The 44635-nt window shown below is 40.4% G+C and carries 40 protein-coding genes (1 of these 40 only partly in view); 15 read left to right on the forward strand and 25 right to left on the reverse strand.

The genetic code is table 11. The features are described 5' to 3' along the window. Both JWG41_RS08255 and JWG41_RS08260 read right to left on the reverse strand, forming a co-directional pair. A protein-coding gene (locus JWG41_RS08255; protein WP_232373861.1) for a DUF2779 domain-containing protein crosses the window boundary here: on the reverse strand, nucleotides 1-933 show its 5' portion. The gene continues 573 nt to the left of window position 1, outside the view; 933 of the gene's 1506 nt are visible here — the first part of the coding sequence; it begins with the start codon at nucleotides 931-933; its stop codon lies beyond the left edge, outside the window. Further along, a complete protein-coding gene (locus tag JWG41_RS08260) occupies nucleotides 926-1918 on the reverse strand; it encodes a helix-turn-helix transcriptional regulator (protein WP_205269447.1) in 993 nt (330 codons plus the stop codon). Before JWG41_RS08260 ends, JWG41_RS08255 begins: the two co-directional genes overlap by 8 nt. 63 nt (nucleotides 1919-1981) lie before the next feature. Between JWG41_RS08260 and JWG41_RS08265 the strand changes: the two genes are divergently transcribed. Then, nucleotides 1982-2746 carry an LIC13411 family adhesin gene (locus JWG41_RS08265; RefSeq protein ID WP_205269448.1) on the forward strand — a complete coding sequence of 255 codons (765 nt, stop codon included), beginning with the start codon at nucleotides 1982-1984 and terminating at the stop codon, nucleotides 2744-2746. A 2-nt stretch (nucleotides 2747-2748) separates the two neighbouring features. On the opposite strand, the gene JWG41_RS08270 is transcribed toward JWG41_RS08265, so the two are convergent. The 6 genes from JWG41_RS08270 to JWG41_RS08295 form a co-directional block, all read right to left on the reverse strand. After that, a complete protein-coding gene (locus JWG41_RS08270; RefSeq protein WP_205269449.1) occupies nucleotides 2749-3111 on the reverse strand; it encodes an LIC13410 family lipoprotein in 363 nt (120 codons plus the stop codon). A gap of 33 nt (nucleotides 3112-3144) precedes the next feature. Further along, nucleotides 3145-4398, reverse strand: a complete 1254-nt coding sequence (locus JWG41_RS08275) for an MFS transporter (protein ID WP_205269450.1) — start codon at nucleotides 4396-4398, stop codon at nucleotides 3145-3147. Between the two features lie 3 nt (nucleotides 4399-4401). Further along, complete coding sequence (locus tag JWG41_RS08280) at nucleotides 4402-5082, reverse strand: biliverdin-producing heme oxygenase (protein WP_205269451.1); 681 nt, start codon at nucleotides 5080-5082, stop codon at nucleotides 4402-4404. A 78-nt stretch (nucleotides 5083-5160) separates the two neighbouring features. After that, nucleotides 5161-6291 carry a hypothetical protein gene (locus tag JWG41_RS08285; RefSeq protein WP_205269452.1) on the reverse strand — a complete coding sequence of 377 codons (1131 nt, stop codon included), beginning with the start codon at nucleotides 6289-6291 and terminating at the stop codon, nucleotides 5161-5163. Then, nucleotides 6288-7064, reverse strand: a complete 777-nt coding sequence (locus JWG41_RS08290) for a GNAT family N-acetyltransferase (RefSeq protein ID WP_205269453.1) — start codon at nucleotides 7062-7064, stop codon at nucleotides 6288-6290. Before JWG41_RS08290 ends, JWG41_RS08285 begins: the two co-directional genes overlap by 4 nt. A gap of 103 nt (nucleotides 7065-7167) precedes the next feature. Then, nucleotides 7168-8127, reverse strand: a complete 960-nt coding sequence (locus tag JWG41_RS08295; RefSeq protein ID WP_205269454.1) for an Lcl C-terminal domain-containing protein — start codon at nucleotides 8125-8127, stop codon at nucleotides 7168-7170. 306 nt (nucleotides 8128-8433) lie between these two features. On the opposite strand from JWG41_RS08295, the gene JWG41_RS08300 reads away from it, so the two are divergent. Then, nucleotides 8434-8892, forward strand: coding sequence for a hypothetical protein (locus tag JWG41_RS08300; protein WP_205269455.1), 459 nt, complete (start codon nucleotides 8434-8436; stop codon nucleotides 8890-8892). A 230-nt stretch (nucleotides 8893-9122) separates the two neighbouring features. Here the strand turns inward: JWG41_RS08300 and JWG41_RS08305 are convergent, their stop codons facing one another. The 6 genes from JWG41_RS08305 to JWG41_RS08330 form a co-directional block, all read right to left on the reverse strand. Then, nucleotides 9123-10820, reverse strand: a complete 1698-nt coding sequence (locus JWG41_RS08305) for a hypothetical protein (protein ID WP_205269456.1) — start codon at nucleotides 10818-10820, stop codon at nucleotides 9123-9125. Beyond that, the gene (gene polA / locus JWG41_RS08310; protein ID WP_205269457.1) at nucleotides 10807-13626 is read right to left on the reverse strand and encodes a DNA polymerase I; all 2820 of its coding nucleotides are present in this window, start codon (nucleotides 13624-13626) and stop codon (nucleotides 10807-10809) included. Before polA ends, JWG41_RS08305 begins: the two co-directional genes overlap by 14 nt. Then, nucleotides 13623-14729 carry a glycosyltransferase gene (locus tag JWG41_RS08315; protein ID WP_205269458.1) on the reverse strand — a complete coding sequence of 369 codons (1107 nt, stop codon included), beginning with the start codon at nucleotides 14727-14729 and terminating at the stop codon, nucleotides 13623-13625. The genes polA and JWG41_RS08315 overlap by 4 nt, the downstream gene beginning before the upstream one ends. Before the next feature lies 1 nt (nucleotide 14730). After that, nucleotides 14731-15333, reverse strand: coding sequence for an ATP-binding protein (locus JWG41_RS08320; protein ID WP_232373862.1), 603 nt, complete (start codon nucleotides 15331-15333; stop codon nucleotides 14731-14733). A 99-nt stretch (nucleotides 15334-15432) separates the two neighbouring features. Beyond that, complete coding sequence (gene gltX, locus JWG41_RS08325) at nucleotides 15433-16983, reverse strand: glutamate--tRNA ligase (RefSeq protein ID WP_205269459.1); 1551 nt, start codon at nucleotides 16981-16983, stop codon at nucleotides 15433-15435. After that, nucleotides 16980-17852, reverse strand: coding sequence for a hypothetical protein (locus tag JWG41_RS08330; RefSeq protein ID WP_232373863.1), 873 nt, complete (start codon nucleotides 17850-17852; stop codon nucleotides 16980-16982). The genes gltX and JWG41_RS08330 overlap by 4 nt, the downstream gene beginning before the upstream one ends. Nucleotides 17853-17932: 80 nt before the next feature. Here JWG41_RS08330 and JWG41_RS08335 point away from each other — a divergent pair, with 80 nt between their 5' ends. Together JWG41_RS08335 and JWG41_RS08340 are read left to right on the forward strand one after the other, a co-directional pair. Then, on the forward strand, nucleotides 17933-19303 hold the full coding sequence (locus JWG41_RS08335; protein ID WP_205269460.1) for a DNA gyrase subunit A: 1371 nt from the start codon (nucleotides 17933-17935) through the stop codon (nucleotides 19301-19303). 6 nt (nucleotides 19304-19309) lie between these two features. Continuing rightward, nucleotides 19310-21436, forward strand: a complete 2127-nt coding sequence (locus JWG41_RS08340; RefSeq protein WP_205269461.1) for a toprim domain-containing protein — start codon at nucleotides 19310-19312, stop codon at nucleotides 21434-21436. A 120-nt stretch (nucleotides 21437-21556) separates the two neighbouring features. Here JWG41_RS08340 and JWG41_RS20920 read toward each other — a convergent pair whose 3' ends face one another. Beyond that, on the reverse strand, nucleotides 21557-21793 hold the full coding sequence (locus JWG41_RS20920; protein ID WP_232373864.1) for a hypothetical protein: 237 nt from the start codon (nucleotides 21791-21793) through the stop codon (nucleotides 21557-21559). Nucleotides 21794-21872: 79 nt separating this feature from the next. Between JWG41_RS20920 and JWG41_RS08345 the strand changes: the two genes are divergently transcribed. The 5 genes from JWG41_RS08345 (at nucleotide 21873) to JWG41_RS08365 (ending at nucleotide 27590) form a co-directional block, all read left to right on the forward strand. Then, on the forward strand, nucleotides 21873-23525 hold the full coding sequence (locus JWG41_RS08345) for a serine hydrolase domain-containing protein (protein WP_332461287.1): 1653 nt from the start codon (nucleotides 21873-21875) through the stop codon (nucleotides 23523-23525). A gap of 225 nt (nucleotides 23526-23750) precedes the next feature. Next, a complete protein-coding gene (locus JWG41_RS08350; RefSeq protein ID WP_205269463.1) occupies nucleotides 23751-24254 on the forward strand; it encodes a DUF3015 domain-containing protein in 504 nt (167 codons plus the stop codon). Nucleotides 24255-24270: 16 nt separating this feature from the next. Beyond that, entirely contained in the window at nucleotides 24271-24756 is a 486-nt protein-coding gene (locus tag JWG41_RS08355; RefSeq protein ID WP_205269464.1) for a DUF3015 family protein, read from the forward strand. 43 nt (nucleotides 24757-24799) lie between these two features. Beyond that, nucleotides 24800-26785 (forward strand): Lnb N-terminal periplasmic domain-containing protein, encoded by a 1986-nt coding sequence (locus tag JWG41_RS08360; RefSeq protein ID WP_205269465.1) that lies wholly within the window; start codon nucleotides 24800-24802, stop codon nucleotides 26783-26785. Further along, nucleotides 26748-27590: an alpha/beta hydrolase gene (locus JWG41_RS08365; protein ID WP_232373865.1), complete on the forward strand. Its 843-nt coding sequence runs from the start codon at nucleotides 26748-26750 to the stop codon at nucleotides 27588-27590. The genes JWG41_RS08360 and JWG41_RS08365 overlap by 38 nt, the downstream gene beginning before the upstream one ends. On the opposite strand, the gene JWG41_RS08370 is transcribed toward JWG41_RS08365, so the two are convergent. From JWG41_RS08370 to JWG41_RS08385, 4 genes are read right to left on the reverse strand one after another with little or no spacing between them, the layout of a single operon-like run. Further along, entirely contained in the window at nucleotides 27567-28085 is a 519-nt protein-coding gene (locus JWG41_RS08370) for a hypothetical protein (protein ID WP_205269466.1), read from the reverse strand. The two genes, JWG41_RS08365 and JWG41_RS08370, sit on opposite strands and share 24 nt — an antisense overlap. Further along, nucleotides 28082-29425, reverse strand: a complete 1344-nt coding sequence (locus tag JWG41_RS08375) for a DUF445 family protein (protein ID WP_205269467.1) — start codon at nucleotides 29423-29425, stop codon at nucleotides 28082-28084. Before JWG41_RS08375 ends, JWG41_RS08370 begins: the two co-directional genes overlap by 4 nt. A gap of 6 nt (nucleotides 29426-29431) precedes the next feature. Further along, nucleotides 29432-30205, reverse strand: a complete 774-nt coding sequence (locus tag JWG41_RS08380) for an SDR family NAD(P)-dependent oxidoreductase (RefSeq protein ID WP_205269468.1) — start codon at nucleotides 30203-30205, stop codon at nucleotides 29432-29434. Continuing rightward, a complete protein-coding gene (locus tag JWG41_RS08385; protein WP_205269469.1) occupies nucleotides 30202-30630 on the reverse strand; it encodes a GNAT family N-acetyltransferase in 429 nt (142 codons plus the stop codon). Before JWG41_RS08385 ends, JWG41_RS08380 begins: the two co-directional genes overlap by 4 nt. 50 nt (nucleotides 30631-30680) lie before the next feature. On the opposite strand from JWG41_RS08385, the gene JWG41_RS08390 reads away from it, so the two are divergent. After that, nucleotides 30681-31598 carry a tetratricopeptide repeat protein gene (locus JWG41_RS08390; protein ID WP_205269470.1) on the forward strand — a complete coding sequence of 306 codons (918 nt, stop codon included), beginning with the start codon at nucleotides 30681-30683 and terminating at the stop codon, nucleotides 31596-31598. An 11-nt stretch (nucleotides 31599-31609) separates the two neighbouring features. Beyond that, nucleotides 31610-32530 (forward strand): DNA-processing protein DprA, encoded by a 921-nt coding sequence (locus tag JWG41_RS08395; protein ID WP_205269471.1) that lies wholly within the window; start codon nucleotides 31610-31612, stop codon nucleotides 32528-32530. Here the strand turns inward: JWG41_RS08395 and JWG41_RS08400 are convergent. Further along, on the reverse strand, nucleotides 32520-33554 hold the full coding sequence (locus JWG41_RS08400) for a sodium:calcium antiporter (RefSeq protein ID WP_205269472.1): 1035 nt from the start codon (nucleotides 33552-33554) through the stop codon (nucleotides 32520-32522). The two genes, JWG41_RS08395 and JWG41_RS08400, sit on opposite strands and share 11 nt — an antisense overlap. Here JWG41_RS08400 and JWG41_RS08405 point away from each other — a divergent pair. Further along, complete coding sequence (locus JWG41_RS08405; protein ID WP_205269473.1) at nucleotides 33553-34194, forward strand: hypothetical protein; 642 nt, start codon at nucleotides 33553-33555, stop codon at nucleotides 34192-34194. The two genes, JWG41_RS08400 and JWG41_RS08405, sit on opposite strands and share 2 nt — an antisense overlap. 119 nt (nucleotides 34195-34313) lie before the next feature. Here the strand turns inward: JWG41_RS08405 and JWG41_RS08410 are convergent, their stop codons facing one another. The 3 genes from JWG41_RS08410 to JWG41_RS08420 are packed head-to-tail and all read right to left on the reverse strand — an operon-like array spanning nucleotide 34314 to nucleotide 40220. Further along, nucleotides 34314-36578, reverse strand: a complete 2265-nt coding sequence (locus tag JWG41_RS08410; RefSeq protein ID WP_205269474.1) for an arginine/lysine/ornithine decarboxylase — start codon at nucleotides 36576-36578, stop codon at nucleotides 34314-34316. A gap of 49 nt (nucleotides 36579-36627) precedes the next feature. Then, entirely contained in the window at nucleotides 36628-38949 is a 2322-nt protein-coding gene (locus JWG41_RS08415; RefSeq protein WP_205269475.1) for a hypothetical protein, read from the reverse strand. After that, nucleotides 38946-40220, reverse strand: a complete 1275-nt coding sequence (locus tag JWG41_RS08420; protein WP_205269476.1) for a valine--pyruvate transaminase — start codon at nucleotides 40218-40220, stop codon at nucleotides 38946-38948. Before JWG41_RS08420 ends, JWG41_RS08415 begins: the two co-directional genes overlap by 4 nt. 133 nt (nucleotides 40221-40353) lie before the next feature. Here JWG41_RS08420 and JWG41_RS08425 point away from each other — a divergent pair, with 133 nt between their 5' ends. Together JWG41_RS08425 and JWG41_RS08430 are read left to right on the forward strand one after the other, a co-directional pair. Beyond that, nucleotides 40354-41448 carry a DegT/DnrJ/EryC1/StrS family aminotransferase gene (locus JWG41_RS08425; RefSeq protein ID WP_205269477.1) on the forward strand — a complete coding sequence of 365 codons (1095 nt, stop codon included), beginning with the start codon at nucleotides 40354-40356 and terminating at the stop codon, nucleotides 41446-41448. Nucleotides 41449-41556: 108 nt separating this feature from the next. Next, nucleotides 41557-42600 (forward strand): hypothetical protein, encoded by a 1044-nt coding sequence (locus JWG41_RS08430; protein WP_205269478.1) that lies wholly within the window; start codon nucleotides 41557-41559, stop codon nucleotides 42598-42600. 22 nt (nucleotides 42601-42622) lie between these two features. Here JWG41_RS08430 and JWG41_RS08435 read toward each other — a convergent pair whose 3' ends face one another. Then, nucleotides 42623-43411 carry an NADase-type glycan-binding domain-containing protein gene (locus tag JWG41_RS08435; RefSeq protein WP_205269479.1) on the reverse strand — a complete coding sequence of 263 codons (789 nt, stop codon included), beginning with the start codon at nucleotides 43409-43411 and terminating at the stop codon, nucleotides 42623-42625. Nucleotides 43412-43462: 51 nt separating this feature from the next. On the opposite strand from JWG41_RS08435, the gene cutA reads away from it, so the two are divergent. Continuing rightward, the gene (gene cutA, locus JWG41_RS08440; RefSeq protein WP_205269480.1) at nucleotides 43463-43786 is read left to right on the forward strand and encodes a divalent-cation tolerance protein CutA; all 324 of its coding nucleotides are present in this window, start codon (nucleotides 43463-43465) and stop codon (nucleotides 43784-43786) included. Here cutA and JWG41_RS08445 read toward each other — a convergent pair. Further along, nucleotides 43756-44493: a glutathione S-transferase N-terminal domain-containing protein gene (locus tag JWG41_RS08445; protein ID WP_205269481.1), complete on the reverse strand. Its 738-nt coding sequence runs from the start codon at nucleotides 44491-44493 to the stop codon at nucleotides 43756-43758. The genes cutA and JWG41_RS08445 overlap by 31 nt on opposite strands. Nucleotides 44494-44635 lie beyond the last annotated feature (142 nt).

Genomic DNA, 44635 nt, shown 5'->3' on the forward strand with positions numbered 1-44635 from the left:
AGGGTTGATGGACTCAAAATCCAAAAAGGCTACAGTTTTTGTAACATTTGTTAGGTAATTTTCAAAGGCATTCCGGTCGAAGTATGTCTCTTTTGAGATATGCGCTTGTTTTTGTATCCTTTGGATGGGTGTGAGTTCCGAATCGGGTACAGATTCGTACGAATCGTACCCCAAAGCAAACCACCCTTTGGCTAATTCGGAGCTGTCTCGGAAGTCAAAGACCTCTTTGGCATTTTCTTTCCCTTTTGCACAATGACTGGGAGACAAACAGGTTTTTAGGGATCGGCAACTGGGTTTGGAATCGAGAAAGGAAAACCGTACGGATTGTTCGCCTGTTTTTTCGACTTCCTCTAGGAACTGTTTCCATTCTTCCTCACGAGTTCCCATATCGGCAGCCATTCTGGAAGTTATGTCTTCTACGAGAAGATAATCCGCGGGATTGATGTCACCACCGGGGAAGAGGTATTTGGTTTGGATGCGGATGATTTTGTATCCGACGACATTCAGTGACATTCCTTCGGCCACTTGTTTATGAAAATAAAATGATTTGAGAATGTCTTGTTTGACGGAACCAATCGGGCGAAAGTCCCAAAGGATCCAACCTTCCCTTTCCGAGTCATATTCCAAATACTCTACAGTGGATACAAAATGTTGGAAACGAAGGTGGGCATGGAAGATCGATTTTTTTTCAGAAATCCACTCTGCTGTTTTTTGGATGCTCTCTTCCTTATCCATTGTTTTTTCAATGGATACAGATTCGGGAAATTGGTTTTTGCAAAGTTGGAGGAAATCTCCCCATTCCAAATAACCACCGTAAGATGAGCTAGAAGGTTTAGGAACGAGTCCCTCTCTTACCAAATGGAAGGCATTGCTACAACGTAAGAATTGTAAAAACTGAGACTTGGTAACGGGTGTAGTGGCTAAATCAGACAAATTGATATAAGTCTTCCCAATGTTTTGTATAGGATAGGAAGGTTTCCTTCCAAACTTCGGAACTCGAAACGAGAGCTTCGGGAGAAAGGACAAAAAATTGGAAGAGGGCATTTTGGTTTGTAGTTCTCACTCGGTATTCTTCGCCCGCTTTTTCAAAATTCGCCCCTTCTAAAAACAACTTCCAACGATCTTCATAATCATTATGGATTTGGAAGGGAATTTCGATTTCAGGATGTTTCTTTAGTAACAAAGGATGGAAGTTTAAATCTTGGTTTGTAATTTTAAGATTGGATTGGAATTCTTCCTTGGATTCTTTTTTCACAGTGATTCTTGGAAGGATGAACCGGCGTAAGGATTTTTTCCCACGGTCATAAGCGAGTAGATAGAAGTCCGTTGTATTCTTACGAACAAGCCTGTAAGGTTCAATCACTCTTTCGCTGGCATCATATCCATATTGGATGGTAAGGGCTCTTTTGTCTTTGATGGCTTGGAGGATTTTTTCTGTATGAGAGGAGTCCGGTGTTTCTTCCGATCCCGATTCCTCTTTGGGTTGTTTGGCAAATTTAGGAATGAGATCCAGATGGTGGGAGAATAGTTTTTGGGAAAGGCTAAAACTTTCCTGTGTGGGTTCAGCGGCAAACAACACTTGCGATAAGTATTCTAACTCTTCTTTGGTGAACTTTAGCGACCTGTTGATTGATTCTTTTTCTAAATAATAAGGGAAGTAGTCTTCTGATTGGTATCCAAACTGTGCCACTTTGATATTGAATCCAAGGCTTTTTAATTGGTTCAGGTCGCGGTAGAGTTTTTTGCGATCTGATTCAATATCCTCATTTTTATAGAACCGAGGCATGATATTACGAAATTTTTGGAAGCTGATTCCTTTGGGTTCGCGGAGTAGATTGAAAAGTAATGCAAAGAGACGAACCTCTGTCTCATTCATTTTTTTCACTTCAATCATGGGGAAGTCTTCAAAAGAAGTCATATCTTCCCAAATTGTTTGTTTTTTTGATTCCGAAAAGTAGAAAATGAAAAAAACTGGAAAAGTATGCGAATCACAGGCCTCATCCTTAGTCTTTCTTTGTTTCTACAATGTGCCACTTATTGGAAAAATCGTAAAAATGACTTTCAAGACATTGTCACCGTTGGTGCCGAAACTCCTATGTATGGAGCAGCTGTTAAAGTAGGCCCTTTACCCATTGGGGTTCTCTTCCAAGGAGGAGAGTCGGAGATGGGTAAAAAAGATTTGGGACGAGGGGTTGGCCTTCGTGGTGGGCAGTTCGGAACCTACCATTCACAACAACTCGTCTTTGGCGTATTAGGTGGCGAGAGTTTCCATTCGGGACTTCCCACAATGGATGCCAAAGGGAATTGGCTCGTGGATAAAAAGGGAATCCCTCTCACTACTGATGAAAGGGCCAATGTAAAAAGTTATAAAATGCGTTATTATTCTTATTGGTATGACCCTGTTAAAGATCGGAAAAAAAGAAAAAAAGAACATTTCCGTCGTGAGTTAACCAAGGACTTGGTGGCCTCAACGGGGCAAAAGGAATTTTTAGTGTATCTTCCTCCCGAAGACCAAAAACCTTACGGATACCCGCCTGGTTACTCTTGGAATGTGGAATTTGCTGCTGGAGTGTATGGCGGTGCCAGAGTGGGATTCAATGTTGCGGAAGCTTTTGATTTTTTACTTGGGTTTACCACCATCGATTTGTTAGATGATGATGTGGAAGGAAAAGTCAAACCAAGTTTCCCTGGTTTTCCTTTCCCCGCTCCTACAGATGCGGAAACAGAGTCTCCATCAGAGGAATGATTTTATAGTTTAAAATCTTTTGCTGTGATTTTGTTTTTGGGATCAAATGTGAGTTTCAAAAACTTTTCTACTACATCTGGTTTTTCTTTCAAAGTATAGTATTGTTCGGGAACATCACGGTCTTCTGCAAAATACCATACCAAAACGGTTCCGCTAGGATCGATTGATTTTTCAGTCGATTTTCCAAGAACCGCTTCTGTTTTTACCAATCCATCTCCCACTTTAATCATATCGATTTCTAATTTACGGAGTGCTGTGTGTGGATGAACTTTAGTGCTTCCTGCTTGAACTTTGTTTCCGGAAGAACAGGAAACTAAGAAAAGAACCGAAGCGAGTGTGCTGAGTATCAAAAGTTTTTTGATCATAAACCTTACCTTAAGATGGACTAAGGGAAGATTTTACAGAAGGGGATCAGGGTTGGCAAGTGATATCTTTTCCCTTTCTTCGTCGATTCGGTTCATTTTTCCCAAAATCTTTTTGAAAAAAGGAATGGTTAAGAACACAAGTCCAATCTCCAAAAATCCAAAAAAGAAAGAGAGGGCTGAAAAACTATAAGCAGGTGGTAAAACCGATTCAAAGACCATTTGCATTTGTACAGAAACAACAGGCCCTAACATAAATCCAAGGGAACCTACTCCCGTAAAGGCAGTCATCGTGGTTGCCGTGAGTCCCGGTTTTGACATTTTACTCGCAAGCATCATGGAAGGAACAAACATCACTCCGGCCCCAATCCCGCAGATGAGTAAAAATGTAAACAGATACCAAAACTCATTGGTCGTACCTGATAGTCCAAGAAAGATTCCGTAAATGGTCGATCCCACGAGTACGAGGGGCAGAACGCCTGTTTTGCGGGCGAGCAGTGCGGAAGGGTAGGAAAGTAAACTCATCGGAAAAAGAACGAGTCCTAAAAACACTCCGAGCATCCCTGGATGAAAGGCCAACGTTTCTCGTAGGTGGATATTGAAAGAAGAAATAATAAATCCAACCGTAAAACGATCAATGAAGTTGAATAAAAACGGAACAAATAAAAACGGATTTTCAAAGATCGCAGTTTTCAGGTCACTTAACTTAAAATCTTTGACTCTGTGAATCCCTCTGTCCTTTAACATGAGTAAACTCATTAAACCCACAAAGATAAGAATTCCAGATCCTACATAAAATGGTAAAAGGGGATTTTTTCGGCCGAGAATTCCGAGTGGCATTCCAAAGGCACCACCCAGGGATAAAAACATTCCCGTGATTCCCATAAGAATTCCTTTGCCATAATAACGTTTGTTATCGGGATCATTTTCACGATCGGCTGCGGAACTGAGTAGGAGACCAATGATAAAGATATGGGCAGCTCCCTCAAGGAATCTCAAAAAAAGAAAGAGACCCATATCGGTGACAACAGTGAGTGAATAAAAAAGTCCTGCGTCAACAAAACAGAAAAAACTGATGAAGTACTTTCTGTTTTTAAAACGATCAGAAATGATTCCCGCAATCGGCGCAAAGAGAAAGGAACCTAACATGGGAATGCTCGTGAAGTACGCGACTTCCCAGTTGGATCCAAGTAACCGATCCTTTACTACATCCTTCACTACCGGCACAATCATTGTTACCGGCAACATGGATAAAAAAACTAAAGTTACGAGTGTATACGGGAATCCCAAAAATTAACCTGCTGGTAAAAGAGTTTGGTAACGTTCGAGTCCGATATTTTCTTTTAAATCAGAGTCGAGTTCAATGAACAAAAATTTATTCAAATCGAAAGTGGCGTTAGCCTCTGCCAATAGTTCTGCTTTTTGTGAATCGTTCAAAGGGAGAGTATCCAAGTTTTGGCGATAGATTCCTTTAAATGCCATAAGGTCTTCGATTTCAGGAAATTCATAAAAAGCAGTTCCTTCATTTCCTTCCAATTCGAAAGTTTTTGCTACTACTTTTTTGATGGATTGACCACCGGAAAGATCTCCCAAGTAACGAACGTAAGCTTGTGCTACGAGTAGTTCCGGTTTTGTTTTTGCAATGTTTTTGATATGATCAATATAGTTCTGTGTCGCTTGGGAAATAGAACCACGAAGTTTTGTGCTAAATTTCTTTTGGAAACTTGCGATGTCTTCTTTTAGGGATTTTTCGCGGAAGAGAGCAGGGAAATAAAGTTTTGCAAGGATAGGATTGTCTTTGTTTTGGCGGTAAAGTTCTTCCATCTCGGTGTAAACCGCAAGTAGACTTTCCAATTGGTATGTATAAGTTTGGGCATCAAGGCCCCCTCGGAAAATGGCCCGGATATAAGGAACCTTTTCGGTTTCTTGGTGTTTGTCGGCAGTTCCTTCTCGTAACATCATTGCTATGGACATAATGGCTCCTTCTTCTCTATGTGAGAATCAATCTCAGATATGACACTACCCTGACAATTGCGGGTACGTCAAAGAAAATTATAGAGAATCTTCCTGGGTAGGCGAATTCCAAAATTCGAGCGGGGTGTTGGCCCTCTGTTCGGGGTAGAGGAAGTAGGAGAGAAAAAAGACAAGGATCGAAACCACAATTCCAATGGTGGCAAGGACCACGTCTTTCCCTACTTTGCGGAAAGTATCCAGATAAGGAAGGTCTTGGTAGGTGATGACATTGAGAATGATTTCCCGACCTGCAAGGAGTCCTAAAAAAGCCCATGTGGTAGACATGGGGATGTTACTTATGTATTGGAAAAAGAATAACAAACTTCCATAGACCAAGTCAACGATAGTGGCCGCTTTCGCCCATTGGATGTCTGACTTTTCAGAGACCACTCTTTGGATGGTGCCGCCGTTTGTACGGATGATGATAAGAAGTGCTGCAATGAGAATAAAGACTGCTGTTAAGAATTCAATCGGTCCTAGTTGGCGCGGTAAAAATACAGCAATATTGGCTGTGTCTTGTAATAACCAAGCCACCCATAAATACATAGTGGAAAGCCATTGCAAACGAGACCATCTCCTTTCAGAAACGGGATCTGGAGTATGGACATCATGGTATTCGTGTGGATCCACTTTCACAAGGATGGCCCAAACAAGAATGGCAACAAGGAAGGCGAGACCATAACCAAAGAAGGATTTTGTTAACATTTGGTCGATGCTCTTACCACCAAACAATCCCAAGACGAGAAAGGTTGTGGATACAGGAGCACGGAGTCTTGTGATGACAACTAGAAGGACTGGTGCTAGGAGTTGGAGAAGGTTGAAGTCTTTGGTTTCCGGAATGGAATCTAATCTATGGAAGTGGATTTCATGACCATGTAAAAACCAAGCAATCAAATGGACTAAAAATAAAAGACCACCGAAAACGAGAATCTTTTGGAGCCAGTGAACTGATTTTTTACTCTCGATAAAGGTTCCGATGGTTTGGACTGCATCGTTTCCGGCCACAGAGAACGACGCAATCGCAAAAGAAAACCATCCGAGATAATACCGAGGAAGACCCAGGAAATAACCGGCACAGATCGTAAGAACCAAAAAAAAGGTAAATGCAAAGAATCGAACTTGGTCCTTTTTTGTGGGGTGCTGGTAATCTATTTCCTGGTTAGGGCTCATGCATTCATATAGTGTTTCGCATATCTCTCCGTGATTTCCTTGCGGTCGAAAAGAATAAACACATCTGTAGTACCAAAAACAGAATCCAGTGCAGGAATTCCACAGATTTTAGCACCCACTCGGAGGTATCCTTTCAAAAGTGGAGGGATATTTTTGGAGATCGATTTAGGGTCTTCTACATGAAAATTGGCATCAAACCCAGGAATCACAAAGTCAGGATTTGGAAACACGCGGAATTCTTCCGGAGCGATCGCATCTTTGGCTTTTAAAAACCCATAAGATTGGGAAGCAACTGCTGCATCTGTGGAGTGGATGGATCCGCAACCCATCAAATAACGAACATTATGTTTATTCATGAACTCAGCAAGGCCTTGCCAGAGAAGTGAGATGACCGAACCATCACGGTAGTCAGGGTGAACGCAAGAACGTCCTACTTCTGCAATTTCATCTGGTAGGTTATAAATAGAAGTGATATCAAATTCGTTTTCGCTGTAGAATCCGATTCCGTTTTTTGCATTTTGGCGAGTTAAAATACGGTAAGTTCCTACGATTTTTGTATCTTCTGTGGATTTATCGATCACAAGTAAGTGGTGGCAGTACAAATCGTACTCATCACGATCTTTACGTGTAGCAGAAGATTGTGGCAGACCCTCTCCCATTTCTAAGTTGAACACTTCATAACGTAAGGCAAGTGCTCTTTCAATTTCTAGTTGGTTTTCAGCTAAACGAACCTCTAAAATTCGTTCTGTTTTGTTTATAGTATTTGGTTTCATCGGATTTTATCCTCTTGTTTATCTGCCTATAAGGTAAAATGAATCGGTTACGGCAATGTGACATTCAGGTGAAAATCCGTTTGCTTCGCCTTCGATTGGCATGTTACAAATTCGTGACACAGAGAACCTGGTTGGTCGAATCTTGATCCGGTGAATAGATTTGACCATTGTTTAGTTCTAATGCGTAAGCTTGTATCGCATCTAAAGGATATGAATTGGACGACCAAAATACATTAGAACTTTCAAAGTTTGGAAAAATCTGAGTATTGATTGTTGGTGAAGAGTAGCCAACATTACAAGTTACAAAATCATTCAATGGACTCGTTGGGCCAGTGGAACAAACGACTAAGTGTTTTAACTCATTTTTTGTAGCCACTCTCCAATTTGTTTTTTGCCATTTAACGGCTGTGTTATACTGATTACAGGCATTATAAATATCACTGTTGGCCACTCCGATCCAGGGTGGGGGTGCTAGATCTCCTCCAGCAATATCTCCTGTACATCCATTCGTTGGAGTGATATTACAAAAATTTAAAGACAAACTAATTCCGTATTGGTCCCCTGCGGTTCCTGTCCCTGTGCAGTTTCCTACATAAGAACCTCCGCTACTGGGACTCCATTCTTGTCCATGAGCACACCGGCTGTAACCAACGATACGATTGTCAACAATGGCTTTGTAGAGAGGGCAGGTAATCTCCATACCAACGACACCATCACCTAACTTTGTTCCTGTATTGGTGATAAAACAAAATAAGGAATTTGGTTGTTGAGCGATGAAGACTCTTGGAAATATTCCTCCTCTTGTCACAATATCAAAGGCGCCATTTGTATTGATCGAATCGGAAACTCCGCCCAATTCATATTGGATTTTTAAAGTGTTGCCTGCGGTCAGTCCAGAAACCAAACCTTTGACTCGGAACGGTGGACAAAGTGCCGAACCATTTTGTACGCATCCCATGAGTTGTGTTTCTAAATAAAGTTGGGAGCCAGGATCGTTTGGATTATTGAAATTAGGAAGTTTGCAAAAAAGTAGAAAAATGAGAAAGGGTAGGTAACGTTTCATGACAGCACTTCCGGCTAAATTTATAATCGAATCTCGGTGGTTGTAAAGAAATTTATTTCCTGAAATCGGGATCATTGGGATGGAGATTTGTTTGGCGTCACTCTAGTTTGTTGTTTGTTCTCATCGTCATTGATTTCTATTCGCGAGAAAGCTAGGCAAAGAATTCGCGCATTTCTAGGCTTTTAATTTAGTTGAACTATAAATTGATTTTATAAAATTGTAACGAACCTTTTCGAAATATGCAAAATTTCCGTTCAATGCCTCAAAAGGTAAATGTAATTAGGATACTTCGTAAGTAAATAAAACATGATAAAAAAGATACAAAGACTTGTTTCCGATAATTTAAGAAAAGCCTATTCTAATTTTAAAAATGCTTATACTGAAATGCATTTGGTAACATGGGAGCGGGAAACAATATTTTATTTTTCTAATTTTCTGATTTCCTTCATTTTGTTATATTTACATAGACCTGACTCATTGAATCATCCTCAGTTATGGGCGGAAGATGGAACAATATTTCTCCGTGATGAGTGGGTGATTGGATTTCCAAGTACGATTTTTAAACTGTATTCTGGATATATACATTTTGTACCAAGACTTATTGCTTTTATTTCTGATCTGTTCCCATACGAATTGATTCCATTTGTTTTTAACGCTTCTGCAATCTTACTTGCTGCCTTTAGTGTTTCTCTTTTTTCTTTAAGTAGATTTCGATATATTGTTAAAAATGATTTTTTGTATTTTGCCTTTTTCACTGATATTTGATGGTGAAAATAAAAAGCGGAATTTTGTCTTCGGTATTCTGGTTTTAGTTACCTACGCCTTAGTAATCAAAGATACTTTTTTTATTAAACCATATCATGACTTTGAATGGAATAAATATGCCACTCAAGTGAAAAATAGACAAGATGTTTCTATTCCGATCAATCCAAAGTGGTGGGCGCAAATTATAGTGAAAGAAGATGAATGGAGAAAAAAGTAAGTCGATAATAGCCTTATTCGCAGCTATAGGACAACCCAGGTTTTAGGTTAAAACTTCGATACAACGAATAACCAATCGCGACGTTCGTAATATCCTCTTTTGTATGCACCGCCAAGTATCCATTGAAGGAACATGGCTCCAACCCCGGAACCGAAGTGGTAAATGCGGGATGATACTTTTGATTCAGAACCAAAGTTTCTCCTTTTTTTAAAAAACCAAATTCATAGTGATCGGGTTTCCAGGATTTAGGGGTATACTCTTGTTTGGTGGAGGGAAGGTAAAATTCCCCACTATAGTTTTTATCGTCAATGGTTTGGTTTGTAAAATAGAAAGTCAGATTTTCATAAATATCATTGGTGGATAGATTTGCCATGAGTGCGGGTAACATTCGCGAATCGGAACCATAATCGGGAATGGTTGCCACAGTGATCGGATAGGGATTTTTATTTTGGACCAAAACCTTGGGTAGGGAAAGTATAAAAATTTCTGATAGAAATTTGGTATTCATACTCCTCGTGTCTTGTGTATGAATCAGAAAACAAATTACGGTTACAATTCCCAAAGGGATATGGTATTTTTTCGGAACCAGTTCCCAAACTCTTTGGAACCCTATCGCCAAACACCAAGCATATAAAAATACAACACTCAGACTCCATCTTGGATACACTCGTTCCAAGGAGTAGATGGGTAAGTGTTCGAGTAAATTAGCAGGTGAGTAAGGAGAAGCATTGCCGGCCATTAGCCACACAACAAGTAAAAGGAGCGATAGAACAGAAACCATTTTTCTTTTTGTAAAGAATACCAAAGGAGATAGATATAATGGTAACTGGCCAAGGTAATTTCCATACTCCCAATACCGGTATTGCATTTGGGAAAGAGATTGAGCGAGCAATGGGTGCTGCGATGATCCAAAAAAAATCGGATAGAAATCGTTCCCATTTAAGGTGAAGTTGTCGCCGACAAAATACCTACCTACGGAATGAACAAATAAAAACATCGGAATCCATTTGATGGCGAGAATGCCCAGGACAAATAGGGAGAGTTTCACCAATCGTTTGGTTGTATCTTTTTTTTCATCGGAAAGATACAATTCTCGAATTACTAAAAAGAAGATTAATAGGATTGCTTGGGAAAGAGGGTAAATGCTTCCTTCGGATAACAAAATATAGGTGATCGTTGTGGCTAGAATTCCGATCCACCAATTTCCATTTTTAATAAAATATAAAATGTAAAATACTAGAGCCGGTAAAAAAAGTCCCGGGATTTGGTTTAAGTGGCCGGCATAGAATTTTTGAAATACAAACCCAGAAAATTGAAATACCAAAACAAATAGTAATGAAGATAGCGTATTCGATTTTGTATAAAGGCGAAAGGAATGGAAATTAAGGAATCCAGAAAGGACAAAATAAAATAAAAAACTTATCTTTAGTGCTGTGAGTGTGGGGAAAAAAAGAACAAGGAAGTGGGTGAAACTTCCTATCTTACTGGTTGGGTTTTCCCAAACAGGAAACCCGGCGCCATAATAGGGATTCCATAATGGGAAGGTGGTGCCAAACTCGAAGAAAGACTTTCTTAAAAACTCGACATGGAAACTATACATATCCCAATCGAAACGGCCGTAGAGGTTGTCCGATTCGAATAGGGATTTTGTATTCCAAAGATAGAATGTAAAAAAAAGTAGAAGTAAGGCAAAGGGCCTAATGCGCTTCATCCCAGTTACCGCCAAACTTCCCTTGGGCGACAATGGGAACTTTTAATTTCATTGCAGATTCCATTTCTTCTTTGGCCATTTGGTAGAATTCTTTTTTTTCCTTGGGATCTACTTCGAATACAAGCTCATCATGGACTTGGAGGAGGAGTTTGGAACGGAAAGATTCTTTTTTGATTTTTTTATCAATCTGAATCATCGCGAGTTTGATCATATCCGCAGAAGTTCCTTGGATAGGTGAGTTGATTGCCACTCGTTTGGCGGCCTCACTGGCCATTTTATGTTTGGAATGGATATCGGGGAGGTAACGTCTACGACCGAGTAGTGTTTCCACATACCCATGTTCTTTGCAGAACTCAACGATTTCTTCCATATATGTTCCGACACCTGTGTAGGTGGCAAAATACTTTTCTATAAATTCTTTGGCTTCTTTACGACTGATCCTTAGGTTATTCGAAAGTCCAAAGGAAGTGACACCATAAATTACAGAAAAGTTAACCACTTTTGCTTTGTTCCGCATATCGGATGTTACTTGGTCTTCGGAGACTCCAAAGATCCCGGCCGCTGTCCGTTTGTGAATATCGGCTCCCGACTTGTAAGCATCCATCATCTGTGTGTCATTGGCAAAGTGGGCCATAATTCTTAGTTCAATTTGGCTATAGTCTAAAGAGAGGATCTCAAATCCTTTTTTGGCAATGAATCCTTTTCGGAGTAACCTTCCTTCTTCATCCTTGATGGGGATGTTTTGTAAGTTGGGGTTCGTGGAAGAGAGTCGTCCTGTAGCTGCAATGGTTTGGTTGTAACTTGTATGGATACGACCGGTTTTCGGATTGATCAGTGTGGGTAGAGTGTCCGTATAAGTGGACTTAAGTTTGGAAAACTTACGGATCTCTAACAAATGATCAATGATGGGATGAGTCCCTAGGAGAGATTCCAATACGGAATGGTCCGTGGAGTATCCGGTTTGTGTTTTTTTCTCCGCGGGAAGTCTTAAGTCTTCGAACAAAACGGTTTGTAGTTCTTTCGTTGAGTTAATGTTAAATGGTCGTCCGGCAAAGAAATGAATATTCTTTTCGTTTTCTTTGATTTTAGCATCAAAAATTTTAGAAAGAGATTCAAAGTATCCTGGTTCGACAGCGATCCCTTCAAATTCCATATCAGCTAGCGCGAGTAAGACCGGCATTTCAATATCAAAAAATAGTTTTTTATGAATTCCTTCCTCCATTTTGGGAGAAAGGACATTATGGAGTTGCAGGGTAATGTCAGCATCTTCGCAGGCATATTCCGAAACTTTTTCCGGATCAATATCGTACAGATTTTGTTTTTTCTTACCTGTTCCAACTAACTCTTCGTAAGTGATGGTTTTGTAGTTTAGGTAGTCTACGGCCATATCATCCATATTATGGCGACGTTCTCCCGGATTCAAAAGATACGAAGCAAGCATGGTATCAAAATAAATGCCCGCAAGTTCCACCCCGTAATTACGAAGTACTAACATGTCGTATTTGATATTTTGTCCGATTTTTTTCCACTTGGGATCGGCGAGCATTGGCCCAAGAACAACGAGTCCTTCTTCCGGGGATGGGAGGAGGTGGCTATAGATGGACTCAGGATGAGAGAAGGCGATATAATAACCAACACCAGGTTCTTGAGAAAAGGAAACACCTAACAATTCAGCAAGCATGGGATCAGAGGATGTGGTTTCTGTATCCACAGAGATTGGTTTTTTCGGATCTAACTTCGCGACTATTTTTTTCAAATCATCCAAAGTTTGAATTCGTTTGTAACTTTTTTTGGCTACCGCAGAACCTTGGTTTGGTTTGGTGTCTGTTCCTTCGTTTGTTGTATCTTGCGCTGATTTTTTTCCCTTTTTGCCAGTCGTCGGTTCGGGACTTACTTCTTTACTGTCCCCGTCACTCACAATCGGAATTCCAGCTTGTTTGGCAAGATCGCGGTGGAGGACATTGTATCCTTCGTCTTTGAAATACTGCACCTTGACCGGATCATAATAATTCGGAATTTTTAAATCAGTCTTTTTGATATCTAGTTTGAGGTTCGTGACAATGGTCGCAAGTTTTCGAGATAAAAATGCATTTTCTTTATCAGCGGCTAGTTTATCGATCAGGGATTTGTTTTTGACTTGGTCTAGTTTTTTATAAATGGTTTCTAAGTTTCCAAATTCTTGAATGAGTTTGGCCGCACCTTTTTCTCCCACACCTTTGACACCGGGAATATTGTCGGAGGCATCTCCAAGAAGTGCCATATAATCGGTAACTTGTTCTTTTGTGATTCCGATATTGGTTTCTACCCACTTAGGGTCGATTTTTTCGAATTCGGAAACTCCACGTTTCCCGCGTAACATATGTATGTTTTTGTCAAGGACTTGGTATAAGTCTTTATCACTCGAAAGGATAACAATTTCTTCAAAGTCTTTGGCAAACTTTTTACATAAAGATCCGATGATATCATCTGCTTCAATCCCATCCATTTTGTACATGGGAAATTCCAAAGCCTTTAACATTTCATAGATTTTGCCTATCTGTGGTTTTAGATCCTCAGGCATTGGTTTTCTTTGCGCTTTGTAATCCTCATACATATCGTTTCTATGCAATCTGGTTCCCGGATCGAAAGTGAATGCAATATGAGATACCTTTTCATCTTGCAGGAGTTTGAATAACATCCTCCAAAATCCAAAGATGGCGCCACTGGGCAGTCCTGTTTTGGAGTTGGTAAGGTTGGATGCAGCAAAGGCAAAATAAGCCCGAAAGGCCAAGGCATGGCCATCAATGATTAGTAATCTTCCGCTCATGTTCCGTCTCCGTACAAACTATCTCCTAAAAAGGAATAATAGATTAGTTTTGTTTTTTCAACTGTTTTGGTGACAGAAAATCGTTTGACCGAGGTCTTATTGAAAGTTCCGAACTTAGTTCGTAATTCTTCAGACCCAACGAGTTTGTCTAGACCTTGAGCAATGTTCTCTGCATCCCCCACAGAACATACATAAGCCCCTTCGTTGTGGTCCAACATCTCCCCAATTCCACCACCGTTTGTGGCAACAATGGGAAGCGCTGATGCCATCGCATCTAAAACAGAAGTTCCGAGTCCTTCTTCTTTGGAGGTGAGTGTGAATATATTAAATAAAGAAAGTAGGGCAGGGATGTCTTTGCGGTATCCAGTAAAGATGACTTTATCAGTGATCCCCAATTGTTCGGCTTGGTTTTTAAGTTTGTTCTCGAGTTTCCCATCACCTACGATCATTAGGCGAAAGTCAACGTTCGTTCTCATTTTTGCTATGGCATTCAGTAAGGTCTCTTGGTCTTTGTGATCGACAAGAGCGGCAACATTTCCAATCACAATGCATTTTTTAGGAATATGAAATTCTTCTTTTAAATATTCATGAGGTGCTGGTTTCGAAAATCGTTTTAAATCAATTCCCGAATAAACAGTGATGATTCTTTCCGGAGCGATTTTACTTTCGATCATCACTTCTTTGATTTTTTGTGAAACAGGAAGATAATAATCGTTCGCAAGATGTTGGTATTTCCATCTAGAGAAAAAACTGGTTTTAAGTTTGAAATCCACTCGACGAGATACAATGAGAGGAATGTTTAAATGATTTCTTTTGGCAAGAAGGGCCAATGTATGTGCATGGGCCGTATGAGTGTGGATTAGTTTTATATTTTTAGAAATACAGAGAGATCGAATATTCTTATATGCCTTTCTGTCCCATTCTCCCCGCATTTCGATAGGGACAAATTCATATCCATTCTCTTTGCATTTTGTTTCTAAAGGAGAACCAGGTTGACCGACAACGATTTGTGGGATTTTGAAAGTGGATAGTCCTTGGACTAAATAATAAAGCTGTTGTTCTCCGCCGCGCCATTCGCGGGAAGTATTGATATGAAGGATCAAATTATAAGTGTTTGGAACGGTCGTATTCGAGAGCGATGATGGAGCCCATAACTTTGAACCCCGCCGGAGCTTCGTCTACCATTCCTTCTCCGTGAAACATTACTTTAACGGAGTCCATCATGGCATTGATAATTTTCAATCCTTTTCCCATGTTCTTATGTTTTTGGCCTGAACCATTATAAGGAAGGGTTTCCGGTTTTTTACTTTGGTGGTTTTTGATATGATCGAGGAAACTACTAAAACATTGGGATTGGTTGGTGCGAATCAGTTCTTTGTCGATTTCAGGAAGAGAACCATCTTCCGAAAGACCCGATCCATAATCCAAAATATAAAGTGTGAATTTGGAAGAATCGATCCGCCACCGGCAAATGATAGTTTCATCGCAATGACAGGAAACATTGGCAGCCACCGCATTGGTAAGTGCTTCGTCCGCAGCCAGTTCAATGTCCATGATATTCTCATAGCTGAAACCGTTGTCTTCCAAGGTTCGTTTCAGTTCTTTTCGGAAGTGTTTGACGGAGGACATGTCGGGAGGAAGAAACATCGCATACGAACCGACTGAGGGACATAACAAATACGGTAAAACTTCAGATGGTATTGTCAATGGCCGCCGCTCCCCCCTCTACCTACTCATATTACACGAAGGGGAGGGAGAAAAAAAGTCAAAAATCCCATAATGGGGAAGGGTTTCGGAAAAAATTTCCTAAATCGTGATCCCCAAGGCGTTTGCCAGCTGCTCCATCCGTTTCACCAATTTCTCTTGGCCTAGAAGGCTAAAGAGGATGGGGAGTTCTAATCCGTGGGATTTCCCTGTAGTGATGGCTCGAATTGGCATAAAAAGGGTCCTTCCTTTTTCTCCGGTGCTTTCTCCCGCTTTTGCCATGGCTTCTTTGTATTCGTCGGGAGTCACTAAGGCATGGGCTTTTATATATTGGTAGAAAGCGGAGACAACAGCCTTTCCATTTCCTTCCAAAACGAGCCCTTTGGCTTCTTCGTTTTCAAATTGGAGATTTTCTAAAAAGAATTCTTCGATATAGGGTGGGGCTTGGATGAGGCGATCCAAATACACACGAACAGAATCTAAAATCGAAAGGAGTTGTGGGTTCGTTCCTGACTTGTAGGTTTCTGGAATTTGACAATCTTTGAGGAATGGTTCGAGTTCCTTTCCTAAGGTTTCAATTTTCACATCCCGAATGTATTTATTCGACATCCAGTTGAGTTTTGATTTGGGGTTTAAGTATTCTGCCAGTCCGAGAAGGGATAACTTATTGAAATCAACCGTTTCCTTTTCTTCTTCTTTGAGTTTTTTGAATACATCAAAGGTAGCCGGAGATTTGGAGCAGCGTTCCACATCAAAGACGGAACAAAGCTCTTCGTCACTCATGTACTCCTTACCATCGGGAGAAGTCCAACCAAGCAGAGCCATATAGTTTCGCATGGTATCACTGGAATAACCGAGATCACGAAATGCAAGAACTGATGTAGCACCCGCACGTTTGGAAAGTTTTTTCCCATCAGTTCCTACAATTTCACTCGCATGAGAAAAACGTGGGAGTGGAAATCCAAAGGCTTCAAAAATCAAAATTTGGCGTGGTGTGTTGGAAAGATGTCCGACACCTCGAATCACATGTGTGATTTTCATAAGGGCATCATCAATCACCACAGCATAGTTATACGAAGGAAATCCGTCAGATTTCACAATGATAAAGTCACCAATGAGTTTGGATTCGAACTTTACCTTTCCTTGGATCATATCATCAACGATCACAATTTTATTGGGTGTTTTGAATCTTACTGTGAAGGGAATTTTTTTCTCGATTTGGGACCCAATTTCATCCTCTGTCAAATCAGAACATTTTCCATCATAGATATAAGGAATCCCCATGGCATCGGCTTGTTTTTTCTTTCCATCCAATTCCTCAGCGGAACAAAAACAACGATAGGCCTTCTTTTCCGAAATCAGTTTGTCTGTGTATTCTTTATAGATATGAATTCTTTCGGACTGAGTGTACGGACCGTTTGGACCACCCACTCCAGGACCTTCATCCCATTCCATTCCGAGCCATTTTAAAGATTCTAAAATGATTTTAAAGGATGCTTCTGTGGACCGGTCTTGGTCCGTGTCTTCGATACGAAGTAAAAACTTTCCCTTTTTGGCTTTCGCATATAAATAATTAAATAGGGCGGTTCTTGCCCCACCCACATGTAAAAATCCGGAAGGGGAGGGTGCAAAACGGGTACGAACTTCTGTCATTTCATTTCCTCTTTGAGTAAAAAGTCTCCGATCCGTTTGTAACCAAATGGTTCTTTTGTTTTGGTAGTCAGTCCATTGGTGTACGGCGGAACAAAGAATAATTGTGTATCATTTTCTTTATAGATGAGTTTGAAAAATAATTTGTCGGATTCGGTTTCGTTCCATTCATAACGAAGTTGTAAATAGTCGTAATGATTCGAAACTTGTTCCGATTGGATTGTATTGTTTGCTTGTTTGATGAACACAGTAGAAGATGCAAAAAATTCCATACTTCCTAAACTATGGGACCAACGACTATCCCCACCAAGTGCAGAGAGAATTCCTTCTTCCACGAGTAGTCCCGTATCCCCACCTAATTCAAAGATGTCGAACTCTTCAATTTGAGTTTTGTTTTCTATACCACTCACTTTGTTTTCTAGAAGAGAACTTAGAGTGGAACCTTTGGTTTCAGAAGCATAGGAGTCAGTATAAACAAAAAGAATTCGTTTTTCCGATTCTTCTTTTTTGAATTTTCCTACTTTTTTGTTCCAAATGATCTTATAAGATTCAAAAGGTTCGTTACCAAATTCTTGTTTTACTTTTGATAAAAAATTACTGTCGTAAGCAAGGAAACTGAGCTCAATTTTCTCTGCATATCCGGTGGATTTGCCTGGTTCCCACTGAATGAATCGGAAGTGGGAAGAGCCTTCTCGAAAGAAGGAAAGGTTCATTTTTCTAGGTGATTTTAGATAGAGAACCGATGCGGGAATTTCTGAAATTGGTTCTCTTGTGATGAGTGATTTCAGGTTCTGGCAGTTGGATCCAGAAAAAAAAATCAAGATACAAAAAAGCCAATAGAATCGGGAGTATTCTTGAGTTTCTGGGGACATAGATCAGTGTGTATCGCCAGTCTAAAAAGGGAAAACCGCTTGACAAGTCAATTCACCCCACCCCTGTGTCATTTGGAACCATGAAGAACGAAGAACAGTATCCGAAACGCCCCTTTGAAGACCAAGTGAATGATGACCAAAGGAAATACTCTCGCTATGTATGCGATTCGAGGGCCATTCCGCAAGAAATTGATGGTCTAAAGCCTGTTCAACGAAGGATTCTTTGGGCGATGTGGAACTCGGATGCGAGAAACCGTCACACAAAGACAGTAAAAGTAGCCGGTCTTGCCATGGGATACCATCCACATGGGGATCGTTCCATCCAAGATGCCCTTTCCCAAATGGCGCAAGACTTTGCTTTTGCGAATAACTATCCACTCGTTCATGGAGAAGGAACCTTCGGGGACGTTTTAGATCCGAATGCGATTGCCTCTCCTCGTTATACAGAAGTCAAACTCTCTGACTTCGCAAAGGATTTAGGATTTTTCGAAAGTCTACCTGACATTGATTATGTCAAAAACTATGATGAAACAGAAGATGAACCCATCCACTTCGTCGGAAAAGTTCCAGTTGTACTCTTAAATAACATCCAAGGGATTGCAACGGGGTTTCGTTGTTTCATTCCGGCTCATAAACTCAGCGATGTGATCGATTCCCAAGTCACTTATTTAAAAACAGGGAAACCTAAAAAAGTCACTCCATGGTACAAAGGGTACGGTGGGGAAGTCAAGTTGTCCAAAAATGACAACGGCAACACTGTTATGTCCACTACCTTCGGTTTCAAAAAAGAAGACGGGAAATTGTTCCTTGTGGACTCTCCTATGAACTGGAACCGCGAAAAAGTGGTGAACTACTTAGATGATTTGATTGAGAAAAAAGACAATTGGCTGAAAGACTATGTGGATCACTCCAGCCAAACTTTCAAAATCGAACTCATTGCTCGAAAAGGGGAAGTTCCTTCTGAAAAAGAAGTAAAGGAATTATTCTCAAAAGAAAACAATGAAGTGCTTACTATCAACGTAATCACTCACGAAGGAAAACTTCGTAACTTTGTTCCTGAAGAAATTATCAAAAGGTTCTGTGATTTTAGAAAAACCCATCTCATCCGTCGTTTCAAACGATTGGCGGGACTAGAAAAAGAAAAGATTGATCGTAACTCGGAACTCATTCGATTCATTAAAGAAAGATGGAACGAAAAAGTAACAGGGATTAAATCCAAGAAAGAATTTGAAGATAAATTGAAAGCAGCCAAGTTCATATACTTCGAGTGGTTGTCTTCCATTCCCGTCTATAGAATGACTTTGGAAGAAGTTCGTAAGTGCGAAGATGCCATTGTAGAAGCTAAAACAAAATACACTGAGTATACGACATTACAAAAAGACGATAAAAAGCTCACCGGTTTTATGACCGATGAACTTGATGAACTGAAGAAAAAATGGGATCCGAAATAATAAATTATGGCTCAAAAAACTGAAAAAACCTCAGGAAATTCGCGAAATTTTAAGAAATTATCTCACGTAGAACACGTGCGGATGCGGACAGGGATGTGGCTTGGCCAAAACTCGTTGTCTACATTTGAACAACATTTTTTCAAAAAAGACAGTGCTGGTACATACGATATCCTGCACGAAGAACTTTCTGACATCCCAGCCAAACTCAAATGTTTGGATGAAGCTTGTATGAACTGCGTAGATGAATACAGAAAGAACTTAAACGACAAAGCCATCCCAGAAAAAGACAAGATGAACAAACTCATCATCCAATTGTCTACAGATCGCAAACGTGTGACCATCCAAGATAACGGTCGTGGGATTCCTGCAGACAATGCGGAAGGTGTTTACCTCCATTTGATGTATGGAGAAAACTTTGATGATTTAGCCAAAGAAGACCATGTGGCGGGACAAAATGGTGTGGGGATCTCCCTCGTACGTATGGTCTCTTCTTTCTTTCGTGTGAAAACCATCAACGGTGGCAAAGCTTACAAAAAGATGTTTAGCATCCACGATGATGTAAAAAAAGTCATTCGTAGTTTCAAACTTCCGAAAGAAGATACAGAACGTGTATTTTTATATTTTGATGAACATGGATCTTTTGCTGATTGCCCACTTTTGACTGCAGACCAAATCAAACAATTAAAAGCACCTTGTGACAAAACTGGGATGACTGCAGTTGTAGAAGCAGCTAAAAAAGAAGACCACGGAACGACAGTGGAGTTTGAACTCAATTCTGCTTACTTCAACAACCTAGATACTTCTTTTAACATCAATTTGGTGAAACAATACCTTCAAGACATTGCAATGTCTAATCCTGGTTTGGAAGTGGTGTTCATCCACAAAACAGGAAAGGAAAAGTATAAATTCAAAAAAGGTTTTGATGAGATTTTTAGTAACTCCGAGATGGTTTACTATAAGTTAGATTATACTGATAAAACTTCCTCCTCCCAAATCAATATGGACACTTACGTGGTTGTGGGACAAAACAAAACCCTCACTTGGGTAAACTCCATTTTCTGTCCACAAGGTGGATCAGCGATTGAGTATTTGGAAAACAGACTTTGTGATGAGATTCGTAAAAAATCACAAATTGTAAGTTTAGAAAAGAAACTCAACACACAATGTACACGTAACGATGTAAGAAGTTGTTTGCATATGTATGTCAACCTTCGGATCCTCAATCCTCGTTTTAAATCCCAAGATAAGTCTTATCTCATCAACGATTTGAATGAGGACATCCGCAAGTCAGTCGACAAACATTTGGACAAACTTTTGAAGAAAACAGGCCTGATTGAAGAAATCAAGATGGTGATGGAGCGTAGAACCCAGCTAAAACAGCTCGAGGACGCGCAGAAAGGCCTCCGTAAGGCGTCTCGGAACAATATCCCTAAGCTGATGCCTCCCACAGGCAAACCGAACGATCCAGGCCGAATTCTATTTGTGGCGGAAGGGGACTCGGCGATTGCGGGTTTACGTCCAGCGAGAAATCCGAAATTACACGGTCTTTTCCCTTTGCGAGGAAAACCTCTCAACTGTAAGGGGATGTCTTTGGCAAAGGCCTTACAAAACGAAGAGATGAAAAACATCGTGGCTATCGTTGGTCTTCCACTCGATCAAAAAGTGAAGTCCATTGATGAATTGCATTACGATCGAATCAGTATCATCACGGATGCGGATTTTGATGGTTATGCGATCCGTTCTCTTATGTTATCCTTTTTCTATGAGTATTGGCCGGAACTTTTTGATTTAGGTTTTATCAATATCTCTGCAGCACCACTTTATGAAGTGGATGTGAAGTGGAAGGATGCCAAGAAGGAAACTGTATTCTGTATTGATGACTCCGACTACGATAAGTTAGTGGTTCGGGTCAACAAACAAGGTGCGGAGATCTCTCGTAAAAAACGAAATAAGGGACTTGGAGAAACTGGTAAAGAAGCCATGAAGTATGCGGTGGATCATTGTATGACAACCATTACTGTGGGAAACAAAAAGACTGCCAAAAATACCCAAGACCTTTGGTTCCACAAAGACTATGCAGAAAAACGCCGCGAAGCGATTTCTGAATACTCAATGAGTGTCATCCAAGACTAATTAGGTGTTTCGATTTTCGACCTAATCGATAGAGTTTTTACCAACAAACAAAACCCAAACGAAAGGAACTTTTGTAGTTCTTTCCGTTTGGCATAGCGATCACTCCTAATTCCATAGGTCTTAGGAGTTCTTTGTTTTATGGGCTTGCGGTAGATTGAAGATTTTATTTTTTAAGGGAATGAAATCTAGGTCTCCTAAAAAAACAAAGTCTCGACTTGATTCAAAAAAATCAGCAACTAAGACCAAAATTAAGGCAAAGGAAGATCCACTTCTTCCCATTCGGCCATTGCCAATATTTTTACGCCTTCCTCCTTTCTCGAATCGCAAACGAATCTCTTTTTTTCTTTTTTTAAACATTCTTATTTTCCTTCAATGTTCTTCTCTACAAGAGAAACCGAGAGAGGTTTACCATAATAACGCGGAAACCACTGTGAAAGTGGTTCAGTCAAAAATAGAAGAATTACAAAACTCGGGAATCGAATCTTTGTCTTATATGTTTCTGTTAGGTGATGGAAAGATACATTCTGGCAAAATGGGTGGGAATGAAAAAACACGGGTTCAAAGATTTAAAATTGGAAGTATCACCAAACTATTTACAGGAATTGCTCTTTTACAATTACAAGATAAAGGCAAACTGAAGTTAGATGATCCTGTTTCGAAATATATCCCAGAAATCAAAGAGATGCAAACACGAGGGAAAAATTTTCGAGAAATCACAATCCGAGACATCCTCACCCACCAGTCGGGGTTACCTTCTGATTTAGCTTCTGGTTTTTTTCTTTCTCCCGATGCGAGTGATCCGCAAATTTTAGAATCATTTCGTTCCCTTCCTAAACGGCTTTCCCAGTTGGAGAGAAATGAACCACATAAGGCCCATTCCTATTCCAATTTTGGTTTTGGAATTTTGGGAATTGTCATCGAACGTTCTTCCGGCTTAGGCATCGAAGACTACTTCCAAAAAGAAATTTTTGCGAGAGCGGGGATGAAACATTCCACCTTACTCGAGTTTCATGAAGGTTCTGAGATCGTTTCTGGATACCATGGATTTTTTTGGAAAACCAAAACAAAAAGACCTCTGATTCGAGATCTGACAGCCGGAGCCATTTCAACTACCGGCGAAGATATGGGACTGTTTATGAAGTCATTTTTCCTAAGTAAAAAAGGCAAAGGTTTAGTTTCCAAAGAAAGTTTTGCCGAGTTCCATCGCGCCCAACCTGGGCCCACTTCCAATTTTCAAATGAAAATGGGCCTTCCTGTCTTACTCACAGAGAGGCGGGCTTTTGAAAAAACAGTTTGGATCGCAGGACATTCGGGATCTCTTCCTCCTTACTTTGCTGATTTGATCTATGATCCAGAAACAGAAACTGCCAGTTTCCTTGCAGGAAATACAACTGGATTTGCAATGGCTAGTATTCAGCCAACTAACAAAGAATTATTGGATACTGTTTTTGAATTCAAAACAGGGGCTTTTTTGGAGTCTCCACCGATTGCGGAACGAAAAGAACAAAACAAACTAGATGGTTATTATGGACTTTATGCGTCCCCCTTTGGAGTTCACGAACTAAAACCTGGCAAAACCCCACAACTCGATATTATGGGGATCAATTTTGATTTGGTAGAAAGAGAAAATCGATTCGGCACCGACTTACGTTTGTTTTTTGGTCTCATTCCGATAAAAGATAAAACGATAGAAAGTTTTCGTTTGGAGTTTGAATCTTGGGAAGGGGAGAAGGTTTTTACTTTATATTCTTCTGATATGTCCAAAGGAAGTATTGGTTTTGCCCTTTTATTCCACCCGGATCAAAAGTTACCGGACAAATCTTATTTCACCACTTACCAAACGAACGACCCACATTCGATCATTCCCCGTGTGGAATTAAACAAAGATAAACGCGGTTTTCTTTTGGCGACCATTGATTACTCCCTCGGTGGACTCGGGTATTCTGTCACCTTACCTTGCAAATGGGAATCACCCACAACCCTTCGTATTTTAGGATACGGTCGCAATTTAGGAGAACGTATGGAACTGAAGACTGTGGACGGAAAACCGAAATTGGTGTATTCAGGGATTGAATTTTGGGGGGACTAAGGATTGGGTATCAAATTCTGAATCTAATTCATTGAGATTCTACCCTCTGAGGCAAAGCAGGAGTTATACGGCTCCTAGTCCCAATTTACTTTGATTCTAATTTTTTTCTATCGAATTACCTAGGAAAGAAATTATCGAACGTCCCGAAAAAGTTTTTGACTAATCAAAAAGATCGAATACAGTTCGTCGGAATTTGATTCGAAAGTTTCAAAAGGAGAATTCGAAATGGGAAAAAGAATTACCTCAATCCTATTTTTGTCTGTCGCCGTTGTAGCTGTCACAATGACATCTACTTCTGTGGAAGCAAAAAAATATGGTATGGCTGGCTGCGGTTTAGGTTCACTGGTTATTTCAACCAATGACATCACTCAAATTTTCGCTGCTACATCAAACGGGATTTACGGAAACCAAACTTTTGGTATTACATCTGGAACATCCAATTGTACTGCTGATGGTGTTGTAAAACAAGACAAAGTACAAGAATTGTTCATCACGATGAACTATGATTCTCTAGGCCAAGAAATGGCATCTGGGAAAGGGGAAAAGTTAGAGTCTCTTGGAAACCTTCTCGGTTGTTCTAACGATTCTTTATCAAGATTTGGCCAAGTAACGAAAGAAAACTATGCTAAACTCATCACTGAAGATTCAACTCCTGCAAGTGTACTTTCAGCAGTTAAGTCAGAAGTTAAAAGCGATAAAATCCTCGCAAAGTCTTGTTCGCAAATCTAAGGAGATATGAAATAAAATGAAAAAGTTAACACTCATCTCCACAATCGGAATCTCCATGGTTCTCCTAGCGTCTCAAATGTCTGCTGCACCTAAATACGGTATGGCAGGTTGCGGACTTGGAACTCTAGTAATGCCTGCAGGCAATCAAATCTTTGTTGCTACAACAAACGGAACTTCAGGAAGCCAAACTTTTGGTATCACTACTGGAACATCTAACTGTAAAGCAGACGGCGTTGCTCAAAAAGAACATGCACGTGAAATCTATGTGCATATGAACTTTGATGGTTTGGAACAAGAAATGGCAGCTGGGAAAGGGGAAAAACTTTCCAACCTAGCAACTCTTTTTGACTGCAAATCTGGTGTTCGCTTCAATGAAGTAGTCAAAGAAAACTACTCTAGCATCTTCACAGAAGAATCTAAAGCAAACCCAAGTTTGATGTTGTCCAACCTTCACGAAACTTTGGAAAAAGACGCAACAGTAAAAAATTACTGTAAAATCTAATCCTTTGTAAAAAATCAGAGTATCCGATCATTTGGATACTCTGGTGTTTCCTCTGTACCTACTCACTCTTCTTTTAATCTTCTTCACCACTTCGCTTGGAGCAATAGAACCTCCTAGCAACATTAATATACTCGAACTCGATTTTTTAACAGCAAGAATTCAAGGGAAAACGGTTCCTAAATCACCCAAGTCCCAGCAATACCTGCAAGAACTCATAAACGAAGTGAAAGAAAAACATCTTGCTGAGGAATCCCATTGGTACCGGCTTTTGCGTTTTAAAAAAACGAGGTGGGGGAATTGGGAAAGTGAAGTCGATAACAAACGTTACTTCCTTAATGAAGAAGGAAAACATAATCCTGAAAAAGAATTGATCGCAACACTCCACAGTTTTTTTACTGAAGATCCTATTCCAGAAGGTTTACAGCACCCACAATGTTATTATCCAGAAAGGTACCATTGGCTGAAGAATAAGTTAAAGTTTGATCCAAACCGGTTAACAGAAGTTGCGTGTGAAAGGTTTGAAGCATGGAAAGACGCTTTAAATCCGGATTCTCTCTCCGTTGTTTTTTCTTCCTATTATATGCAAGCACCGGCGTCGATGTTTGGTCATACACTTCTCAAACTCAATAACAAGGTAAATGAAAACGCTGAGTTGTTAGATTATGGCGTGAACTATGCTGCCACTCCAGGAGAAATGGATCCATTTTCTTATGCGTATCGAGGGTTAACCGGTGGATACCCCGGTAGTTTTGCCATATTTCCCTATTATCTAAAAGTCAATGAATACAATGATACGGAAAGTCGCGACCTCTGGGAATACAAACTAAAGTTAAAACCAGAGGAAAGGGAAAGGTTTTTGCGTCATCTTTGGGAGATGGGTCGGGCTGATTTTGATTACTTTTTTATCAATGAAAACTGCTCTTATCATTTGATGGAGATATTAGAAGTTGCGATGCCCGAATTAGATATTAGTAAAAAAACAGGTTGGATTGTCGCACCTGGAGACACCATCAAACTTTATTTAGCTGAAGATGGACTTGTGATTTCTCGAAAGTATCGTCCCTCCCTCTATTCAAAAATAAAGTACAAGATTTTTGATATGACAGAGGAAGAAAGAGATACCTATTGGGAGATGATTCGTTTTGAAAAAGCTTTTCTGCCAGAACCAAAAGAGAATTTCCGTATGGCTCTTGTGACCGATGCTGTTTTAGATACATATCGATATCGTTATGCAAGTAAAAGTTCGATTCCCAAACAACATAAAGAGTATTATGATAAGTTATTAATCTTTCGAAGTAAACAAAATGATGAATACATTCCCAATGAACAAATTCCTTTGTCGACTCCCCCTGAAGCCTCACATCCAGTAAGTCGAGTTGCCACTTCCTTTGGTACTTCTTCTCTCGGGAATTTTGCCGAGTTCCAATATAGGATTGCCTATCATGATTTATTGAATGTGAGTAAGGGGCATGCACCGAATTCTGAGTTGGCTTTTTTTGATACCACAGTGCGGACCTACGAGAATAAAAAACCAGAGCTGACTTCCATGAGTGCAGTAAAAGTTACATCCTTAAACCCTTATAATTCTATTTCAAAAGATTTCTCTTATTTTTTTGACACAGGAATCCAAACGGCCGTTTATCGAAACAATGATGAAACCTTACGAAAACAAGTTGGTAACTTTGATTTACGTTTTGGGTATTCATTTTCAAATGAATTTGGGAAAACTCCCATGAGTATGGGTGTGTTGAGCGTTCTTGCCGGTGTGAAAGTTCAAAATGGAAGGATGTTTGAAAATAACATTCGTTACGGAGCCAATTTCAGTTTACTCTACCAACAAGAATGGGGCGCATGGAAAATTTATACCGGTGCAACGGCTCAAAATTATCAATTAAGCCATAATTTGAATACTTATTATGCTACATTCAAAATTAGATATGCATTTTCAAATACTCACGAATTACGATTGGAAGTTAATGGAGAAAGATTTTATGAAGAAGCACTTTTATCTTATCATTATTTGTTTTAGTTTCTTTTTTATTAATTGTTCGATGTTGTACTATCATCCAACAAAAGATACATATTTTACACCGAAACAAATGGGATTTTCTTATACGCCAACTTTCCTTACGACAAAGGATGGGGTGAAGTTAAATGTTTGGAGAATTTATTCTAAAAAGTTTGAAACACCGAAAGCAGTCATATTACAATTTCATGGTAACGGCCAAAATATGAGTGCTCATTTTTTATCTCTAGTTTGGTTAGTGAATCATGGTTATGAACTGATCGTATTTGATTATAGAGGTTATGGAGATTCGGAAGGCGAACCAGATCCAGAGGATATAATAGAAGATAGTAAACTTGTTTTAGACTTTGCTTTGCAAGGAGCTAGAGAAAAAGGCACAAAGTTAATTGTATATGGTCAGAGTTTGGGTGGAGCTGTCGCTATGCGGGCTGTTTCTGATTGGAAGGATAAAAACGAAGTTGTATTATTCTGTATTGATGGTTCCTTTCCTTCATACAGAGAAGTTGCCAAACAAACAATGAACCATGTGCTCTTTCCTCCGGTAGGGAATCTATTTGCTTGGCTTTTCCATGATCAAACGAGCCCTCGTGATTCGATTGCCGGTCTTTCTCCAATACCACTTCTCATCATTCACGGAACGGAGGACAATGTTGTTTTTTTTGAAAATGGAAAACAAATTTTTGGGTTGGCTGGAGAACCAAAGGTCTTTTGGGAAATTCGCGGAGGTGGGCATGTGGACTGGATGAATCTCGGTCAGTCCAAGTTTGCAAAAGATTTTTTGGTTTTACTCAACAGGCATTTGTACTGAAGTAAACGGATGTTCCACGAAGATAGGAGTAGAAAGTATTTCAGTTAGAGTCGCTTTTTTATCGATTTCTCGAAAGGTTAACTCACTCTTTCCTATTTTTGATTCACTAAATATTTTAAGTTCGAAGTATTTTTCCTCTCCTCTTTTGATTTGGAATACTTTGGTGGCATCTTCTTTTCCAACAACATCCAATCTGTATGTACCTTCTTGTAATCTAAGATAACCTAGTGATCCATTCTCTAATTCAATTTTGTAAAGAGGGGTAGGTTGAATCTGAGAGGAAAATTTATCTGGATAACGAGATAATAGGCATTCATAGTTCCAAAGGGCAAGAGATGGGTGTTCTGGTCGGATCAAATAAAAAAGTCCAGAATCATTTTCCTTTGATTCTAACTTCACAAAAGCTTTTTTCTCAGCACATTGCATTGTGAATCCAAATTGGATGAGAAAGAAAATGAAAATAACAAAAGAAGAAAGATTGTATTTAGAGTTCATGGGTTTCCAGCCGATTCGGATCCAAACCGTTTCTGATTTCTATAATGTGCAATATACGTGATGAGAACAAGGGCACCCACAGGAGCAGAAAAATAAATATGGACTTGGATGAGTCCCGCAATCATTCCTAAAATTCCACCTAAGAACTGTATTACGACAAGGTTCCCGCCGGTATTGTCCAAGATCATTTTTTCCAAATCGTCAGTATCTAATGCCATCACTCGTTCTTCCACAAGAGCTGTTACATTGATATTGTGTACAAATTTTTCAATATTGGTTTTGAGATAAACCTTCCCTTCTTCGCTGTACATAAATTCAAGAAGGCGTTTTTTGACCCAATCCACAGCACGAAAGAAGTTCTTTTCAATCTCTTCCCAGTTATTGGGATCATCTAAGTAAGACTGCAATCGTTCAATGCCGGAAGGTAGGAGATTTTGTCTGGCATAGTCGCCACTGGCTTCTAACCAATTAGAAATTTTTCCTGTAATGAACTCTTGTGTTTCTTTGGAGTTCAATCGTTCTTGGAGACCAGCCATCATTTCATCCATCATCTTCATAAACTGATCAGATGTTTCTGGATCTTTTACAAATCGTTCCAAAAGTTCGCGAATGGCTTCTTCGTTAAAAGAAAAAATCTTTTTCACTCCAATCCCAATTTTACCAAGCGTACTTCTTGTTTTTAAATACTCTTCTAATCCTTCGTTGAGAAGGTTTGCGAGTTTTGGCATCTCTTCTAAAAGAACCACGCGGAGTTGTTTTCCTAAATCTTCGCGATTGGCTTCTTCTGTTAGATAGTATGTTAGGCGGTCTTTTGCGTAGTCCCAAAGTTTTTGAATTTCTTCTGGACGTTCCGCCATTTTTTTCATGGTTTCTTCAGAAAAATCAAAGATTACTTCTAAAATCTCAGGCCCTCTTTCTTTTAACATGGAAATGATTTTTGTCACAAGCACCGTCCGAATTTCGACGTTGTGAATGGCTTCATCAATTTCTTTGACTATCTTTTGGATTCCCGTTTCTACTAGGTTACGTTCATAGATATAGGATAAAATGATATCAGGGTGGAGTAAATTACTTTGGATACTTTCTCCGAGTGACTTTGCAATTTTGGATTTGTTTTTGGGAACAAGACCCGACCAACCGAGCACCTTACCATATTTAGGTTGGAATAACATTTTGATTGCAAGGAAATTTGTGAAATAACCCACAACCCCTGCCATCAAAATTACAAAGACTGCGTTGATCCAAACATTGCCCTCATAGTATACTTGAAATCCTCCAACGATAATCGAAAAAATTACAAGTAATCTACGATACCAGGCATCTAATTTTGCAACATCCATCCGATTCTATTCCTCTTCTAGTTTTAAGTATTTACCACTTAACCTTCGTAAGAAGCCTCGTGGGATGAGTTCAGAAATGGTCACCGCTCCTTGATTGAACGAACCCGTGATGCAGACGGCTTCGTTGTGACGAAGAGCACTGAGTGATTCTTCTACCACTACATCCGCATCTTGCCACATAAAAGAAGGGTATTTGGATTTATTAATTCCTGCTCTTTGGTGGAAGTCGGAATGAGTGAGTCCTGGGCAAAGTGCCTGAACATAAATTCCGTGAAGTTTTGCTTCCTCATGGATGGATTCTGTAAAAGATTTTACAAATGCTTTGGTTGCAGCGTAAATGGCGCTACCTGGTGCAGGCAGATAACCAGCGATAGACGCCACATTAATCAAATAACCTTTTTTATTCTTTTTGAATCGGTTTAGGGCAGCGTGACTTAAGTGAACTAAAGTTTTTACATTCAGATTCACCTCATCTAGTTCTTTATCCAGTGGTAAAGCGGCAAACTCACCCACAGTCCCAAACCCGGCGTTGTTAACTACTAGTTCCGCATCTTTATCTTTTGATATGATTTCAGCGAGTTCTTCTACATCTTTCTTTTTGGTAAGATCGAGTGCGAAGTATTTTAAAATACCTCGCGATTTAGGTTCTAATTCTAAAATTACTTTTTTTAAATCGGATTCCGTGCGGGAAATTAGAAAGACGTTATAGTCTTTCGCGAGTGTTCGAACAAATTCTTTTCCAATTCCTTGGGATGCGCCAGTGACATATGCATTTTTCATTCGATGGGATTCCTTTTCATCAGAACGGCTGTGGATCCGTCCGGATAGTATTTTTTACGTCTCTCTAATTCTATAAAACCAACGGACTCGTAGAGTTTGATGGCTGCTTCATTAGATTCCTTCACTTCCAGGAAAAATTCTTTTTTGGGAAATTCTTGGAAGAGGGCCAATAGAAGTTGTTTAGCCAACCCTAACTTTCGATAGTTGGGAAGTGTTGCAATCCGAAAGATTTCAATTTCCCAAGGTGTTTCGCAAACAAGAGCATAACACTCCGTATCTGGATTTCCCAAACCGAAAGCCACATGGAATTCCAAATGGGTTTGGATCATCTTTTCTGTCCATTCCTCACCGGGAAAACAAAGGGATTCCCATTGGAGGAGGAGGGATAGATCCGATTCACCCAACCTTCGAAAACTATGAGACATAATCACATTTTTTTCTTTTCATCCAAAAGAAAGAAACTAAAATCGAACTGATGGGTACAAAAAACAGCAGGTTTTCTTTGGTTTCACTGCCACTGGGCATCCTACTCGTAGTGCTCGGCCTTAGTTTTACAGGCTGTGAATATCTAAAGTCACTTACCGAATCCAGATACCGTAAACGGATTGGGGGAGAACCTGTTTCCGAAAAAGACATCGTCAATTGGAAAGAGAAGTTAGCCTTAGAAGAGGCGGAAATTGAAGAGATGGACAAACGGATTCGTAAAATGGTCCAGAAGTCCAACCAGTCTGCTGCGCTTTCCTGGAAGATTGCAAGGGCCTATATGCGCGCAGGTTCTGCGGAACTAGGATCTCGTTATTATGAAGAAGCCATCGGCGAATCCATACCAAACGCAAAACAAGGTGGGTTTGAAATCCATTCTTATGAATCTGCCTTACCCTATTTTGAAAAAGCCATCCAATCTGGAAAGTTGGACAAACAGTTGTTATATGAGACGGCAGTGGCATATTCCAATGCATCCAAAGATATGGGTTGGGAATCCGTAAGGCGTAATCGTGCCATTGGCTTATTCAAACAGCTTTCTAAATTAGACAAAGAAGATTCTCGTTTTCCTTTCCAGTTGGCACTTGTCTACTTTGATTCTTCTTTGAAGGATGAAGCTTGGAACGGAAAAACTTCCAATGGTTATGATGAAGTGGAAACGGCATTTTCTCTTCTAGATCAAATCCTTCGCAAAGAACCATACAATGTCCCCACACGATTTGCTAAGGCCAATTTTTTATACCAAGTTGGAAAATCCAATTTAGCATTTGATGAATACACTCGTATCAAATCGGTTTTGGAAGAGATGAAGGAAAAGGGAAATATCCGAGAACCTTTGGAAGAAAATTCATCCTATCGTAATGTCATCAAAAACTTAAACCAATTAGGGGCCCAAAACAAATCCAATTGACCTCTTAAGTTGTGGTCGTTTCGATTTTAGGGCATCCCCGGATTTCCTCTTTCCTTCGCAAAACAAGAATTTGGTGTAATTATTCTCAGTTTTCTGAACTTTACCAGGTTTTGCCGAGTTACTTCGAAGAAGAATTTTGGAACCAATGTTGGGAAGAGTGCAGGCTATGGGAAATGGAGAAAGATCCCCATTGGCAACTTTTGCATATTTATGACAAAGGTTACCCCAAGAATTTAAAAGAAATTTATGATCCGCCCCTTGTGATTGCCTGTTTGGGGAATCTCCAGTTATTAGAATCTTCGATGGTGGCGATTGTCGGAACAAGAAAGTCTTCCCCTGTCTCGTTATCGGCCACGAAAGGACTGGTTCGGTTGTTGTCGGTAAACAAAGATTTGGCGGTAGTTTCTGGTATGGCGCTTGGGATTGATCGACAGGCCTTTCTTTCTGCTTTGGACTTGGGTCTTCCTGTGGTGGGGGTTCTCGGAACCACTCTCGGAATGGAATACCCGCCGGGAAATCGGGATTTATACAAAAGGATCAAAGAAGATCCAAACCAACTCCTTATCACGGAATTTTTATTAAAAACAGAACCTGCCAAATGGACTTTTCCGAAACGCAATCGTGTGATCTCCGGTCTTTCGGACAGAGTGTACATTATGGAATCCGGTCGAAAGTCAGGGACCATTTCTACAGCATACAGTGCTATGGAACAAAACCGCGAGATTTATGTTTTTGATCATCCCAAACAATTTGATAATGAAGGAGGACGTTTGCTCTTACGACAGGGTGCACAAAATTTATTTTATGAAACTAAGAGTGTAAAAGAGGAAGTGAATTCTAGTGAGATGAGTTATGAAGAATGGAAAGAAAAACGAACCATCTCTTCGGGAATCGAAAGAGATGGTGGATGGGATCTAAACTTTACCCTTTGAAAACAAATCCCGCGACAGTTGCCAGGACGTAAATAAAAAGTAAAAATACACCAAACGGTCGTTTGATTTTATCTTTGGAGAAAACAATTCCTAAACGGAATAAAACGAGGACAATTAGCATCGATGGAAAGTAGAAAGTAAAAAAACTAACCGGAGCTTCGAGTCCATTTTTCGTAACAGCTGCCGCAGCCCCCGATACAAAAAGAACATTCAAAATATCCGCTCCAATGATATTTCCCACAGCGAGTTCCGAATGTCCCCGTCTAGAGGCTTGGATGGCTGTCACTAGTTCCGGAAGCGAAGTTCCGAAAGCAACGAGAGTGGCACCAATGATGGACTCAGGAATAGAGAGTCGAACGGCTGTTTCTTGGACCGAAGGAATCAAAACCTTTGAGGAAAGGATGACAAAAGCGATGGCAGCAGATAATTTTAAGGCTACGATCCAAAATGGTGATTCATCGTATTCGGTTGTCGCATCGATTCCTGCTTCTACTTCGCCCGGTTTGGATCTGGACCAACGGATACTTAGATAAATGTAAAAAGCTAGAAGCAGTAAAAATACAAATCCAGTACCTTGGTCGATTCGTCCGCCGGTAGAGAAAACGGATGTTAGGTTTGCCCAGGGAAGGGCTGCAAAAACAAGTAAAAATCCAGAAAGGACTTGGATCCAACCTTGACGGTTCACAAGTCGTTTGTCGATGTCAGGTGGGGAAATCAGGATGGCAATTCCTAAAATTAGGCCTGTGTCACAGATAATGGAGCCGACCGCATTCCCAAGGGCAATTCCCGGGTTTCCTTCTAAGGCTGCAAGAACCGATACGGAAACTTCGGGAAGGGTTGTGCCTAGACTCACAATGGTGGCACCAACGATCATCTTGGGAACTCCCCATCTTGTGGAAAGGGAAACTGCCTCGTCTACGAGCACGTCAGCGGCTTTGCCCAAAACAAGGATGGAGCCAATGATCACGAGTAAAAGAACTGGCAAGGGAAGGGTTTGAAAAGTTGCAGTAAGAAATGCATCCATGGATAAAGGTCAGAATATGGAAAACTTCATCCGACTGCGACTCTTTCTTTGGGTAGGGACCCTCGGATTTTTTTCTCCGGTACTCGGAGAACCACGATTGCCAAAAGAACCAAACCTTCCGAACGTTCCCATGGAAGAATCCAAAGAGCCTCGGAATGCTCGCGGGGACAAAGAGTCCTCGGAGCCAAAGGTGATCAATTTAACTTTGTGTGATGGTCGAACGGTTCGAGGGGAATCATCTAGCGGCAGTCAGTCGATGGCTTTTGAACATTCCAAAGACGGAATCCTTTATAAAAAAAAGTTAAACGTAAATGAACTGGATTCGGTGCGAATTGACTCTTGGGAATTAAAACAAAAACGAGAAGAAAAAAAAGGGATCACCTTTGAAGTGGTTCCTAAAAAAATCCGAATTCGTACTCGTAATGGAGAAGTGTTTTATAAGGACACAGGTGTTTCCGACTTAAAACTTCTCAACTTAGAAGTGAAAAACAACAATGGGGAAACCACTCTCTTTTCCTATTGGGTGGATTTGAAATACCCAGATGGAAAATGGTATTCTGGTCTTCCGGTTTTAAAAAATGACCAAGGAACTAGAGAGGACTGTTTGAAAGATGTGGTAAGAATGATTGAATGGGAGTGATCCTCATCCAAACCAATCATTGAGATTTTGAGAAACGAAGATGACTCGGTCAGACTTCGTTCTAGCTAACACCAACTCCAGGCTTTCGTTTCGTTGGCCTGAAATTGGGTTTCGTTTTTTTATTCCGATACACAATCGATAAAGTAAGTGACATGACCTGATTCTGATTTTTCTTCCACAAGGCCGTGGATGTCTGTTTCAAAACCAGGAAACTTTGCGTTAAATTCACGTGCAAACTGTAAGTAACGAATGATGGTCATGTTGAACTTCTCTCCGGGGATAAGGAGTGGAATGCCTGGAGGATACGGCGTTAACAACACAGAAGTAATCCTTCCTTCCAACTCATCAATCGGAACTCTTTCGATGTCACGATGTGCCATTTTGGAAAAAGCTTCCGAAGGTTTCATCGCAGGGATCATTGGGCTAAGATACATCTCCGTTGTTAGGTGAGAGATATTATTGGCCCGATATACCTCATGCATGGACTGGCATAAATCCCGTAACCCAATACGATCATACTTGGGATATGTGACAGCAAACTTTGGCATCACACGCCAGAGTGGTTGGTTCGAATCATAATCATCTTTGAACTGTTGTAATTCGGTGACCATGGTATTCCATCGGCCTTTGGTAATCCCGATAGTAAACATGATAAAGAAACTATAAAGTCCTGTTTTTTCTACGATGATCCCATGTTCTGCTAAGTATTTGGTGAGGATGAGGGCAGGGATTCCCCAGTCAGCAAATTCTCCTTCCACACTCATACCGGGAGTGATGACAGTGGCTTTGATGGGATCCAACATATTGAATCCTTCTGCGATGTCCCCAAACCCATGCCAACGGTCATTGGCTTTCAGAATCCATTCGTCTCTTTCGCCGGCTCCTTCTTCGATAAGAGCTTCCGGGCCCCAAACACTAAACCACCAATCTTCTTCGAGTTCCAAATCTACTTTGCGCATAGCGCGTCGGAAATCGAGAGCTTCTTCAATGGACTCTTCCACAAGGGCATTCCCGCCGGGAGATTCCATCATGGCCGCTGCCACATCACAAGAAGCGATGATGGCATACTGAGGACTCGTACTTGTATGCATTAAAAAAGCTTCATTGAAAAGGTTTCTGTCTAAGGTTTCTTTTTCACTGTTTTGCACAAGGATCTGGCTTGCTTGCGAGAGACCTGCTAGAAGTTTGTGAGTGGACTGAGTGGCAAAGATCATACTTTCTTTCGGACGAGGCCTGTCTGATCCAATGGCATGCATTCCCGTATAGAATCTATGAAAGGATGCATGTGGTAGCCAAGCTTCATCAAAGTGAAGAGTTGAGATTTTGCCATCTAACTCTGATTTGATGTCTTCCACATTGTAGAGAATTCCATCATATGTACTTTGTGTGATGGTAAGAATTCTAGGATTCCCTTTTACATGTTTTGCAAACGGGTGTTCTGCGATTTTTTTCTGAATGTTTTCCCATTTGAATTCTGATTTAGGAATGGGGCCAATGATTCCGAAATGGTTTCTTGTTGGCATAAGAAATACGGGAATGGCACCAGTCATGGTGATTGCATGTAAAATACTTTTGTGACAGTTACGATCGACGATCACAACGTCACCCGGTGCTACTGTACTATGCCAAACAATTTTGTTGGAAGTGGAAGTTCCATTCGTAACAAAATACAAACTATCACATTGAAAAATTCGGGCAGCATTTCTTTCACTGGCAGAAATCGGACCTGTATGGTCGAGAAGTTGGCCTAATTCATCCACCGCATTACAAACGTCAGCACGAAGCATGTTCTCTCCAAAAAATTGGTGGAACATTTGTCCTACAGGACTTTTTAAAAAGGCAACACCACCGGAGTGTCCTGGGCAGTGCCAGCTGTAACTTCCGTCATGTGCATATTGTGTTAAGGCGCGAAAAAATGGTGGAGGCAAACTATCTAAGTAGGATTTGACTTCTCTATGAATGGCACGAGCCATAAACTCAGGTGTGTCTTCAAACATATGAATGAAGCCGTGAAGTTCTTTTAAAATACTATTCGGAATATGACGACTGGTTCTAGTTTCCCCATAGAGAAACAGCGGTATGTCGGCGTTTCTATGTCGGACTTGGGTAACAAAGTCTTTTAATTGGCGGAGAGCATCGGGAACTTCGCCTACTGTTTCTGGCGTGAACTCTTCATCGTCAATGGAGAGAATGAATCCACAAGCCCGGCTCTGTTGTTGCACAAAACTTGTTAAATCTCCGTAACTGGTAACTCCCAGTACTTCGATTCCTTCACCTTCTAGTGCCTTTGCAATTGCTCGAATGCCAAGACCGCTGGCATTTTCGGAACGAAAATCTTCATCAATGATGATGATAGGAAATTGAACGATACCGTTTTGATACATCACACTCCATAGGAGGAGTGACCCGTAGGGAATCAAATAATTTTAGTATCTAAACTCGTTTTTTCGGAAGGTATTTATAATACTCCATCTCTACCGTGTTGATGAGGTAGGTGTAGTATTTAACTAGTTTTTTATCGAACTTCTTTTTGTTCATTTCCTCTCTGTAGTGGTCAGCGAGTTGGCCACGAAAGAGCGCTGATTTCATATCTGTACGGTTGATGAGGATGGTGTTCGGAAGATCCCGAATGGCGACATCATCAGGAATGAGAATGGTAGAAACGGATTGCAGAACAGCGTATTCTACAGTAGAAGCCACCTTATCGTCATCCTTTTCTTTCCCGAGAGTCATATTGTTTCGTTTGATATTGTCCAAATTTTCGTAAATCCGAGAACGTAAGGATTTGGGATCCAAAACTTTGTCGGTAATTTTATTGAATCGTTTGGGAAATACGAAGTTGTCTGCGGCTTTATAGATATGAGAAAGTTTCTCTTCTTTTTTACTCGTTTCCGCTTCGTCTTCATATGAAGAAGAGGAAGAACCGGAATTGTAAGTGGGTTTGCCCCAATCTCCAATTCCAGAAAATTTCCCAGAGTTTTTGATGTCCTCTCTCATCTCTTCCGTGGATTTTTCGCGGAAGTAGATGGCGGCCATAAATCCGAGAACTACAGAAAAAGGGACACCAAAGAAGATTGGCATCGCCGAACGAAGGTAATAAGCACCGGTGATAAATATTAGAGTACTTACGACAAATGTCAAAATTCCGGGAACGGCGTTGAATCGGGAACGGATTTCATTGGAACGTTCTTTTTCCAATTCTTCCACTTCCATATTTTTGACATCGGCATTCAGTTTGGCAATGAGCTCGGGTTTCAGTTTGTTATTGAGTTCCGGATGTTTGGGATTGGAAAGTTTGTGGTTGATGATTTTGGCATAACCCAACTGTTTTTTGTATTCTGGGTTGGTTCTTCCCTCAAACGCTAGTTTGTGGATGACCGCTGCCATATAACCATGATCCACAACGTAATAAACAGATCTTCCATCGGGAAGTTTTTCTTCGTAATAGGAATGGTCCGAGAAAACATCGTCTTTCAAACGTTTGATGTATTCGTTGGCTTTTTCTTCCGAAGTGATGCCGGCCTTTGCCACTTCTTCTTCAAAATCAATTCTTAGGAGTGTGTTGTGGTTTTTAGTATGTTCCGGAATTTTACTAATTACCGCATTCTTGACGGTTCCGTAAATACTATCATCCTTACGAGTGAGAACCGATCCTTTTTCTTCCGAAAGTCTTTTTAGAATTTTTACACTCAGTTCAACTGTTTCTTTGATCGATAAAGCTCGGTTCCCTTTTTCTGTAGGATAAGGAAAGTTTTCGATGACAGCTAAAAACTTTTTCACCTCTTCTTCAGGATTCATTTTGGATTCTAAAGATGGAAACTTTGGTGTGGATATATAATCACTAAAGGATGATAAGAAGGATTCATACTTTGCGTCTTTCGCAAGTTTTGTGAGTTGGTCTTTTGTAAATTGTTCCAACCCATTCATATGAGCCAGGATTTGGTTCACAACTTCTGGCAATCGTTTGAAACTTCCATCGGGTAAGATGTTTAGTTCATCAATGACAATATGATAATCAGTGAGAACAGAAAGTGCTAGGTTTTGTTCTCTTGCAAAGAGAGTGAAGTCTTCGAGAAAATCCGGCATGGGGATATAAGGCAAATTTCCAAATCCCTTTCTCACAAGAGAAGAGATCTCGGCTTCCAAAGATCCAAGTTTTGGATACAACCAAGTGTTTCCCTCTTTGTTTTTTTGTAAGAGCAAAGACCCTGGGTTATCTTCGTCCCAGTTCCTTCCTTTTTTAGCGCGGTTGTCTAAAAGGACTTTGATGAGGTCTTGTGAAAATCGAAAACAAGCCTGCCTATAAGGTTGGGTGTCCGTTTTATTCTCGTTTTGCGGTGCAATCAGTGCAATTTTAGATGAGATTTTGCTACCCGTACGAATGAGGTAAGGATAAGCATAGGCCGCGCGGTTTTGGCCTCTATGGTCAATGTCTAAAATTTGGCGGAGTGCATGGTGGATGGAATTCTCTGAACGACCTTGGGCACCTAAGTTTGTGTACTTACCCAGGGCTTCGGGAAGTTTGTCCACAGTCATAAGGTAAGATGCGTGTTTTTCTTTGCTGCCGTGTTTCTCTACACGTTTGTGCCAGTCTTTAAGTTCATCTAAAATGCAACGTGCGGTGGGCGTTAGGCTTCCCACGGAATCAGACAAAAATATATAGGACTGAGCAGAGGGTCTATCGGATGAACTTTCCTCTTTGGATGAGGGGTTCTCTACGACTGTGTCTGATAGATCAATGCTGTCTTCGCTCATTTGGATTTCGCCTGGTGAGTTGCCACAATCTCTGCTAGGATATGGGCTCCCCTGGCTAATTCTTCTTCCTTACGGCAATATGTCAAACGTATGCAATCTTGAGTGTGCGAAAAATCTGTGTTTAGTCCCGGAAAGAAATAATGTCCTGAAACAATAAAGAGCCGTTTATCTTTACAAAGGTGATAAAGTTTGTGATTGGATACAGATAGATTGGGGAAACGAATCCAAAGAAAAAATCCACCCATAGGATCGTGGATTTCATACTCTACACCTTGTTTTTGGAATTCCGATTCAAAGATAGAAATGGCAAGTTCTCTTTTTTTGTCATAAAACGGACGTAATACGTTTTTTGAAAGCTCAGGAAGAATGTTTTGACGAAAGAGAATCTCCATCATATACACACCGAGGTTCCCGACGGCAAGGTTTCCCACAGCAGAATAAGAAGACAGGGTTTCGATGGTATCGGGATTGGAAACGATGATTCCCAAACGAACTCCCGGTAGGCCAATTTTGGAAAAACTAAAAGATAAAGTCCTACCATCTCGGTAAGTGATTGGATCTTCCGAACCAATTAAGTTGGGAAAAGGATTTCCGTAGGCCGAGTCAATGAGTAGGGGAAGAGATTTCTTTTTGGTTCTTGATTCGATCCAGTCTAGATCGGTTAAAGATAAAACATTCCCTGTTGGGTTTGTGGGCCTGGAGAGGGCAACACAGCCCACATCCGATAAATCAAAATCAGTTTTGTTTAATCCGTAGCGAAATCTATGGTTCCCTGTAGGAATCACTTCGGGTTGGGTTGCGAGAAAGGCATTGGCTTCTATGGACTGGTCCGCATAACCAATGTATTCTGGAACAATGGGGAGTAGGATTTTTTTAAAACTTCCATCTGTCATTTTGCCTGAATGAATATTGAGTAAATACGAATAGGCATTTTGGCTTCCATTCAAAAAAGCAATGTTGTCTTTAGTGAGTTTTGCATCCAAATGTGGTGATAAATATTCTGCGGCGAGGGTGCGGAAACGATCATTCCCAATAGGAGCTTGGTAGTCACCGAGAAGGGCGGCAAGACTTGGGTCTTTGGCAAGGGAAAGAAAACATTCCGCAAAGATCTCTTCTACTTCTGGAATATGAGCCGGATTTCCTCCCCCGAATAGGACTTCGTCGGGGTGGCCCGTCACTTTCCCAAGATCTTCCATAAGGGAGCGGATGCCTTGGTTTTGGCGGAGGCGAGTGGCCCAAACTGAGGTGAGAGAATCCGTCATGGGGGCCATATTCACGAGACTTTCTCCTTCCAGAACCCTTTTTCCAAGGGAATTCCAAAATTATGTTCGCATTTCGAAAAATGAAGTGACATAATTCGGAAACGGGGTATTTAAGTGACATAATATAGAGGAGTGCTGTTGGATGAGCACCGAAACAATACAAAGACCTATTCGAAAAGAAAAAGACATCGAATTTTTTAAACCCACCCTTTCTCGGGAAGACCTGAAAGGTGTTTTGGAATGTCTTGTGGACGAACATCTTTCTACCGGTGAAATCGTAGAAAGATTTGAAAAAACGTTTTGTCACACATTTAAAATCAAATATGCTATCTCTTCTAATTCCCTTACTTCGGCATATCACTTAGCATTGCTTGCGTTAGGCGTCAAAGCGGGAGACTCGGTTTTACTTTCGAGTTACGCTCCTATCTCTGCCTTGGATGCCATTTTTCTTTTGCAAGCAAAACCAGTGCTTGTAGATTTAAAACGAAATTCCTTCCATCCATGTCCTGAAGAATTCCTTCGTAAAAAAAATGAATCGGGAGCTCGTTTCGCTCTTTTTGATCATAGTTTTGGATCACTGATTCGTTTGAGTGATTATTCCATCGAAGGATTGGAAGTTTTAGAAGACTTTACCGAAGCCATTGGTGCGACTTCTGAAACCATCGCTGTGGGAAAACAATCTAAAATTGCGATTTGTGGTCTCAGTGCGGAAAACATCATCACCACTGGTAACGGTGCGATGATCATCACTTCCGAACTATCTATTTCCACCGCAGTGAAATCATATAAATCGGGCCCTTCCGCCAAACGTAACTTTGGTGAACCAAAGTATGATTACAATTTGGTAGATTACCAAGCGGCCCTTGGGATTGAACAACTTTCCAAACTCGGTGTGATCTTAGAACGTAAGAAAAAAATTGCTTCTGCTTATTTACAAGCAGTGCAAAATTCTAGATTGGAAACTTACTTCCAAAACCCAAGTGAAGATACCTTCCAAAGATTTCCAATCGTTGTCTCAGGACAAAACTACGAAGAGATCCAAAGATATTTTAAATCCATTCATATTGGAACACAAAGGACTGTGGATGAACCACTCCATCGTGTATTGGAAGTGAATCCTTTGGAATTTCCCAATGCAGAACGCCTATACCAAAGAGGTCATTGTATTCCGATTTATCCAAACTTAACAAAAGACAACGTACAACGGATTGCTACGGCCATCCGACGAATCTATTGATTGGCACGGACTCTCTACTATCTAGACTCACTTTTTGAGTATAGATTACCTCAAACACCTCTGAATTTGGATTCCTCCCTCAAACGGAGGAATCGTTGTTTGGAGAAGATGTTCTTTCCGATTTCTCGTGAAGAAGACTTTGTCCTTGTAGAAGAATTACCAAGCGATGAACTATTTGCTCACTGGAAGGAAGCTGGTCTCACACCGGGTACCCCAATCTTAGATGGTGGACTTCTTAGAGAAGTGGATCTTGTTGAATGGGGATGTCGGAACGAATGGTATGAAGGCCGACTTGTCGAAGATCCTATTCGTATCGAAACCTCTCGTTATCTCAATTCCAAAATCACACAACTTGATTTTCGAAAACACCATTCCCCTTTGCCAGCCAAGGTAATTTCCTCCGAAGAACATCTGTTTGCTGAACTAGAAGAGACCAAACTTCCCATTGTACTCAAAAGTGAATTTGGTCTTGCTGGCAGAAATCATATTATCTTTAAATCGGCTTCTGATTCCTGGAAGATGTCGCAAGTGAATAAAAAACTTTTTGGGTTTCCCATCCTTGCTGAGTTTTGGGTAGGGGAGGAAAGGTTTTTTGATTTTTCTACTCTTTGGGATGTTCGGGATGGAGAATTCTTTTATCTCACTTCCACGGCCATGCTCATTGATAAGGAAGGAGTGTTTCGGGGGATTCGTATCGGAGGCTCGGAGCTTCCTTACTCCGCTACTTTTTTACCTCCAGTCATGGATCTCGTTCGTGATGTCAAAGGACTGATCCCTAAAGAATACTCAGGCCCCTGTGCTATTGATGGATTTTTGTATCGCGAAGAGGGCCGGGTTCAAATCCAGCCGGTGTCAGAGTTTAACTTTCGTTATTCGATTGGACGTATTTTATGGGAAGTTCGTAAAAAAAGAAATCCAAAACCAGGTGTGGTCACAGGAATTTTGATTTTGCCTTATCCCAAACAAGGTTCTCTAGAAGAGTGGTCTACCATCAAAAGATTGGAAAAGGAATTAGATATTCAGTTGGTTCTTTTAACACCCGTTAGAGACTTGATCGGCAAACCATACCAAAATACCGTGATGTATTTTGAAACCACGGAAGAGAAAGAACCTTCCGTGGTAGAATCCATTTGGTTATCCTGGATGGATTGAATTCATAAATCAGATTACTGTCTTAAACCCCATCTCTGTTGGAAATGAACTCATGTTTTCCATTGATCTCGAGAGTTGGATCGGATGGATTTCCTCGGCGTTTGATTTCCAAAATATCAGTATTGGTGAGTGGAAGTGTGGCCTCTAAACTCACAATGACTTTGTCTCCTTTTTCTGTCCAAGTACATAACATCTTCGCAGTTTCATAACCCATCTCACAAGTTCCATCATTATGAAGTTGGATTCTTGCTATATTGGATTTGGTTTTCCATTTTCCAATGGCCCAAGTATTTTTGGGAGGGATGAGAGCGGATCCGGCTTGGTCTGAGTTGAATACAACTTCCGCAATGGCTGTATTTTCGGAACTGGTTCCTTTATACACTTCTTGAATGGTTAAGGAAATTTCTTTGGCCCGAAGTTCGGATTTGAATTCTATCTTTTGGAGGGAGAGATTATCTTTTAAAGTGACGATTTCTTCATTTCCTTCTTCTGTAGAAATTTTTAATTTTTTGATTCTATTGTTTGCCGCCCAAAGTTTAGGATCACCAAATCCATTGTAGATGGAAAAGGAACGAAAACTAATTGGTGATTTGTATTTAATTTGTAAGGATTCACCGATCCCTTCCCCTTCCGCACCTTCCACCCAACTGGTTTTGAGTTTTCCATCCATGGCAAAGATGGGGGTGAATCGTTTTGATTTTGGTTGCAGTTGACTTGTGGAAGTGATACTCGGAGGATTGAGTGATTCTGCAAAGATTGGCAGACAGATGACGGCTATGAGTAAATAAGTTTTAGAATTGGAAGAGTTCATACGTTAGAATCATAGGAATATAAAATTTAGAGCAAGTAGGAAATAAATTTAATGAAGGAACCTTGGGACTATTATACTGTGTATGTTACTTTTTCCTCCGAAGAAGAGGCCAAACAAATCGCAAAAGAAGTGATTACCGAACGATTGGCGGCTTGTGCCAACATCATAAACGGAATGGAATCCATTTATATTTGGAAAGATGTAATGGAGGAGTCAAAGGAAACTGTTTGTTTATTCAAAACAACAAAAGATAAGTCGGAAACTTTAATGCAGAGAATCAAAGAATTACATTCTTATGAAACTCCCTGCATTGTTCTGTGGCCTATTGTTTCCGGAAATCCTGATTATTTGGATTGGGTTCGAAATTCTTTATAGAACTCTCTAATTCTTTCGAATAAAAATTCCAACCCTAATTCTTTACGCCAAGTGAGAAAGGCTTCTGGCATTTGTACGGAGGCAAACCATGGATAGGCAGGTGAGTCTTTTGGTTCGGCAAGCATACCCATAAGGCTTGCTACAGTTAAATCCACTCTACCAAAAGAATTCCCATTAAAGAATTTTCTGCTTTTGTATATTTCTAAAAGTTCCTTGGAACCTTCATCTAAAGATTGTTTGACGACTTCTAAGTTTTTAGGAGTGATTTTGTATCTCCTTTTGAGGGAAAGGGCAATCAAATCATAATGTTCTGGAGGTGCTACTGTATCAGAGAGAGATACTGGATTTAATAAAAATAATTTTCCTACAAGTTCCGGGTAATCTAGAATGAAGTGATATAAAAAAGTTTGTAAACTTTTTCCAACTTGGATGTCCACTTTCTCTTCCATCAGTTTTTCTTCTGGAGTTGCTTTGTGGCCAAACGCTTTTTCTTCCACCAAATCCAAAATATTTCCCGATCCTTGGATGACTCCGGTGTCTGTCTCTAAAACAGGTACATAAAGATCGTTCACCAGTGGTTTTAGGGTTTTGATATGTTCTCCAGGAACTAATGGTTTTAATTCGTATGGATAGTTTGCAAGATCCAATCCCCACCTAGCTTTTTCGGAAAAATGTGAGATTGGGAAAGTATATAGGCTTGAACTCATTTGTTGAAGTTTAGGGACGAGAAATCATTCTGCAACCAAGTTTTTACCATGGAAAATAGATTGTCTTTTAAGTGTTCCTATCTCTAAAATGATTCCTGTTTTATGAGATTTGGTTTTTTTATCTTATTTCTACTTTGTCCTG

Origin of the sequence: Leptospira chreensis, from assembly GCF_016919165.1 — a bacterium.
Taxonomy (GTDB): Bacteria; Spirochaetota; Leptospiria; order Leptospirales; family Leptospiraceae; genus Leptospira_A; species Leptospira_A chreensis.

Bases quoted from the DNA above. Each gene is read 5' to 3' on its own strand.
- JWG41_RS08260 (WP_205269447.1), bottom strand. From the start codon at position 1,918: ATGACTTCTTTTGAAGACTTCCCCATGATTGAAGTGAAAAAAATGAAT.
- JWG41_RS08265 (WP_205269448.1), top strand. From the start codon at position 1,982: ATGCGAATCACAGGCCTCATCCTTAGTCTTTCTTTGTTTCTACAATGT.
- JWG41_RS08270 (WP_205269449.1), bottom strand. From the start codon at position 3,111: ATGATCAAAAAACTTTTGATACTCAGCACACTCGCTTCGGTTCTTTTC.
- JWG41_RS08280 (WP_205269451.1), bottom strand. From the start codon at position 5,082: ATGTCCATAGCAATGATGTTACGAGAAGGAACTGCCGACAAACACCAA.
- JWG41_RS08285 (WP_205269452.1), bottom strand. From the start codon at position 6,291: ATGAGCCCTAACCAGGAAATAGATTACCAGCACCCCACAAAAAAGGAC.
- JWG41_RS08290 (WP_205269453.1), bottom strand. From the start codon at position 7,064: ATGAAACCAAATACTATAAACAAAACAGAACGAATTTTAGAGGTTCGT.
- JWG41_RS08295 (WP_205269454.1), bottom strand. From the start codon at position 8,127: ATGAAACGTTACCTACCCTTTCTCATTTTTCTACTTTTTTGCAAACTT.
- JWG41_RS08300 (WP_205269455.1), top strand. From the start codon at position 8,434: ATGATAAAAAAGATACAAAGACTTGTTTCCGATAATTTAAGAAAAGCC.
- JWG41_RS08305 (WP_205269456.1), bottom strand. From the start codon at position 10,820: ATGAAGCGCATTAGGCCCTTTGCCTTACTTCTACTTTTTTTTACATTC.
- polA (WP_205269457.1), bottom strand. From the start codon at position 13,626: ATGAGCGGAAGATTACTAATCATTGATGGCCATGCCTTGGCCTTTCGG.
- gltX (WP_205269459.1), bottom strand. From the start codon at position 16,983: ATGACAGAAGTTCGTACCCGTTTTGCACCCTCCCCTTCCGGATTTTTA.
- JWG41_RS08330 (WP_232373863.1), bottom strand. From the start codon at position 17,852: ATGTCCCCAGAAACTCAAGAATACTCCCGATTCTATTGGCTTTTTTGT.
- JWG41_RS08335 (WP_205269460.1), top strand. From the start codon at position 17,933: ATGAAGAACGAAGAACAGTATCCGAAACGCCCCTTTGAAGACCAAGTG.
- JWG41_RS08340 (WP_205269461.1), top strand. From the start codon at position 19,310: ATGGCTCAAAAAACTGAAAAAACCTCAGGAAATTCGCGAAATTTTAAG.
- JWG41_RS20920 (WP_232373864.1), bottom strand. From the start codon at position 21,793: ATGTTTAAAAAAAGAAAAAAAGAGATTCGTTTGCGATTCGAGAAAGGA.
- JWG41_RS08350 (WP_205269463.1), top strand. From the start codon at position 23,751: ATGGGAAAAAGAATTACCTCAATCCTATTTTTGTCTGTCGCCGTTGTA.
- JWG41_RS08355 (WP_205269464.1), top strand. From the start codon at position 24,271: ATGAAAAAGTTAACACTCATCTCCACAATCGGAATCTCCATGGTTCTC.
- JWG41_RS08365 (WP_232373865.1), top strand. From the start codon at position 26,748: ATGAAGAAGCACTTTTATCTTATCATTATTTGTTTTAGTTTCTTTTTT.
- JWG41_RS08370 (WP_205269466.1), bottom strand. From the start codon at position 28,085: ATGAACTCTAAATACAATCTTTCTTCTTTTGTTATTTTCATTTTCTTT.
- JWG41_RS08375 (WP_205269467.1), bottom strand. From the start codon at position 29,425: ATGGATGTTGCAAAATTAGATGCCTGGTATCGTAGATTACTTGTAATT.
- JWG41_RS08380 (WP_205269468.1), bottom strand. From the start codon at position 30,205: ATGAAAAATGCATATGTCACTGGCGCATCCCAAGGAATTGGAAAAGAA.
- JWG41_RS08385 (WP_205269469.1), bottom strand. From the start codon at position 30,630: ATGTCTCATAGTTTTCGAAGGTTGGGTGAATCGGATCTATCCCTCCTC.
- JWG41_RS08390 (WP_205269470.1), top strand. From the start codon at position 30,681: ATGGGTACAAAAAACAGCAGGTTTTCTTTGGTTTCACTGCCACTGGGC.
- JWG41_RS08405 (WP_205269473.1), top strand. From the start codon at position 33,553: ATGGATAAAGGTCAGAATATGGAAAACTTCATCCGACTGCGACTCTTT.
- JWG41_RS08400 (WP_205269472.1), bottom strand. From the start codon at position 33,554: ATGGATGCATTTCTTACTGCAACTTTTCAAACCCTTCCCTTGCCAGTT.
- JWG41_RS08410 (WP_205269474.1), bottom strand. From the start codon at position 36,578: ATGTATCAAAACGGTATCGTTCAATTTCCTATCATCATCATTGATGAA.
- JWG41_RS08415 (WP_205269475.1), bottom strand. From the start codon at position 38,949: ATGAGCGAAGACAGCATTGATCTATCAGACACAGTCGTAGAGAACCCC.
- JWG41_RS08420 (WP_205269476.1), bottom strand. From the start codon at position 40,220: ATGGCCCCCATGACGGATTCTCTCACCTCAGTTTGGGCCACTCGCCTC.
- JWG41_RS08425 (WP_205269477.1), top strand. From the start codon at position 40,354: ATGAGCACCGAAACAATACAAAGACCTATTCGAAAAGAAAAAGACATC.
- JWG41_RS08430 (WP_205269478.1), top strand. From the start codon at position 41,557: ATGTTCTTTCCGATTTCTCGTGAAGAAGACTTTGTCCTTGTAGAAGAA.
- JWG41_RS08435 (WP_205269479.1), bottom strand. From the start codon at position 43,411: ATGAACTCTTCCAATTCTAAAACTTATTTACTCATAGCCGTCATCTGT.
- cutA (WP_205269480.1), top strand. From the start codon at position 43,463: ATGAAGGAACCTTGGGACTATTATACTGTGTATGTTACTTTTTCCTCC.
- JWG41_RS08445 (WP_205269481.1), bottom strand. From the start codon at position 44,493: ATGAGTTCAAGCCTATATACTTTCCCAATCTCACATTTTTCCGAAAAA.